At 72.0% G+C, this 56966-nt stretch carries 46 protein-coding genes and 1 pseudogene (1 of these 47 running past the window's edge); 32 read left to right on the top strand and 15 right to left on the bottom strand.

Features of this window, described 5'->3' with window-relative positions:
• The first annotated feature begins 228 nt into the window (after positions 1-228).
• Positions 229-777 (top strand): GNAT family N-acetyltransferase, encoded by a 549-nt coding sequence (locus ACZ4Z2_RS02905; RefSeq protein WP_468071702.1) that lies wholly within the window; start codon positions 229-231, stop codon positions 775-777.
• Between the two features lie 88 nt (positions 778-865).
• Here ACZ4Z2_RS02905 and ACZ4Z2_RS02910 read toward each other — a convergent pair whose 3' ends face one another.
• Complete coding sequence (locus ACZ4Z2_RS02910) at positions 866-1852, bottom strand: EamA family transporter (protein ID WP_468071704.1); 987 nt, start codon at positions 1850-1852, stop codon at positions 866-868.
• A gap of 188 nt (positions 1853-2040) precedes the next feature.
• Here ACZ4Z2_RS02910 and ACZ4Z2_RS02915 point away from each other — a divergent pair, with 188 nt between their 5' ends.
• The 7 genes from ACZ4Z2_RS02915 (at position 2041) to ACZ4Z2_RS02945 (ending at position 10786) form a co-directional block, all read left to right on the top strand.
• Complete coding sequence (locus ACZ4Z2_RS02915; protein ID WP_468071706.1) at positions 2041-2841, top strand: TIGR03084 family metal-binding protein; 801 nt, start codon at positions 2041-2043, stop codon at positions 2839-2841.
• On the top strand, positions 2838-4517 hold the full coding sequence (locus ACZ4Z2_RS02920) for an acyclic terpene utilization AtuA family protein (protein ID WP_468071708.1): 1680 nt from the start codon (positions 2838-2840) through the stop codon (positions 4515-4517). Before ACZ4Z2_RS02915 ends, ACZ4Z2_RS02920 begins: the two co-directional genes overlap by 4 nt.
• A gap of 73 nt (positions 4518-4590) precedes the next feature.
• Positions 4591-6189, top strand: a complete 1599-nt coding sequence (locus ACZ4Z2_RS02925; RefSeq protein ID WP_468071710.1) for an acyl-CoA carboxylase subunit beta — start codon at positions 4591-4593, stop codon at positions 6187-6189.
• Between the two features lie 8 nt (positions 6190-6197).
• On the top strand, positions 6198-8045 hold the full coding sequence (locus ACZ4Z2_RS02930) for an acetyl/propionyl/methylcrotonyl-CoA carboxylase subunit alpha (protein ID WP_468071712.1): 1848 nt from the start codon (positions 6198-6200) through the stop codon (positions 8043-8045).
• 82 nt (positions 8046-8127) lie between these two features.
• Positions 8128-9261, top strand: a complete 1134-nt coding sequence (locus ACZ4Z2_RS02935; protein ID WP_468071714.1) for an acyl-CoA dehydrogenase family protein — start codon at positions 8128-8130, stop codon at positions 9259-9261.
• A gap of 80 nt (positions 9262-9341) precedes the next feature.
• Positions 9342-10091, top strand: a complete 750-nt coding sequence (locus ACZ4Z2_RS02940) for an enoyl-CoA hydratase family protein (protein ID WP_468071716.1) — start codon at positions 9342-9344, stop codon at positions 10089-10091.
• Positions 10088-10786 carry a TetR/AcrR family transcriptional regulator gene (locus ACZ4Z2_RS02945; RefSeq protein WP_468071718.1) on the top strand — a complete coding sequence of 233 codons (699 nt, stop codon included), beginning with the start codon at positions 10088-10090 and terminating at the stop codon, positions 10784-10786. Before ACZ4Z2_RS02940 ends, ACZ4Z2_RS02945 begins: the two co-directional genes overlap by 4 nt.
• On the opposite strand, the gene pdxH is transcribed toward ACZ4Z2_RS02945, so the two are convergent.
• Positions 10776-11405, bottom strand: coding sequence for a pyridoxamine 5'-phosphate oxidase (pdxH, locus tag ACZ4Z2_RS02950; protein ID WP_468072316.1), 630 nt, complete (start codon positions 11403-11405; stop codon positions 10776-10778). The genes ACZ4Z2_RS02945 and pdxH overlap by 11 nt on opposite strands.
• A 233-nt stretch (positions 11406-11638) precedes the next feature.
• Here pdxH and ACZ4Z2_RS02955 point away from each other — a divergent pair, with 233 nt between their 5' ends.
• The gene (locus ACZ4Z2_RS02955; protein WP_468071720.1) at positions 11639-12739 is read left to right on the top strand and encodes a citrate synthase 2; all 1101 of its coding nucleotides are present in this window, start codon (positions 11639-11641) and stop codon (positions 12737-12739) included.
• A 37-nt stretch (positions 12740-12776) separates the two neighbouring features.
• Here ACZ4Z2_RS02955 and ACZ4Z2_RS02960 read toward each other — a convergent pair whose 3' ends face one another.
• Positions 12777-13784, bottom strand: a complete 1008-nt coding sequence (locus tag ACZ4Z2_RS02960) for an isopenicillin N synthase family dioxygenase (protein WP_468071722.1) — start codon at positions 13782-13784, stop codon at positions 12777-12779.
• A 670-nt stretch (positions 13785-14454) separates the two neighbouring features.
• Between ACZ4Z2_RS02960 and ACZ4Z2_RS02965 the strand changes: the two genes are divergently transcribed.
• Entirely contained in the window at positions 14455-15498 is a 1044-nt protein-coding gene (locus ACZ4Z2_RS02965; protein WP_468071724.1) for a glycoside hydrolase family 5 protein, read from the top strand.
• A 137-nt stretch (positions 15499-15635) separates the two neighbouring features.
• Here the strand turns inward: ACZ4Z2_RS02965 and ACZ4Z2_RS02970 are convergent, their stop codons facing one another.
• Together ACZ4Z2_RS02970 and ACZ4Z2_RS02975 are read right to left on the bottom strand one after the other, a co-directional pair.
• On the bottom strand, positions 15636-16295 hold the full coding sequence (locus tag ACZ4Z2_RS02970; protein ID WP_468071726.1) for a maltokinase N-terminal cap-like domain-containing protein: 660 nt from the start codon (positions 16293-16295) through the stop codon (positions 15636-15638).
• Positions 16296-16435: 140 nt separating this feature from the next.
• A complete protein-coding gene (locus ACZ4Z2_RS02975; protein ID WP_468071728.1) occupies positions 16436-19231 on the bottom strand; it encodes a DNRLRE domain-containing protein in 2796 nt (931 codons plus the stop codon).
• Positions 19232-19598: 367 nt separating this feature from the next.
• On the opposite strand from ACZ4Z2_RS02975, the gene ACZ4Z2_RS02980 reads away from it, so the two are divergent.
• From ACZ4Z2_RS02980 to ACZ4Z2_RS03000, 5 genes are all read left to right on the top strand, one after another.
• Positions 19599-20624 (top strand): LacI family DNA-binding transcriptional regulator, encoded by a 1026-nt coding sequence (locus ACZ4Z2_RS02980; protein ID WP_468071730.1) that lies wholly within the window; start codon positions 19599-19601, stop codon positions 20622-20624.
• Positions 20625-20732: 108 nt separating this feature from the next.
• Complete coding sequence (locus tag ACZ4Z2_RS02985) at positions 20733-23699, top strand: glycoside hydrolase family 2 TIM barrel-domain containing protein (RefSeq protein WP_468071732.1); 2967 nt, start codon at positions 20733-20735, stop codon at positions 23697-23699.
• Between the two features lie 67 nt (positions 23700-23766).
• The gene (locus ACZ4Z2_RS02990) at positions 23767-25077 is read left to right on the top strand and encodes an ABC transporter substrate-binding protein (RefSeq protein WP_468071734.1); all 1311 of its coding nucleotides are present in this window, start codon (positions 23767-23769) and stop codon (positions 25075-25077) included.
• A gap of 100 nt (positions 25078-25177) precedes the next feature.
• Entirely contained in the window at positions 25178-26158 is a 981-nt protein-coding gene (locus tag ACZ4Z2_RS02995; RefSeq protein ID WP_468071736.1) for a carbohydrate ABC transporter permease, read from the top strand.
• A complete protein-coding gene (locus tag ACZ4Z2_RS03000) occupies positions 26155-27033 on the top strand; it encodes a carbohydrate ABC transporter permease (RefSeq protein WP_468071738.1) in 879 nt (292 codons plus the stop codon). Before ACZ4Z2_RS02995 ends, ACZ4Z2_RS03000 begins: the two co-directional genes overlap by 4 nt.
• A gap of 23 nt (positions 27034-27056) precedes the next feature.
• On the opposite strand, the gene ACZ4Z2_RS03005 is transcribed toward ACZ4Z2_RS03000, so the two are convergent.
• Entirely contained in the window at positions 27057-28637 is a 1581-nt protein-coding gene (locus ACZ4Z2_RS03005) for a PAS domain-containing protein (RefSeq protein WP_468071740.1), read from the bottom strand.
• A gap of 125 nt (positions 28638-28762) precedes the next feature.
• Positions 28763-29521 (bottom strand): SIS domain-containing protein, encoded by a 759-nt coding sequence (locus ACZ4Z2_RS03010; RefSeq protein WP_468071742.1) that lies wholly within the window; start codon positions 29519-29521, stop codon positions 28763-28765.
• Between the two features lie 224 nt (positions 29522-29745).
• Between ACZ4Z2_RS03010 and ACZ4Z2_RS03015 the strand changes: the two genes are divergently transcribed.
• The 3 genes from ACZ4Z2_RS03015 (at position 29746) to ACZ4Z2_RS03025 (ending at position 32759) form a co-directional block, all read left to right on the top strand.
• Positions 29746-30438, top strand: a complete 693-nt coding sequence (locus ACZ4Z2_RS03015) for a metal-dependent transcriptional regulator (protein ID WP_468071744.1) — start codon at positions 29746-29748, stop codon at positions 30436-30438.
• 701 nt (positions 30439-31139) lie between these two features.
• A complete protein-coding gene (locus ACZ4Z2_RS03020) occupies positions 31140-32054 on the top strand; it encodes an alpha/beta fold hydrolase (RefSeq protein WP_468071746.1) in 915 nt (304 codons plus the stop codon).
• Positions 32055-32141: 87 nt separating this feature from the next.
• Positions 32142-32759, top strand: coding sequence for a TOPRIM nucleotidyl transferase/hydrolase domain-containing protein (locus ACZ4Z2_RS03025; RefSeq protein ID WP_468071748.1), 618 nt, complete (start codon positions 32142-32144; stop codon positions 32757-32759).
• 68 nt (positions 32760-32827) lie between these two features.
• Here ACZ4Z2_RS03025 and ACZ4Z2_RS03030 read toward each other — a convergent pair whose 3' ends face one another.
• Both ACZ4Z2_RS03030 and ACZ4Z2_RS03035 read right to left on the bottom strand, forming a co-directional pair.
• Positions 32828-32968, bottom strand: coding sequence for a hypothetical protein (locus ACZ4Z2_RS03030; RefSeq protein ID WP_468071750.1), 141 nt, complete (start codon positions 32966-32968; stop codon positions 32828-32830).
• Positions 32969-33175: 207 nt separating this feature from the next.
• Positions 33176-33859 (bottom strand): bifunctional DNA primase/polymerase, encoded by a 684-nt coding sequence (locus ACZ4Z2_RS03035; RefSeq protein WP_468071752.1) that lies wholly within the window; start codon positions 33857-33859, stop codon positions 33176-33178.
• A 348-nt stretch (positions 33860-34207) separates the two neighbouring features.
• On the opposite strand from ACZ4Z2_RS03035, the gene ACZ4Z2_RS03040 reads away from it, so the two are divergent.
• Positions 34208-35590 (top strand): transcriptional regulator, encoded by a 1383-nt coding sequence (locus ACZ4Z2_RS03040; protein ID WP_468071754.1) that lies wholly within the window; start codon positions 34208-34210, stop codon positions 35588-35590.
• Positions 35591-35849: 259 nt separating this feature from the next.
• Complete coding sequence (locus ACZ4Z2_RS03045; RefSeq protein ID WP_468071756.1) at positions 35850-37649, top strand: hypothetical protein; 1800 nt, start codon at positions 35850-35852, stop codon at positions 37647-37649.
• Positions 37650-37665: 16 nt separating this feature from the next.
• Here the strand turns inward: ACZ4Z2_RS03045 and ACZ4Z2_RS03050 are convergent, their stop codons facing one another.
• Positions 37666-38991, bottom strand: coding sequence for an ABC transporter substrate-binding protein (locus tag ACZ4Z2_RS03050; protein WP_468071758.1), 1326 nt, complete (start codon positions 38989-38991; stop codon positions 37666-37668).
• 128 nt (positions 38992-39119) lie between these two features.
• Between ACZ4Z2_RS03050 and ACZ4Z2_RS03055 the strand changes: the two genes are divergently transcribed.
• Both ACZ4Z2_RS03055 and purU read left to right on the top strand, forming a co-directional pair.
• The gene (locus tag ACZ4Z2_RS03055) at positions 39120-39620 is read left to right on the top strand and encodes an SCO4402 family protein (RefSeq protein ID WP_468071760.1); all 501 of its coding nucleotides are present in this window, start codon (positions 39120-39122) and stop codon (positions 39618-39620) included.
• A 157-nt stretch (positions 39621-39777) separates the two neighbouring features.
• Entirely contained in the window at positions 39778-40659 is an 882-nt protein-coding gene (gene purU, locus ACZ4Z2_RS03060) for a formyltetrahydrofolate deformylase (RefSeq protein ID WP_468072318.1), read from the top strand.
• 218 nt (positions 40660-40877) lie between these two features.
• Here purU and ACZ4Z2_RS03065 read toward each other — a convergent pair whose 3' ends face one another.
• Both ACZ4Z2_RS03065 and ACZ4Z2_RS03070 read right to left on the bottom strand, forming a co-directional pair.
• Positions 40878-42425 carry a zf-HC2 domain-containing protein gene (locus ACZ4Z2_RS03065; protein WP_468071762.1) on the bottom strand — a complete coding sequence of 516 codons (1548 nt, stop codon included), beginning with the start codon at positions 42423-42425 and terminating at the stop codon, positions 40878-40880.
• Positions 42422-43003, bottom strand: a complete 582-nt coding sequence (locus ACZ4Z2_RS03070) for a sigma-70 family RNA polymerase sigma factor (protein ID WP_468071764.1) — start codon at positions 43001-43003, stop codon at positions 42422-42424. The genes ACZ4Z2_RS03065 and ACZ4Z2_RS03070 overlap by 4 nt, the downstream gene beginning before the upstream one ends.
• A gap of 500 nt (positions 43004-43503) precedes the next feature.
• On the opposite strand from ACZ4Z2_RS03070, the gene ACZ4Z2_RS03075 reads away from it, so the two are divergent.
• Together ACZ4Z2_RS03075 and ACZ4Z2_RS03080 are read left to right on the top strand one after the other, a co-directional pair.
• Complete coding sequence (locus ACZ4Z2_RS03075) at positions 43504-43908, top strand: STAS domain-containing protein (protein WP_468072320.1); 405 nt, start codon at positions 43504-43506, stop codon at positions 43906-43908.
• 216 nt (positions 43909-44124) lie between these two features.
• Entirely contained in the window at positions 44125-44637 is a 513-nt protein-coding gene (locus ACZ4Z2_RS03080; RefSeq protein ID WP_468071766.1) for an EF-hand domain-containing protein, read from the top strand.
• Between the two features lie 22 nt (positions 44638-44659).
• On the opposite strand, the gene ACZ4Z2_RS03085 is transcribed toward ACZ4Z2_RS03080, so the two are convergent.
• Positions 44660-46156, bottom strand: a complete 1497-nt coding sequence (locus ACZ4Z2_RS03085; RefSeq protein WP_468071768.1) for a class I adenylate-forming enzyme family protein — start codon at positions 46154-46156, stop codon at positions 44660-44662.
• A gap of 170 nt (positions 46157-46326) precedes the next feature.
• Here ACZ4Z2_RS03085 and ACZ4Z2_RS03090 point away from each other — a divergent pair, with 170 nt between their 5' ends.
• From ACZ4Z2_RS03090 to ACZ4Z2_RS03105, 4 genes are all read left to right on the top strand, one after another.
• Complete coding sequence (locus ACZ4Z2_RS03090; protein WP_468071770.1) at positions 46327-47520, top strand: amidohydrolase family protein; 1194 nt, start codon at positions 46327-46329, stop codon at positions 47518-47520.
• A 16-nt stretch (positions 47521-47536) separates the two neighbouring features.
• Positions 47537-48667 (top strand): acyl-CoA dehydrogenase family protein, encoded by a 1131-nt coding sequence (locus tag ACZ4Z2_RS03095; protein WP_468071772.1) that lies wholly within the window; start codon positions 47537-47539, stop codon positions 48665-48667.
• Between the two features lie 150 nt (positions 48668-48817).
• A complete protein-coding gene (locus ACZ4Z2_RS03100) occupies positions 48818-49702 on the top strand; it encodes an acyl-CoA dehydrogenase family protein (RefSeq protein ID WP_468071774.1) in 885 nt (294 codons plus the stop codon).
• A gap of 504 nt (positions 49703-50206) precedes the next feature.
• Complete coding sequence (locus tag ACZ4Z2_RS03105; protein ID WP_468071776.1) at positions 50207-50734, top strand: ATP-binding protein; 528 nt, start codon at positions 50207-50209, stop codon at positions 50732-50734.
• 697 nt (positions 50735-51431) lie between these two features.
• Here the strand turns inward: ACZ4Z2_RS03105 and ACZ4Z2_RS03110 are convergent.
• Positions 51432-52364: a cyclase family protein gene (locus ACZ4Z2_RS03110; RefSeq protein WP_468071778.1), complete on the bottom strand. Its 933-nt coding sequence runs from the start codon at positions 52362-52364 to the stop codon at positions 51432-51434.
• Between the two features lie 105 nt (positions 52365-52469).
• Between ACZ4Z2_RS03110 and ACZ4Z2_RS03115 the strand changes: the two genes are divergently transcribed.
• The 3 genes from ACZ4Z2_RS03115 (at position 52470) to ACZ4Z2_RS03125 (ending at position 55860) form a co-directional block, all read left to right on the top strand.
• Entirely contained in the window at positions 52470-53393 is a 924-nt protein-coding gene (locus tag ACZ4Z2_RS03115; RefSeq protein ID WP_468071780.1) for an SDR family NAD(P)-dependent oxidoreductase, read from the top strand.
• 225 nt (positions 53394-53618) lie between these two features.
• A complete protein-coding gene (locus tag ACZ4Z2_RS03120) occupies positions 53619-54752 on the top strand; it encodes an acyl-CoA dehydrogenase family protein (protein WP_468071782.1) in 1134 nt (377 codons plus the stop codon).
• Positions 54753-54810: 58 nt separating this feature from the next.
• Positions 54811-55860 carry a Zn-dependent alcohol dehydrogenase gene (locus ACZ4Z2_RS03125; protein WP_468071784.1) on the top strand — a complete coding sequence of 350 codons (1050 nt, stop codon included), beginning with the start codon at positions 54811-54813 and terminating at the stop codon, positions 55858-55860.
• A gap of 253 nt (positions 55861-56113) precedes the next feature.
• Here ACZ4Z2_RS03125 and ACZ4Z2_RS03130 read toward each other — a convergent pair.
• Positions 56114-56341: pseudogene (locus tag ACZ4Z2_RS03130) on the bottom strand (AraC family transcriptional regulator); the annotation flags it as partial.
• A gap of 111 nt (positions 56342-56452) precedes the next feature.
• On the opposite strand from ACZ4Z2_RS03130, the gene ACZ4Z2_RS03135 reads away from it, so the two are divergent.
• Positions 56453-56966, top strand: partial view of a class I SAM-dependent methyltransferase gene (locus tag ACZ4Z2_RS03135; RefSeq protein ID WP_468071786.1) — the 5' portion only. The gene runs 59 nt beyond the window's last position; only the first 514 of its 573 coding nucleotides appear in the window; the start codon lies at positions 56453-56455; its stop codon lies beyond the right edge, outside the window.

Consider the following 56966-nt stretch of genomic DNA (forward strand, 5'->3'; position numbering starts at 1 on the left):
ACGGCGTCAACGGACCAGTCCCCGCGTCATCAAACGCAAGATGTCCAACTGGCCCCTCAAACGAGCCGAACACCGCAACCTGCCGCCACCAGCCATGGCAGTCCTCACGATCTCCAGACCACACACCATCTAAGTCACCGGCATTGAACTTAGGCCCGCTTCGGCCGCCTCGACCCCCGGCCGCAAAATCATGTGAGACACAGCCGCAGCGGTGCCTACCCTCCGGGAATGGATCTCCGCGAAGAACGTCCGAGCGACGGACAGGCCGTGCGGGGCGTTCACCTGGACGCCTTCGGTGACCATGGCCCGGTCGTGGCCGACCTGGTCGACACCCTGCGGGGCACCCTCACGGCCGACCACGGCCTCTCGCTGGTCGCCGAGCACGAGGGACAGGTCGTCGGGCATGCCATGTTCACCCGCAGTCTGCTCGACGCCCCTCGGCGGCTGGTCGACGTGCACGTCCTCAGCCCGCTGGGCGTGGCACCGCGGTTCCACCGGCAGGGGATCGGCTCGGCCCTGGTCCGGCAGGGGCTGAGGGTCCTCGCCGAACGGGCGGTCCCGCTCGTCTGGCTGGAGGGCGATCCCGGCTACTACGCGCGTTTCGGCTTCACGTCCGGTGGCGGGCTGGGCTTCCGCAGGCCGTCCCTGCGCATCCCGGACGGCGCCTTCCAGGTCCTCAGGCTCCCGGAGTACGAGCCGTGGATGACGGGGACGCTGGTCTACCCGGAGCCGTTCTGGCGGCACGACGCCGTCGGCCTGCGTGACCCCGACGCGTGATCACGGGCGGCCCCGCGCAGTCCGTCGAGGGCGCGCAGCGCGTGCGGACGGCGAAGATGATCTCTCATCCCCGTCCTCATCCCCGTCCTCATCCCGCCCCCGGCCCCGCAGCCGCCCCCGCCGCCTTCCTCCGTCCCACCTGCGTCCGTACCGCCCCCATGCTCGCGCCGATCACCAGCGCGATCGCCAGCGACTCCGTCGCGGAGAGGGCCTGGCCGAGGATGAGGAAACCGGCGGCTGCCGCGAGCGCGGGCTCCAGGCTCATCAGGACGGCGAAGGTGGACGACGGCAGCCGGCGCAGCGCGAGCAGTTCGAGGGTGTACGGGAGGACGGAGGAGAGCACGGCGACGGCGGCGCCCAGGGCCATGGTCGTCGGGTCGAGGAGCCGGGCCCCGGACTCCACCACACCGAGCGGCAGGAACAGCACCGCCGCGACCACCATGGCCAGCGCCAGCCCGTCGGCCTGCGGGAACCGCCTGCCCGTACGGGCGCTGAAGACGATGTACGCCGCCCACATCGCCCCGGCGGACAGCGCGAACGCCACCCCGACCGGGTCGAGGTCGCCGAAGCCGCCGCCCCCGCCGCCGAGCAGGAACACCCCGCACAGCGCGAGCCCGGCCCAGACGAGGTTCACCGCGCGGCGGGACGCGACGACGGACAGGGTGAGCGGGCCCAGCACCTCCAGCGTGACGGCGGGACCGAGGGGGATACGGGCGAGGGACTGGTAGAAGAGGCCGTTCATCGCGGCCATGGTGACGCCGAAGGTCACGACGGTGCCCCAGTCGGCGCGCGAGTGCCCGCGCAGCCGTGGCCGGCACACCACGAGCAGGACGAGCGCGGCCACCGCCAGCCGTAGCGTCACCACACCGAGCGCCCCGGCCCGCGGCATCAGGGTCACCGCCAGCGCCCCGCCGAACTGCACCGACACCCCGCCGGCCAGCACCAGCCCGACGGGCCCGAGCGCACCGAGACCCCGGGCCCGTGCGGAGGACGAGGCAGGGGCGGGGGATGTGGGCGACGGGCCGGTCGACACCGGAGGGGTGGGTGCGGGCCGGTCAGCACTGGGAGGTGTCACGGGGGCCGTCCAGGAGCGGGGGAGGAGATGATGCGTTCACTGTGGATGACTGCGCAGTCCAGGCTAGTGGACCGAGACAGGGGTGTACATCCTTTTGAGGCTTACGCCGCCTCTGGGTACCCGTCCCGCCCCGTACTAAAAATGCAAGCACGCTTGCTTGTTTATGGTCGCCCTGCCATCCTCCCCCCATGGCCGACCCGACGCCCGTCATCGACGACCTCCGTGCCGAGAGCGCTGAACTCGACGCCCTGGTCGCCGAGTTGCCCGTGGAACGCTGGGCGCTCCCGACCCCCGCGCCCCGCTGGACGATCGCCCACCAGATCGCCCATCTCACCTGGACCGACCGTGCGGCGCTGCTCGCCGTCACCGATCAGGCGGCCTTCGCCCACGAAGTGGAGAACGCGCTGACCCAGCCCGGCGACTTCGTGGACAACGGCGCCGAGGAGGGCGCGGGCACACCGCCGCACCGGCTGCTCGCGGACTGGCGGACCGGGCGCGAGGCCCTGGCGGACGCGCTGCGGGCCGCCCCCGACGGCGCGCGGTACCCCTGGTTCGGGCCGCCCATGTCGACCGCCTCGATGGCGAGCGCGCGGCTGATGGAGACCTGGGCCCACGGCCAGGACGTCGCCGACGCGCTGGGCGTGACCCGGGTCCCCACCGACCGGCTCCGCCATGTCGCCCGGCTCGGCGTCCGCACCCGCGACTTCTCCTTCGGGGTGCACTCCCTGACCCCGCCCTTCGAGGAGTTCCGCGTCGAACTCGCCGCCCCCTCCGGCGCGTTGTGGACCTACGGCCCCGATGACGCCCCCGAGCGCGTCACCGGCCCCGCGCTCGACTTCTGTCTGCTGGTCACCCAGCGCGCCCACCGCGCCGACCTGGCCCTGCGCGCGGAGGGCGCCGACGCCGACCAGTGGCTGGACATCGCCCAGGCCTTCGCCGGCCCGCCGGGACCGGGGCGCGAGCCGGGGGCGGGGGAGGCGGCGCGATGACCGTGCTGCGCGTCGGCAACGCCTCCGGGTTCTACGGCGACCGCTTCGACGCCCTGCGCGAGATGCTCACCGGCGGCGACCTCGACGTCGTCACCGGCGACTACCTCGCCGAGCTGACCATGCTCATCCTCGGCCGCGACCGCCTGAAGGACCCCACCGCCGGGTACGCCCGGACCTTCCCGCGCCAGCTGGAGGAGTGCCTGGGCCTCGCCCACGAGCGCGGGGTGCGGATCGTCACCAACGCCGGGGGCCTCAACCCCGCCGGACTCGCCGACGCCGTACGGGCGTTGGCGGACCGGCTCGGAATCCCTGTCAAGGTCGCGCACGTCGAGGGCGACGACCTCACCGCCCGGCACCCCGGCAGCCTCGCCGCCCATGCCTACCTCGGCGGCTTCGGCATCGCCGCCTGTCTGCGGGAGGGCGCGGACGTCGTCGTCACCGGCCGGGTCACGGACGCCGCGCTCGTCACCGGGCCCGCCGCCGCCCACTTCGGCTGGGAGCCCACGGAGTACGACCGCCTCGCGGGCGCCGTCGTCGCCGGGCACGTGCTGGAGTGCGGCACCCAGGCCACCGGCGGCAACTACGCCTTCTTCACCGACGGCGACATCCGCCGCCCCGGCTTCCCGCTGGCCGAACTCCACGAGGACGGCAGCAGTGTCATCACCAAGCACCCCGGCACCGGCGGCTTCGTCGACACCGGCACCGTCACCGCCCAGTTGCTGTACGAGACGGCCGGCGCCCGCTACGCCGGCCCCGACGTCACCGCCCGCCTCGACACCGTACGGCTCACCCAGGACGGCCCCGACCGGGTCCGCGTCCAGGGCGTACGCGGCGAGGCACCGCCCCCCACCCTCAAGGTCGGACTCAACCGGCTCGGCGGCTTCCGCAACGAGGCCGTCTTCGTCCTGACCGGCCTCGACATCGAGGCGAAGGCCGCCGTCGTGAAGGCCCAGATGACGGACGCCCTCGCCAAGTCACCGCCCAGGGAAATGCGTTGGGAGCTGGCGCGGACCGACCACCCCGACGCGTCCACCGAGGAGACCGCCAGCGCGCTGCTCCGCCTCGTCGTACGGGACCCGGACCCGGAGGCCGTCGGCCGAGCCTTCAGCGGAGCCGCCATCGAACTGGCCCTCGCCAGCTACCCCGGCTTCCATGTCCCGCGACCGCCGGGGAAGGGCGCCCCCTACGGGGTCTTCGAGGACGTGTACGTCGACCAGGGGGCCGTGGAGCACACCGCCGTCCTCCACGACGGCCGCCGGGTCCCCGTACCCCCGCCGCACGACACCCTCGTACCGCGCCCCGTCGACGAACCGCCCCTGCCGGAGCCCTTCCCGGCCGGGCTCCCGACCCGGCGCGCGCCGCTCGGGCTGGTCGCCGGGGCCCGCAGCGGCGACAAGGGCGGCGACGCCAACATCGGGCTGTGGGCCCGTAACGACGACGCCTGGCGCTGGCTCGCCCACACCCTCACCACCGACCGGCTGCGCGCGCTCCTCCCGGAGACCGCCGGCCTGCCCGTCACCCGCCACGCGCTGCCGGAGCTTCGCGCCCTGAACTTCGTCGTCGAGGGCATCCTCGGCGCGGGCGTCGCCTCCCAGCACCGGTTCGATCCGCAGGCCAAGGCCCTCGGCGAATGGCTCCGCTCCCGCCACCTGGACATCCCGGAGGTACTCCTGTGACCGCCCGCCGCCCTGCCCCACCGGAGCCCGCCGTACTACCGGAGGTCCGCCCCGCCCCTTCGGAGGCGCGCCGGTGACCGTCCTCGCCTCCGCCCTCGACCCGGGCGACCCCGACCACATCGCGAACCGCGAGGCGATGCTCGCCAAGCTCGCCGAACTCGACGCCGAGCACGCCAAGGCCCTCGCGGGCGGCGGCGAGAAGTACGTCGCCCGGCACCGGGGACGCGGCAAGCTGCTCGCCCGCGAACGCGTCGAACTGCTCCTCGACCCGGACACGCCCTTCCTGGAGCTGTCCCCGCTGGCCGCCTGGGGCAGCGACTACACGGTGGGCGCCTCCCTCGTCACCGGCATCGGCGTCGTCGAGGGCGTGGAGTGCCTGATCACCGCCAACGACCCGACCGTACGCGGCGGCGCCTCCAACCCCTGGTCCCTGAAGAAGGCCCTGCGCGCCAACGACATCGCCCTCGCCAACCGGCTGCCCTGCATCAGCCTCGTCGAGTCCGGCGGCGCCGACCTGCCCTCCCAGAAGGAGATCTTCATCCCGGGCGGCGCCATCTTCCGCGACCTCACCCGGCTGTCCGCCGCCGGCATCCCCACCATCGCCGTCGTCTTCGGCAACTCCACCGCGGGCGGCGCCTACGTCCCCGGCATGTCCGACCACGTGATCATGGTCAAGGAGCGGGCGAAGGTGTTCCTCGGCGGCCCGCCGCTGGTGAAGATGGCCACCGGCGAGGAGAGCGACGACGAGTCCCTCGGCGGCGCCGAGATGCACGCGCGCGTGTCGGGCCTCGCCGACCAGTTCGCCGTCGACGAGCACGACGCCCTGCGCCAGGCCCGCCGTGTCGTCGCCCGCCTCAACCACCGCAAGGCCCACCCCGACCCCGGACCCGCCGAGCCCCCGAAATACGACGCGGAGGACCTGCTGGGCATCGTCCCGGCCGACCCGAAGGTGCCCTTCGACCCTCGCGAAATCATCGCCCGGATCGTCGACGCCTCCGACTTCGACGAGTTCAAGCCCCTCTACGGCACCAGCCTCACCACCGGCTGGGCCACCCTCCACGGCTATCCCGTCGGCATCCTCGCCAACGCCCAAGGGGTGCTGTTCAGCGCGGAGTCGCAGAAGGCCGCCCAGTTCATCCAGCTCGCCAACCAGCGCGACATCCCGCTGCTGTTCCTCCACAACACCACCGGCTACATGGTCGGCAAGGAGTACGAGCAGGGCGGCATCATCAAGCACGGCGCGATGATGATCAACGCGGTCAGCAACTCGAAGGTCCCGCACCTGTCGGTCCTGCTGGGCGCCTCCTACGGCGCCGGCCACTACGGCATGTGCGGCCGCGCCTACGACCCCCGCTTCCTCTTCGCCTGGCCCAGCGCCAAGTCCGCCGTCATGGGCCCGCAGCAGCTCGCCGGTGTCCTGTCGATCGTCGCCCGGCAGTCGGCCGCCGCCAAGGGCCACCCGTACGACGAGGACGCCGACGCCGCGCTGCGCGCCATGGTGGAGCGGCAGATCGAGTCCGAGTCGCTGCCCATGTTCCTGTCCGGGCGGCTGTACGACGACGGCGTCATCGACCCGCGCGACACCCGCACCGTCCTCGGCCTGTGTCTGTCGGCCATCCACACCGCCCCCTACGAGGGCGCCCGCGGCGGCTTCGGCGTCTTCCGGATGTGAGGGACCACGTGATCACTTCAGTGCTCGTCGCCAACCGGGGCGAGATCGCCTGCCGGATCTTCCGCACCTGCCGTGAGCTGGGCATCCGCACCGTCGCCGTGCACTCCGACGCCGACGACACCGCCCTGCACACACGCGTCGCCGACCAGGCCGTACGCCTCCCGGGCGCGGCCCACGCCGACACCTACCTGCGCGGCGACCTCGTCGTGAAGGCCGCCCTCGCCGCCGGCGCGGACGCCGTCCACCCCGGCTACGGCTTCCTCTCCGAGAACGCCGACTTCGCCCGCGCCGTCCTCGACGCCGGCCTCACCTGGATCGGCCCGCCCCCCGAGGCGATCGAGGCCATGGCGTCGAAGACCCGCGCCAAACAGCTCATGGGCCTCGCCCCCCTCACCGAGGTCACCGAGGCCGACCTCCCGGTCCTGGTGAAGGCCGCAGCGGGCGGCGGCGGCCGCGGCATGCGCGTCGTCCGCCGCCTCGACGACCTCGACGCCGCCCTGGAGGCCGCCCGCACCGAGGCCACGAGCGCCTTCGGCGACGGCGAGGTGTTCGTCGAGCCGTACGTCGAGGACGGCCGCCACGTCGAGGTGCAGATCCTCGCCGACACCCACGGAACCGTCTGGGCCCTCGGCACCCGCGACTGCTCCCTCCAGCGCCGCCACCAGAAGGTCATCGAGGAAGCCCCCGCCCCCGGCCTCCCGGAGCGCCTCGAAGCCGAACTGCGCACCCTCGCCGTACGCGCCGCGCACGCCGTCTCCTACGTCGGCGCCGGAACCGTCGAGTTCCTCGTCGCCGACGGCCGCGCCCACTTCCTGGAGATGAACACCCGCCTCCAGGTCGAACACCCGGTGACGGAGGCCGTGTTCGGCCTCGACCTGGTCGCCGAACAGCTCCGCGTCGCCGAGGGCGCCGCCCTGCCGCCCGAACCTCCGGCCGCGCACGGCCATGCCGTCGAGGCCCGCCTCTACGCCGAGGACCCCGCCACCGGCTGGACTCCCCAGACCGGCACCCTGCACCGGCTGACCGTCCCGGACGGCGTCCGCCTCGACACCGGGTACACCGACGGCGACGAGATCGGCGTCCACTACGACCCGATGATCGCCAAGGTCGTCGCCCACGCGCCCACCCGCGCCGAGGCCGTCCGCAAGCTGGCCGGAGCCCTGGACCGCGCCACCATCCACGGCCCCACCACCAACCGGGCCCTGCTGATCCGCTCCCTGCGCCACGACGAGTTCACGACGGCCCGCATGACCACGGCCTTCTACGACCGCCACCTGCCCCACCTCACCGCCCCCGCCCCCGACCCGCACGCTCCCCTGGCCGCCGCCCTCGCCGACGCGCGCGCCCACGGCGACCCCCGCTTCGGCGGCTGGCGCAACCTCCCCTCCCGGCCCCACACCAGGCGCTACGCACTCGCCGGTGAGGAACACGAGGTGACGTACCGCCACACCAGGACTGGCCTGGCCGCCGACGGCGTGACGGTCGTCCACGCCGACGCCGACCGGGTCGTCCTCGAAGCCGACGGCATCCGCCGGACGTACGAGGTGACCCGCTGCGGCGACACCCGCTACGTCAACACCACCGAGCTGAGGGCCCTGCCCCGCTTCCCCGACCCCACCGCCACCCAGGCCGCCGGCTCCCTCCTGGCCCCCATGCCCGGAACAGTCGTCCGCCTCGCCGACAACGCCAGACCGGGCACCCCGGTCGAGGCGGGCCAACCCCTCCTCTGGCTGGAGGCGATGAAGATGGAGCACCGGATCACCGCACCGGCACCGGGAACCCTGACGGCCCTGCACGTGGTGGTCGGACAACAGGTGGAGCCCGGCATGTTGCTGGCGGTGGTGCAGCCGACGTAAGGGGCGCGGGGAACTGCGCGAACAACCCCGACGCAGCCGCAGTCTCCTGACGTCCGTAGGACCCACCCCCTGAGGAGCCCCCATGTCCCCCGTGATCGAATCCGAAGAACACCAAGCCCTACGAGCCGCCGTAGCCGCCCTGGGCAAACGCCACGGCCGCGACTTCACCCCGGAGGCCCTCTGGGACGACGCCGCCAAGCTCGGCTACCTCGGCGTCAACCTGCCGGAGGCATACGGCGGAGGCGGCGGCGGAATCGCCGAACTCTCCATCGTCCTCGAAGAACTCGGCGCCGCCGGCTGCCCCCTGCTCATGATGGTCGTGTCCCCCGCCATCTGCGGCACCGTCATCGCCCGCTTCGGCACCGACGCCCAGAAGACCGCATGGCTCCCCGCCCTGGCGGACGGCACCCGCACCATGGCCTTCGGCATCACCGAACCCGACGCCGGCTCCAACAGCCACCGCATCACCACCACCGCCCGCCGCGACGGCGCCGACTGGCTGCTCACCGGCCGCAAGGTCTTCATCTCCGGCGTCGACAAGGCCGACGCCACCCTCATCGTCGGCCGCACCGAGGACGCCCGCACCGGCACCCTCAAACCCTGTTTGTTCATCGTCCCCCGGGACACCCCCGGCTTCGAGTACCGGCAGATCGACATGGAACTCCGCGCCGCCGAGAAGCAGTTCGAGCTGACCTTCGACGACCTCAGGCTCCCGGCCGACGCCCTGGTCGGCGACGAGAACGCCGGCCTGCTCCAGCTCTTCGCCGGCCTCAACCCCGAACGCATCATGACCGCCGCGTTCGCCATCGGCATGGCCCGCCACGCCCTCGCGAAGGCCGTCGAGTACGCCCGCGAGCGCACCGTGTGGCGTCAGCCCATCGGCGCCCACCAGGCCATAGCGCACCCCCTCGCCCAGTCCCACATCGAACTCGAACTGGCCCGCCTGATGATGCAGAAGGCGGCCCACCTCTACGACAGCGGCGACGACGCGGGCGCCGGCGAGGCCGCCAACATGGCGAAGTACGCGGCGGGGGAGGCGTGTGTGAAGGCCGTCGACCAGGCCGTGCACACCCTCGGCGGCAACGGCCTCACCCGCGAGTTCGGCCTCGCCTCACTGATCACCGCCGCACGGGTGTCCCGGATCGCCCCCGTCAGCCGGGAGATGATCCTCAACTACGTCTCCCACCAGACCCTCGGCCTGCCGAAGTCCTACTGAGCCTCCCGGAGCCCAGCCGCGCACGCCGCAGCCGACACCAGCCGTACTGCCAGGAGCAGCCGAGCACTCAGGGAGCGCCTGTGACGGACACACCCCAGCCCCTCGTACGCACCGCGCACCACCGCGGCATCACCACCCTCACCCTCGACTCCCCGGCCAACCGCAACGCCCTCTCCGCCGACCTCGTACGCGACCTGTCCGAGGCCCTCGCCCACTGCGGCAAGGACGACACCACCCGCGCCGTCCTCCTCACCCACACCGGCACCACCTTCTGCGCGGGCGCCGACCTGCGCCGGCCCCCCGGGCCCGACGCCCTCGTCGGACTCCTCCGCGGGATCGTCGAGCTGCCCAAACCGGTCGTCGCCCGCGTCACCGGCCACGTCCGCGCCGGCGGCCTCGGCCTCCTCGGCGCCTGCGACATCACCGCCGCCGGACCCGACGCCACCTTCGCCTTCACCGAGGTCCGCATCGGCGTCGCCCCCGCCGTCATCTCCCTCACCCTGCGCCCCCGCACCGACCCCCGCGCCCTCGCCCGCCACTACCTCAGCGGCGAACGGTTCGGCCCCGGCGAAGCCGCCCGCATCGGCCTGCTCACCGCCACCGGCCCCGACGTCGACGCCGTACTCGAACCCGTCCTCGACGGACTGCGCCGAGCCGCACCGAGGGCCCTGACGGAAACGAAACGCCTGCTCACGGCTAAGGTGCTGGAGAACTTCGACCTGGACGCGCGCGAACTGACCCGGCTCTCGTCCCGGCTGTTCGACTCCGACGACGCCCGTGAGGGCATGACGGCCTTCCTCGAAGGACGGGAACCGGGATGGGTGCTGTGAGCACGGCGGATACCTCGACGGACAGTTCCAACGACACGACGGCGGACGCGGCGGGCCGGGACACCGCGTCCGCGGACACGGCCGCCGTCGCCGAACGCGGCCCCAAGCAGGACCGCAGCCGTGTCACCCGCAAACGGCTCCTCGAAGCCGCCGTCTCCTGCCTCGCCGAACACGGCTGGGCCGGCTCCACCGTCTCCGTCGTCGCCGAACGCGCCGGCGTCTCCCGGGGCGCCGCCCAGCACCACTTCCGCACCCGCGAGGACCTCTTCACCGCCGCCGTCGAATACGTCGCCGAGGAACGCTCCCTCGCCCTGCGCGACCTCTTCCCCGACGGCCCCGCCGACCGCCGCGCCGTCGTCGCCGCCCTCGTCGACCTCTACACCGGCCCCCTCTTCCGGGCCGCCCTCCACCTGTGGGTCGCCGCCTCCAACGAGGACCAGCTCCGCCCCCGCGTCACCGAACTCGAAGCCCGCGTCGGCCGCGAGACCCACCGCATCGCCGTCGACCTGCTGCGCGCCGACGAGACCGTCCCCGGCGTCCGCGAAACCGTCCAGGGCCTGCTCGACATGGCCCGCGGCCTCGGCCTCGCCAACCTCCTCACCGACGACACCGGCCGCCGCGACAAGGTCGTCGCCCAATGGGCCGCACTCCTCGACGAGGTCCTGGACCGAGAGACCCGTCCGTCTACGGACTGAGCCGCTCCACCCGCCACGACCCGTCCGGCAGCGCCACGTACCGCAGCCGGTCGTGCAGCCGGTTGTACCGCCCCTGCCAGAACTCCACACTCGTCGGCACCACCCGGAAACCGCCCCAGTGCGGCGGCACCGGCACCCGCTCGCCCTCCGGGTACCGGGCGTTCAGCTCCGCGTACGCGGCGTCCAGCTCCGCCCGCGACGAGATCACCGAGGACTGCGCGCTCGCCCACGCCCCCAGCTGCGACCCGTGCGGCCGCACCCGGAAGTACGCCGCCGTCTCGTCCCGGCCCGTCCGCCGCGCCGTCCCCGTCACGATCACCTGCCGGGCGATCGCGTGCCACGGGAAGACCAGCGACACATGGGGGTTCTCCGCCAGATCACGCCCCTTGCGGGAGTCGTAGTTCGTGTAGAACACGAAGCCCCGCTCGTCGTACGCCTTCATCAGCACCGTACGAGAACTCGGGTGCCCCTGCGCGTCCGCCGTCGACACCACCATCGCGTTCGGCTCGAACAGCCCGCCCTCCTGCGCGGCCTCCAGGAACCACCGCCCGAACTGCTCCATCGGAGAGGCGGCCAGCTCGCTCTCGTCGAGCCCGTCGGCCCGGTACTGCTTGCGCATCGCGGCGGGATCGGGCACGGGCTCCAGACCGGGATCGTTCACATGGTCATCCTGCCGTATCGCCCACGGCCGCCGCCGACCGACGGCCCGCCCGACCGCTCCCCGCCCGCTTGTGGCACTGAGTGCCGCACACCCTCCCCAAACATGGCACTCAGGCGTATCGTGCAGGAACATTCTGGAGGGACCCCCGAACAGCCGATCCCCCTGTCGCACACATCACGAGGAGCCGCCTGATGTCCGACTTCGTACCCGGTCTCGAAGGAGTCGTCGCGTTCGAGACGGAGATCGCCGAACCGGACAAGGAAGGCGGCGCACTCCGCTACCGCGGCGTCGACATCGAGGACCTCGTCGGCCACGTCTCCTTCGGCAACGTCTGGGGCCTGCTCGTCGACGGCGCCTTCCGCCCCGGCCTGCCCCCCGCCGAACCCTTCCCCATCCCCGTCCACTCCGGCGACATCCGCGTCGACGTCCAGTCCGCCCTCGCCATGCTCGCCCCCGTCTGGGGCCTCAAACCCCTCCTCGACATCGACGAGGAGCAGGCCCGCGCGGACCTCGCCCGCGCCGCCGTCATGGCCCTGTCCTACGTCGCCCAGTCCGCCCGCGGCCAGGGCCTGCCCATGGTCCCGCAGCGCGAGATCGACAAGGCCCAGTCCGTCGTCGAACGCTTCATGATCCGCTGGCGCGGCGAACCCGACCCCAAGCACGTCGCCGCCGTCGACGCCTACTGGACGAGCGCCGCCGAGCACGGCATGAACGCCTCCACCTTCACGGCCCGCGTCATCGCCTCCACCGGCGCGGACGTGGCGGCCGCCCTCTCCGGCGCGGTCGGAGCCATGTCCGGCCCCCTCCACGGCGGCGCCCCCTCCCGCGTCCTCGGCATGATCGAGGAGATCGAACGCACCGGCGACGCCGACGCCTACGTCAAGCGCGCCCTCGACAAGGGCGAACGCCTCATGGGCTTCGGCCACCGCGTCTACCGCGCCGAGGACCCCCGCGCCCGCGTCCTGCGCCGCACCGCCCGCGAGCTGGGCGCCCCCCGCTTCGAGGTCGCCGAAGCCCTGGAGAAGGCCGCGCTCGCCGAACTCCACGCCCGCCGGCCCGACCGCGTCCTCGCCACGAACGTCGAGTTCTGGGCCGCCATCGTCCTCGACTTCGCCGAGGTCCCGGCGCACATGTTCACCTCGATGTTCACCTGCGCCCGCACGGCCGGCTGGTCCGCGCACATCCTCGAACAGAAGCGCACCGGCCGCCTCGTGCGCCCCTCCGCCCGCTACACCGGCCCCGGCCCCCGCAGCCCCCGCGAGATCGAGGGCTACGAGGACATCGCGCACTGACACGGCAGCCCCCGGCAGCGCCGGGGACTCACGGGACTCACGCGGGGCTGAGCAGCCCCGCGTGATGCCGCTCCGCCACCAGCGGATGCGCCCGCAGCTTCCCCTTCAGCTCGTTGAACCCGTACTCCGCGAACAGCGGATTGCCCGGGTCGTCCGTCACCCCCGGCGCGGTCGAGGCGTACGGGAAGACCAGCGGCTCTATCCGCGCGTCGAGCCGGGGGTTGTAGAAGAACGGCACCGAGAACCGCTCGGTCGCCCCGGGCGGGCTCACCACCCGGTGGTTGGTCGCCACCAGATACCCGTTGGTGGCCACCTCCAGCAGCTCCCCGAGGTTCACCACGAACGCCCCCGGAATGGGCGGCACCTCGTGGAACAGCCCGTCCTCCCGCTCCACCTGCAACCCGCCCACCTGGTCCTGGAGCAGCAGCGTCAGGAACCCGTAGTCCTTGTGGGCCCCCACCCCCTGGCCGGCCCCGTCCCCGGCGCTGCCCGGGTACCGCACCAGCTTCAGATGCGGATGCGCCCACTCCCCGAAGACCGACGCGTAGAAGTCCGCCGGAGCCCCGATCGACACCAGCAGCTCCCGCAGCAGCCGGTCGGCGACCCCGCTCAGCCGGTCGATCCACCCCAGCGCGACCTCCCGCAGCTCGGGCAGCGACTCCGGCCACTGATTGGGCCCCTGCAACCACCAGTACGCGGGCTCCCCGTCCCCCGGCACCCGGGCCGCCCGCTCGGCACCCACGTCCAGCTGGTCCCGCCAGTCCCGCCGGCCGCCGGTCCGCTCGTCCCCGGTGCGCGTGTACCCCCGGAAGTGCGGCGACCGCACGTTGTCCAGGGCGAGCCGCTCCTCCTCGGGCAACGCGAAGAACTCCCGCATCACCCTGGTCAGCCGCTCGATCTCGGCCTGTTCCACCCCGTGCCCGACGAGCTGGAAGAACCCCACGTCGTGCGCCGCGCTGTGCAACTGCGCGTGCAACAGCCCGCGCGCCTCGGGCCCGCGACCGGCCGCCGAGAGATCGATGATGGGAAGCTGCTGATACATCATGAGACACGTCCGCAGGGTGTACGGGAGCCCTGGCCACCGCCGAGGGTGGGGCGGGGCCACGGGTGCCAGGGGGAAGGGCGGCAAAGCAGAGAGGAACAGGCCGACAGAAACGGCCGACACGGCTGATCTCAGGCGGAACGCCGACAGCCCATGCTCGTGACGCGCACGAAATCCACGTGCCGGCGTCGAACAAGCATCAGAACCATGCCCTCAGAGTACTCCGCCCCCCACAAACGCAGACGACCCGCGGGCTCAGGTCCCTCTTCCAAAGGAAGAGAAAGCCGGCCGGACGTACCGGCGAGCCCACGGGTCGGGTGACTGCTTGAGATTGGGCCGGCTGCGCGTGCGATCACGCGCGGGTCCGGCACCGCACTGTGCGTGGTGCCGGGCCGCTAGCCCGCAGCCACCTCACGCGTCCGGTTGTCATACATCTGCCGAACCACCTCCCTTCTCGTGTACCGCACACACTAAGAAGAGGGTCCGCGGACGCTCAAGTGATTTTCCGAGGAATTTTCCCGCCTCTCGGCCGCGACGTTGTTCTCGGTTCTTGGTGAGATTTGGTGTGCTGATGTGTTGACCTCTGTTTGAGGTCTCTTCTACGTTGCGGGAGCCACAGAGCCGCCGACCTGCTGCTGGGGTTCGCGGACGCAACTGCCCAGAAAGGGATGTCGTGCCACGAAAGAACCATCGCGGGACCGCTTGTCTGGGGGCGTTGCTGGCCGGTGCCACGGTGTTCGGCGGGGCCCTCGCCGCCCCGGCGTCCGCCGCTTCCGCGTCCGGCTCCTCCACCACCAAGGCCGTTCTCCCGGTGAGCGCCTTCAAGGGCGTCAACTGGGCCGATCCGCGGGACAACTACGCCGACGACGCGGTGGTGCCCTCGGGCCTGTCCACGTCCGACAGCTACGCCACCACCTACGCCAAGTCCCGGGCGATCATCGGCGGGTTCAAGAAGCTCGGCGCCAACACGGTGCGCCTGCCCGTCAACCCGACCTCCGTCAACGGCCCGTTCTGGAAGTCGTACCGGGGCGCGATCGACGCCGCCACCGCCCAGGGCTTCAAGGTCATCCTGGGGTACTGGGAGGCCGACAACGCCAAGGACGGCAAGATCGACGACCAGGCCGCCTGGGACCGTATGTGGGCGCGGATCACGTCGTCGTACGCGGGCAACTCCAAGGTGTACTTCGAGCCGATGAACGAGCCGTTCGGCTACACCTCGCAGGAGTGGCGCGACGTCGCCGCGCGCTGGGTCAGGACGCACCGCTTCGTGCCGCGTGACCGGATCCTCATCGGCGGCGTCAAGTACAGCGAGGACGTCAAGCCGGTGTGCGCCGACAGCCGGCTGGACGGCACCCGTATCGCGCTGCACAACTACGGCTTCTGGCACACGGACTGGACGAGCGTCGACCAGTGGAAGGCGGACTTCAAGGAGCGCATCGGCACGTGTGCCTCGCGCACGATCCTCGACGAGTTCGGTGCCTCCATGACGACCGGCCTGGACTACAACGGCCCCGTGGGCGGCTCCAACGAGGTCGCGTACATCCAGGCCGCGACCGACACCATCCGGGAGCTGGGCCTGGGGTCGGTCTACTGGCCGGGTCTGCGCAACGGCGACACGTACTCCCTGACCACCCTCCAGGGCACGGGCACCCGCCTCAGCCTGACGGTGAACAACCAGAGCGGACTGGACCGTCTGCACTGGGCGTGGAAGCAGTGACCACGACCCGGCACCGGCGCTGACAGCAGCGGCGACGCCGGTGGTGGCTCCCTTCCGGGTCCGGCGCCTTGGGCGACCGGGCCCGGAAGACGCGTGCCCGACGGAACCCCGCTCCGCCGCCGCGGGGCCGGCCGGGCTCAGCCGCCGTGCAGGACGGCGAGGACGGCGCGGGCGCGGTCCCCGTTCGGGAGGTCCCAGGGGCCGGTGACGTGTCCCAGCGCGCCCTCGGGGCGGTCGGCCACGGCGTCCGGCGCGGGCCGCGGGGTCCGGTGCAGCCGGAGGACGAGGCCCGGCGCCACGGCGATGCTCGTGGCGTCCTCGTCGTCCTCGGCGGAGGGCGCGTCCGGGGCCGGGGGCAGGGGCGATGCGCCCGTGTAGGAGTGGACGATCTCGTGGTCCGGGCTGTCGGTGAGGCTCTGGGCCTGGGCCTGCGCGCGGCCGTCGAGGAGAGCGAGGAGTTCCGTGACGAGCACGGGGTCGTGGCAGCCGTCGTAGACCCAGCGGGTGCCGAGTACGCCGTGCTCCGTGGTGCCGATCAGGGCGTGTTCGGCGCCGTCGAGGGGGGCGCCGCGGTAGGTGAGGGGCACGAGGTAGTGGACGGGTTCGGGGCCGGCGGTGTCGGTGGCCAGCATGAACTCGATGCCGACCTCGCCTTCCGGGTCGTCGAGCCGGAACCCTCCGGCCTTGGCCAGCCGGGGCTCGCCCTCGCCGCCCTTGTACCACGGGCGTCCGGGCAGCCAGGTGGCGAGGAGTTCGAGCTTGGTGGGCGTGAGAGTGGTGCGGTGAATGATCGCCATCCCCCAATCCTCTGTCCATCCACCACCCGCACGCGAACGTTTTCCCCACGCCAGGGGGACGCGACGCCACGCCTTGCCCGGTGTCGCGCCCCGGCAGGAAGCCGGCCCGTCCCCTCGGGGGGCGGGCCGGCCTCGGGTGGCTACGGGGTCACGGTGATCGCGGGCGCCATCTCGGCGGTCGCGTTGGTGAGCTTCCCGGAGCCGGTGGCGCCTTCCGAGCTGACGAAGCGCAGCTCGTGGTTGGTGCCTCCGGCGTTGCCGACGGCGAGCAGCAGCGTGGACTGCTTGGCCGCGTAGGCGTTCTGGACGAAGGACGTGATGTCGACGGTGATGTCGCGGCCGTCGATGGCGTTGCCCTGGTGGGTTCCGCCGCCCTCCGGGACGATGGTCGAACCGAGGGTGAAGGTGGCCGACTTCGCGACGGAGGAGTTCGTGGCGGTGAAGCTCGGCCGGTTCTGCCAGGTCATGGTGGTGACCGGGCAGGATGTGCCGCCGCCGGTGCAGGTGGTGTCGCTGACGGGTTGCACGAGCAGCTGGTCGGTGTCGGTCGACGGGACGGACGAGTAGCGGTGGCCGACGTAGGTGAGATGGAGTGTCGCCTGGCTCGGTGCCCTGGTGAGGCTGCTGAGGGGGAACTGGATGTAGGAGAGCTTTCCGTCTCCGGATCCGGTGGTGTACTGCTCGCCCATCAGACCGACCCCGGTGTTGCGGGTGATGAGGGTCAGGTCCGAGGAGCTGTTCCTGGTCTGGTCACCCGACCACGCGCCCACCCAGGTGTCACCGTCGGCGAGGGCGCCGGGCTTGACGTTCTGGGTCTGGCCGTTCGCGCCGGTGTAGGTGGAGGTCAGCGTGCCGACGCCGCTCGTCGTCAGGGGGAACTGGCTGGTGTACCGGACGAGTTGACCGGCGACGCGGAGGTTGTTCAGCGTCGCGTTCGTGATGCCGTTCAGGCCGCTGCTGGTGCTGCTCTGCTTCGAGAACCACACGTTGTCGAGCGTGAAGGTGCCGATCGGGGTCTTGGGATACGTGTACGTGGTGCCCGACCCGTCGGGGTTGGGGGCGAACCCGTAGGTTGCCTGGTCCGCGGCGGTGATGGTCTGGGTGGATCCGTTGCCGCCGTTGATCCAGACCGGTCCCTTGGTGAACCGGGAGGTGTCGATCGTGCTGTTCTTCACCACGATGCTCTGGATGCGCGGGTACGGGTTGGGGCTGTTGTGCGTGAAGATGCCGCCGGCCCACGGTGACACGGAGTTGAAGTTGTCGAAGGTGTAGTTGGTGAGCCGGTATCCGTACGAGTCCCATCCGATGCGTATCGCGTTGCCCGCGTTGACGGACCAGTTCAGCGTGTTGCTGACCGAGATGTTCTTCGTGTCCGCGGCGTCCCAGTGGTAGGCGTCGAACCCGAGGTCGCTGGCGACGGCGTCGTAGGCGCCCACCGCGTCGACATAGCCCTGGACGTCGGGGGTGGAGGTGCCGATCTGGAAGTTGTTCCACACGCCGGAGGCCAGCGGGGTGAAGCCGTCGCTGGGGTTGTAGTGGCCGGAGGCGAACGCGTCGTCGTTGCCGAGGGTGAAGACGCCGTTGGCGGTGATGTCCTGGCCGCTCGCGAAGTCCGTCCCGTCGATCCACGGCTGGCGGTACGGGGTGAGGGCCTTGATGTTGTTGAAGGTCACCCTGCTGGCGGTGTGGGTCTCGTAGTTCCACTGCTTCGCGTCGCGCACGTAGGTGTCGTTGAACGTGATGTCCGACGAGTGCATGACCATGACGCCGCCCTGGTGCTGGCTGCGGTAGGCGTCGTGCGAGTCGGCGCGGTAGTTCACCACGCCGTTGCCGTCGAACATGCCGCGGCCGTCGACCTCGATGTCGTTCGAGTCGATGATCCCGATCGCCGGTTCGAACGCCTCCATGTACCCCTGGACGCGGTTCTTCAGCAGGGCCCCGTCGGCGGTGTAGATCTTCAGCTTGCCGCCCTTGAGCCTGCTGCCGTCCAGGTTGTTGATCAGGAGACCGGACCACACGTACGTGCCGTTCGGGAAGTAGAGCGTGTTGAGCGCCGTGGGGTTGGCCTTGATCGTGTCGATGGCGGCCCGCAGGGCGAAGGTGAGGTCGTCGGCGGCCATCGTCCGCACCTTCGGGTACCGCACATTGACGCTGCTCGCGCTCACCAGGCTCCCGGCCGAGGTCTTCTGACCGGCGGGGATGGCGGTGCCGTTGACGGTCCGGCCGGCCATGGAGCTCGTGGTCGCGGCGGGAGCCTTCTGGGCCGCGCTGTTCGGGTGCTCCGCGAGGTACTTCGCGGCGAACTGCTGGAAGTTGAGGACACCGGTCTGCAGGTTGACGCCGGAGCCGTCGGACGCGCTCGTGGTGTCCGGCCGCTGCGCCGGGTCCTCCAGGGGGTCGTTGACGACCGCCAGGTAGGGCTGTCCGGTGGCGTTGGTCGAGTCGCCGTTGACCATGACGATCGCCTGGTTCAGCCCGGCGTCGGCCGACATCTGGAACGTCAGGGTGTGCTTGTCCGCGCTCACCGAGATGCTGCTGCGGGGGTAGTAGCGCGCCGGGTAGATGTTCACCGTGTCGATCGTGGTGCTGGGCAGCGTGACCGTGATCGTCGGTGTCCGGGAGTCCGACGCGAAGCGCGCGATGTCGAAGTTGTGGCCGTTCTGGCTGTACTTGACAGCCTGGACGGGCGTGCCGGCGACCTGCACCTGGTATTTGGCGGACGCCACGTCCGGGGACGTCGTCGTACCGCCTCCCACTCCGGTCGGCGCGTAGGTGCGGACGGTGGTGGCGGCCTGTGCGGGGGCGGCGCCGGTGAGCATGAGGCTCGCCGCCGCGATGGCGGCGCTCGCGGCGGCCGCGATGACGCGCTGCACGCGCGATCTGCGTCGCACCGGGGCGTGGTTCGGGTCGGCGTCGTCGCCGGCCGTTCGGATCATGCCTGTCTCTCCTCGGGACGAGACCTTCTCCAGGTCTGTTCAGGCGCTCCCCGCCTGCTGCGGGACGGCGCGGAGCATGCGCGACGGCGCCTTGAGGGGGAGGGCGCCGGGTGGGGTGGGGGGTTGTTTCGCGCGATCGGTCGCGGCAGGTCGTCTCGTTGACCGATCCATGTGATCGGCGTGGCCGGGATGTTAATGTCGCATTTCTGGAGCCGTCAACGGTTCCGTCGTCTTTCCGATGGTGAACGAGGTGCGACGTGCTCCGTTCTCAGCGTGGTCACGTAACCGCTGGATCACGACAATCCGACGAACTCTTGCCGTGTCACGGCAGTAGACCTACGCTGGCGCCACTTTCGTGGATCGATACATGTTCGGGGGTGCGCTGATGGTGACGATGGCGGAGGTGGCCGCTCGGGCGGGTGTCGCCAAGCAGACCGTCTCCAACGTGGTGTCCGGCAAGAAGGTGCGGCCGGAGACCCTGGCCAAGGTGAACACGGCGATCGCGGAGCTCGGCTACAAGCCGAACCTGGTGGCGCGCTCACTGAGGACCGGCAGCACGTCGACCGTGGGGCTGTTCGTGCCGCGGGTGGCCAACCCGTTCTACTCGGAAGTGGTCGAGGAGGTGGAGAACGTGCTGGTCGGCCACGGGTACAACCTGTTGCTGGCCACGACCCGCGACGACCCCGACCACACCCGGGCCCACCTGGAGAACCTCGCCGCGCGCTCGGTGGACGCGCTGCTGGTCGCCGGGGACAACGGCGTCGAACAGCAGTTGCCGATGCTCGTCGAGGCCGCCTTCCCGGTCGCGCTGTGCGCTTGGGAGGGAGACGCGCCCACCACGCTGCCGGTGGTGTCCATCGACTACGAGCACGCCGGGTACCTGGCCGGGCGCTACCTGAGGGATCTCGGCCACCGGAACGTCGCGGTGATCGCCGACCTGCCCGCGCACTCGCCGCGCGTGCGCGGACTGCGCCGGGCGTTCGCCGACGACGGGCTCACCATCGACGACCGCCAGGTGTTCGCCTGCACCAGGGACGACGCCGCCGGCGGGTTCGCCGCGGGCTGTGCGGCGCTGGAGGCGGACCCGGAACTGACGGCGATCTTCGCCACCCACGACGTCCTGGCCGTCGGCGCCATCGAGGCGGTCGTCCGGTCCGGGCGGCGGGTCCCCAGCGACGTCAGCATCGTCGGCTTCGACGACATCTCCCAGGTCGGACAGATCCAGCCGGCGCTGACCACGGTCACCTTCCCCAAGCGGGAGATGGCACAGCAGGCCGTCGAGCTGCTGCTGCGCGCCGTCGACTCCGGCCGGCCGCCGACCAACGTGTTAACGCTGCTGCGCCCGACCCTGACCGTCCGGGACAGCAGCGCCCCGCCCCGGGTGACCGGATAGCACCCGGCTCCGCTGTACCCGCGCGTCGCCCCCGCGAGCCGGGGGCGCGGTCCTGCCTGGCCGGCTACCCGGCACCGCTACGAGTCCCGACAGAAAGCGCCCCCGCTGATGAACGACCTCGACTCCCACGGCTACGTCGAAGACCGGTCGCCGGGCACCGGACGGCTGCGGCCCCGCGCCGCGTTCACCACCGACCTGCCCGCGATCCCGCTCGACGGCGACTGGAGGTTCCGCCTGGCGTCAGGTCTCGACGACCTCACCGGGGACTTCGCCGCGCCGGAATTCGACGACAGCGCCTGGGACCTGCTCACCGTGCCGTCGTGCTGGCAGATGACCGGCCTGCCCGGCGAGCCGCGCTACGGCGCCCCGGCCTACACCAACATCCTCTACCCCTTCCCGGTCCATCCGCCGCGGGTGCCCCGGGAGAACCCCACCGGCGAGTACCGCCGCGCGTTCGACGTTCCGGACGGGTTCCCGGCGTCGGCCGCGGTGCTCCGGTTCGAGGGCGTCGACTCCGCGTTCGCGGTGTGGCTCAACGGGATCCGGCTCGGCGACGGCAAGGGCAGCCGGCTGACCACCGAGTTCGACGTCTCCGCCGCCCTGCGGCCCGGCCGGAACGTCCTCGCGGTCCGTGTGCACCAGTGGTCGTCCGGCAGCTACCTGGAGGACCAGGACATGTGGTGGCTGTCCGGGATCTTCCGGTCGGTGTCCGTGGCCGCCCGGGGTGTCGAGGACTTCTTCGTGCACGCCGCCTACGACCACACCACGGGGCAGGGCACCCTGGCCGTCGACGTCACCGCCCCCACCGGGGTGTCGCTGTCGGTGCCCGAGCTCGGGCTGTCCGGCGTCGATCCGGCCGGCCCGCATGTGATCGACGGCATCGAGCCCTGGTCGGACGAGCAGCCGCGCCTGTACGCGGGGGAACTGCTCTCCGAGGCGGGGGAGCGGATACCGCTGCGCATCGGCTTCCGCACCGTGGCCGTCGTGGACGGTGTCCTGACCGCCAACGGCAGGCCCATCTCCCTGCGGGGCGTCAACCGCCACGAATGGCATCCGCTGACGGGGCGCACCCTGACCGAGGACACCATGCTGAGCGACGTGCTGCTGATGAAGCAGCACAACATCAACGCGGTGCGCACCAGCCACTACCCGCCCGACCACCGTTTCCTGGACCTGTGCGACGAGCACGGCCTGTGGGTCTTCTGCGAGGGCGACCTGGAGACGCACGGCTTCGAACCCGACGGCTGGCGGCGCAACCCCAGCGACGACCCCGCGTGGCGCGACGCCTACCTGGACCGGGCCGAGCGGCTGGTGGAACGCGACAAGAACCACCCCTCGGTCATCGTCTGGTCGCTGGGCAACGAGGCCGGCACCGGAGCCAACCTGGCAGCCTCGGCCGCGTGGATACGGCAGCGCGACGACAGCCGCCTGATCCACTACGAGGGCGACTGGGCGAGCTGCGCCTACGTCGACCTGTACTCCCGGATGTACATCGGCGTGGACGAGCTGGCCGCCGTGGGACGCGGCCAGGAGGCGCCGACGGCTGATCCGGCCGACGACGCGCACCGCCGCGCCCTGCCGTTCGTGCTGTGCGAGTACGGACACGCCATGGGCACCGGCCCCGGCGGGCTGTCGGAGTACCAGCAGGTCTTCGAGGCGCATCCGCGTCTGGCCGGTGGCTTCATCTGGGAGTGGATCGACCACGGGATCACCCGGCTCACCGGGCAGGAGGACCCCCACTCGTCCTACGCCTACGGCGGCGACTTCGGCGAGGAGATCCACGACGGCAACTTCGTCGCCGACGGGCTGCTCTTCCCCGACCGCACGCCGTCGCCGGGCCTGGTCGAGTACAAGAAGGTCATCGAACCGGTCCGTATCCGGATCGACGCGGCGGCCCGGCGGATCGACGTGCGCAACCTGCACCACGTCCGTGACAGCGGCTACCTGGACTTCCGGTGGACCGTCGAGGACGGCGGCGAGCCGGTGGGGTCCGGCGGCCTGACCGTGCCCGCGACCGCTCCGGGTACGACGACGACCGTCGCGTGGCCCGCTGACGTCACCGCCGCGCTCGACGCGGCGCGCAAGAACGACTCCGGCCAGGAGGTGTGGCTGACCGTCACCGCGGTGCTCGCCGCCGACGAGAGCTGGGCCGGGGCGGGCCACGAGATCGCCTGGTCCCAGGGTCTGGTCGTGGCACCGGCCGCCTCGCTCGCACCCTTCCCGCCGGCGCCGGCGACCGCCCACGACGGGTTCATCGCACTGGGCCCCGCCCGGTTCGACGCCCGCACCGGGTTGCTGGTCCGGCTCGGCGACCTGGAGCTCGACGGTCCGCGGCTGGACGTCTGGCGGGCCCCGATCGACAACGACCGGCTCAGCGCCTTCGGTGAGCCGCAGACCGACGCGTGGTACGCCGCCGGACTGCACCGGATGCGCCACGACGTCCTGGGTGTCGAGCCCGACGCCTCCGGGCTCACGGTCACCGCCCGGCTGGCCGCCGCCGGGTCCTCCCGCGGGCTCGACGTGGTGTACCGCTGGACGGCGTGCGAGACACCGCACGCGGGCGGTGCCCGGCTCCGGCTGGACACCGTCGTCACGCCCGACGGCCCGTGGTCGGTGCCGCTGCCCCGACTGGGCGTCGCGATGTCGCTGCCCGGCACCGACGCCGACGTCGAGTGGTTCGGCCCCGGTCCCGGTGAGGCGTACCGGGACTCCCGCGCCGCGGCCCGCGTCGGCCGCCACCGGTCGACCGTCTCCGCGATGCAGGTCCCTCAGATCCGCCCGCAGGAGAACGGCAACCGCCACCAAGTCCGCCGCGCCGCGATCACCACCCCGGGCGGCACCCTGCTCATCACCGGCGCCCCGGTCATCGACCTGACCGTCCGTCCCTGGAGCACCGAAGCCCTCGCCGCCGCGACCCACCAGCACGACCTGGTCCGCGACGGCCGACTCCATCTGCACCTCGACCACGCACACCACGGTCTGGGGAGCGCGGCCTGCGGTCCGGGCCCGTCGGCACCGGACGTCCTGGCCGCGGTCACCACCGCGTTCGGCGTGGAGTTCGGCACCAGCCGGTAGGCGGGCCTTGCCCGCCCGCCCACCGGCCGTCCAGCAAGTCAGCCCCTGTCACAGAAGGTTCCCTCACATGGACAGCACCACCATACGCACCCGCAGACTCCTGACGTTCGCCACCGCCGCGCTCCTGGTGGCCGGCGTCAGCGCCTGCAGCAGCACCGAGAGCACCTCCGACACCGCCGAGAAGAGCCAGACCGGGCCGGTGAAGATGGAGTTCTGGGGCTGGGCCCCCTACGAGAAGATCGTCGACCAGTGGAACGCCGCCCACCCGGACAGCAAGGTCGTCTTCAAGAAGATCCCGTCCGGCGCGAAGGGCGGCTACACCCAGATCAGCAACGCGATCACCGCGGGCAAGGGCCCGTGCCTGGCGCAGATCGAGTACCAGACCATCCCGTCGATGCTCGTGAAGAACACGGTCATGGACATCACCAAGTACGCGAGCGGCGGCATGGACAAGTACGTTCCGTCGGCCGTCTCCGCCTCCAGCGTCGGCGGCAAGATCTACGGCGTCCCGGTGGACGTCGGCCCGATGGTCCTCTTCTACCGCAAGGACCTGTTCGCCAAGTACGGCATCACCAAGCCGCCGGCCACCTGGGCCGAGTACAAGGCCGACGCCGAGAAGGTCGCCGCCGCCGACAAGAGCGTGAAGTTCGGCACCGTGGTCGGCGACGGCAACGGTATGGCGGCCTTCAGCCTGCAGACCGGCCAGTCGTGGTACTCCACCAAGGGAGACAGCTGGACCGTCAGCATCGACAACCCCGGCACCCGGAAGGTCGCCGACTACTGGCAGGGCCTGAAGGACAAGGGTCTGCTGGCGAAGACCGGCAACGCCTGGGACCCGCAGTTCAACAAGGCGTCCCAAGACGGCAAGGTGCTGACGTTCGTCAACGCGGCCTGGGCCGCCGGCGGCCTGAAGTCGGACCTGAAGGGGCAGGCCGGCAAGTGGCGGGTCGCCCCGATGCCCACCTGGGAGGCCGGCGACGGCAAGAGCTCCAGCAGCGGCGGCTCGGCCACCTCGGTGATGACCGGGTGCAAGACGCCCCGCCAGGCCGTCGCGTTCGCCGACTTCCTGTCCAGCGACCCGCAGGCCGTGAAGGCGGGCATCGAAGGCGGCCTGTACCCGGCGTCGAAGGCCGGACAGGACGACCCGGCGCTCACCGGGGGCGACCCGTTCTTCGGCGGCCAGAAGGTCGGCGACATCTACAAGACCTCCGCCGAGCAGGTGCCCAGCACCTGGACCAACGGCCCGACCTTCCAGCAGGTCGAGTCGGACTTCACCGGCGCGATCGGCCAGGGCACGCTGCCGGACGCGGTGACCAAGGTGCAGGCGTCGACGGTCGCCGCGATCAAGAAGCTCGGACTGTCGGTGACCAACGGCTGAGGTGGCGGGACCCCAGCCGCCCCGAAGGGTTCCCGCGGCCGCCCGTATCCGGCGCCGCGGGGACCCGCTCCCTGACGACGAACCGCCCAGCGAGGTTTCCATGAGCAGTCCCAGCAGCACCCGGACCGCGTCACCGCCGCGGCCGGTGCGCGCGGTCACCCCCCGCGTCTCACCCCCCGGCCGGCCCCGGCGCACCGGCCGCCGGGCCGCGTTGACCGCGTCGGGTTTCCTGGCGCCGTTCGCGGTGCTCTTCCTGACCATGATGGTCGCGCCGATCGGCTACGCGATCTACCAGAGCTTCTTCACCGTCCGCCGCGCCGGGCTGTTCGGCGGCGCGCGGTCCACGGAGTTCGCGGGACTGTCGAACTACGCCGACGCCTTCGGCGACCACGACTTCACCGCGTCGATCGTCCGGGTCGTGCTCCTTGGCTGCGTCCAGGTCCCGGTCATGCTCGGCCTGGCCCTGCTGCTCGCGCTCCTGCTGGACTCCCGCTCGGCCCGGCTGCGCAAGACCTACCGGCTCGCGTTCTTCCTGCCCTACGCGCTGCCGGGTGCCATCGCCGCGGTGATGTGGTCCTTCCTCCTGGCGAAAGACCTCTCGCCGTTCACCGGACCGCTGTCCCACATCGGGATCGACGTCGACTTCCTGTCGCCGTCGTGGGTCCCGGTCTCGATCGGGAACATGATCACGTGGGGCTGGACCGGCTACAACATGCTGATCATCTACTCCGCGCTGCAGACCATCCCCTCCGAGGTGCTGGAGGCCGCCGCCCTCGACGGCTGCACCGGATGGCGCCTGGCGTGGGCGGTGAAGATCCCGCTGGTGCGGCCCGCGCTGGTGCTGACCACGGTCTTCTCCATCATCGGGACGGCGCAGCTGTACACCGAGCCGGCGGTGCTGGTCGGGGCGCGCGTCCCGGGCGTCTCCCCGAAGTTCTCCCCGATCATGAACACGACCCTGGGCATGGACCTGGGCGACCAGAACCTGGCCGCCGCGCAGTCGGTCGTGCTCGCGCTGATCACCCTCGTGCTCTCGTTCGGATTCCTCAAGTACAACCAGCGCAAGGGAGCGATGACATGAGCGTGATGGAGGCCGGCCGGCCGACCCGAACGGCCCGCCGCGGCACCGACATCGCCAGCATGGCCGTCGTCAACGGGGTGCTGGGCCTGATGGCCCTGTACACGCTGATCCCGCTGTGGTGGCTGTTCGTCTCCTCGACCAAGGGCTCGGGCTACCTCTACACCGGTGCGCCGCTGTGGTTCTCCCACTTCGACCTGGTCACCAACATCAGGAACGTGTTCACCTTCGAGCACGGCATCTTCTCCACCTGGCTCGCCAACAGCGCGCTGTACAGCCTCGTCGGCGCCACCGTCAGCACCCTGCTGTCCGCGATGGCCGGCTACGCGCTGTCCAAGTACAGCTTCCGCGGCCGGGAGAGCGTGTTCAACGTCATCCTCGCCTCGGTGCTCATTCCGGCGCCGATGTTCGCCCTGCCGTTGTTCCTCCTCATGGCCAAGCTCGACCTCACCAATACCTACTGGTCGGTGCTGCTGCCCAGCTGTGTCAGCCCGTTCGGCGTCTACCTGTGCCGGATCTTCGCCGCGTCGTCCGTCCCGGACGAACTGCTGGAGGCCGCGCGGCTCGACGGAGCGGGCGAGCAGCGCACCTTCTTCGGCATCGCCCTGCCGCTGATGGGCCCGGCGCTGGTGACCGTCTTCCTGTTCCAGTTCGTCGGCATCTGGAACAACTACCTGCTGCCCTCGCTCATGCTCAACACCCCGTCACGACAGCCGGTCACGGTGGGCCTGGTGCAGTGGCGCTCGGAATTCGCCAACGGAGTGCCGCCGCTGCTGCCGATCACCGGTGCGTTCCTGTCCCTGATCCCCCTGCTCGTCGCCTTCATCTGTCTCCAGCGCTTCTGGCGCAAGGGCCTGACCGCGGGCTCCCTCAAGTAGCCCGTCCACTGCCTCACTCCGCGTCAGTCCGTCGCCCTCGCCGTCGTCTCCAGGTCAAGGGCCGCCGCGATGCGTACGGCGATGTCCTCGGCGTACAGGGAGTCGGTGCGTTCGAAGGGGGTGCGGCCGGCGCCGCGCAGGAAGGTGACGACGCCGAGGGTGCGGCCCCGGCTGCGCAGGACCGCGCAGAGGGCGTGGACGGTCTCCGGCGGCCACTGGCGGGCGGTCGCCCAGTCGCGGGCCGACTCCGGGGCGGCGGACCCGGCGCTCGCGCGTACCGATCCGGCCCGTTCCACGCATTGCAGGGCGGGGTGGCCCCGGCCGTAGCGGACCGGGATGCCGGCGTGCCCGGAGAGCTGGCTGGGGCCGGGCGGCCCGGAGGGCGTGGCCGCGGCGCGTACGAGCCGTACGGGCCCGTCGTCGGCCGGCGGGGGGCCCGCGACCCGGTCGATGAGGGCGTGGTCGGCGAAGCCGGCGAGGGCGAAGTCGAGGTGGACGGTGGCGGCCTCGCCGGGGTCCTCGCACTCGGCGGCGGCGCGTGCCGCGCGATGGAGCTGGTTGACGCGGAAGCGGAGGAGCGCGGCCTCCTGTTCGGTCTGCTTGGCCTCGGTGACGTCCTGGAAGAGCCAGCCGACGCCGAGGGGGACGGGTTCCTCGGCGAGGGGCGAGGCGAGGCGGAGGAAACCGCTGCGCCAGCAGCGACGTTTCTCCCCGTCGGGGGTGCGGACACCGACCCAGATCTCGGCGGGCGCGGGCGGGGCGCCTTCGGCGAGTACATGGGTGAGGGCGCTCTCCAGTTCCTCGACGCCCTGGGTGAGGAGTTCGCCGAGGGGGCGCCCGAGGACGGCGGTGCGGCCGATGCCGAGGCTGCGGGCCGCGTGGGCGTTGACCACGGCGGGCCGCAGATCGGCGTCGACGAGGACGACTCCCCACGAGGCGTCCTCGAAGAGCGCCTCGCTGAGCGCGATGGACCGTTCGAGGTCGATCTGGGCGTGGACCTCGCTGAAGGCGCAGTACAGGCCGGCCGGTTTGCCGTCGGGGCCGCGCACGGCGGCGGACTGGGTGCGGACGAGGACGCGTCCGCCGTCCTTGGTGACGAGGGCGAACTCGTGGACCTGCCGCCCGGAGGCGTGCATGGCGGCCATCAGCCGCGTCTCGACCTCCTCGGCGTCGGCGGTCCGTACGGCCCACCCGGCGAAGCCGCGCCGTCCGACGGCTTCCTCGGCGCTCCAGCCGAGGATGCGTTCGGCCTCGCGGTTCCAGTGGGTGACGACCCCGTCGGCGTCGAAGGCGCACAGCGCCGCGTCCATGCCGTCGAGGAGGGCGGCGAGGAGATCCGCGCCCCCGGGATCCACGGAGTCCATGGCGTCCTCCGTGTCGATGTCGTCGCCGTCTTCGATGTCGCCGTCTTCGCTCTGCACGCTGTGATCGGTGTCGTCGAACTCCTCGTTCCGGCCGGTCCGGCCGTTCCCCGGGCCGTTGCGTTCGGGCTTGTCGGGCCCCAGTGCGTCGGCGGCCCCTTTACGCCGGGAAGCACTCACCTGAACCCCCTGCAGGCTGCGTTGCGTCCGCACGTACGGCGCGTCGGTTCGCTCACTCGCCATCATTCAACTCGAACGTGACCCAGCCCACATCTGGTTCACGCAAGATTTGGACGAAATCGTTGTACGCCGGATTTCCTTCTCACCGTTCCCACGCACCTCCGCCCTACACACCCGAGGGAGTCGTGTCAGCGCAGGTAGAAGATGCGGTCGCCGTACTCCCGGAAGACATGGTCGTTCCAGTCGAGGCCGCCGTCGACGTTCCCGGACCGCAGCAGCGGGGGCTGCACGCCCCGGTCGGCCAGGTCGGCGGCGGCGGTGGCCATGACCGCCTGGAGGAGCGCGGAGGTGACGACGGTGGAGGCCGGGGCGAAGGGGGCGGGCACGGCATCGTGGGTGAGTTCGGCGTCGCCGACGGCGATCTTGGAGTCGAGGACGAGGTCGCAGTGGTCCTTGAGGAAGGTGCCCGAGGAGTGGCGTGAAGTCGTCGCCGTGGCGTAGGCGACGGAGGTGACGCCGATGACCCTCACGCCGAGTTCGCGGGCGTGCCGCGCCATCTCGACGGGGAGGGCGTTGCGTCCGGACAGGGAGATGACGATCAGGAGGTCGCCGGCGCGCAGGGGGCTGCTGTCGAGCACGGCGGTCGCCAGTCCGTCGACCCGCTCCAGCGCGGAGCCCAGCGTCGCGGGCACCACGTCGACGCCGACGGCGCCGGGGACGGTCAGCAGGTTCATCAGCGCCAGACCGCCGGCCCGGTAGACGAGGTCCTGGGCGGCGAGGGAGGAGTGGCCGGCGCCGAACGCGAAGAGACGGCCGCCGTCGACGACCGTGTCCGCCACGAGTTTCCCGGCGGCGGCGAGGGATTCGGCCTCCTCGTCCCGTACGCGCTCCACCAGCCCGATGGCCGCGTCCATGAAACGCCGTGCCGCCGCAGTGCCGTCCGCCATGCCCGCACCCCTCCGCTCCGTCCGACCTGCGATCACGTTAGAGGTCTGGACCAGTGGGGTGTCAATACGGCGGAGCGGAGGACGGCATCCGCGCGCTCCTCGAAGGGCATCCTGGGAGGGCACCCTCGGAAAACGGCAGCGAAGACCCGGTTGTCAGTGGGATGCGTAAGAATTGGGTCCAGGGCCAGCGCAGCGAAGCCGCTGAATCTCATCGAGGGGCACGTATGTCCGGACTGATCGACACGACGGAGATGTATCTCCGCACCATCCTCGAGCTCGAAGAGGAAGGTGTGGTCCCCATGCGTGCCAGGATCGCCGAGCGCCTCGATCAGAGCGGCCCGACGGTCAGCCAGACGGTCGCGCGCATGGAGCGCGACGGCCTGGTCTCGGTCGCGGCGGACCGGCACCTGGAGCTCACCGAGGAGGGCCGCCGCCTGGCGACGCGCGTGATGCGCAAGCACCGCCTCGCGGAGTGTCTGCTCGTCGATGTGATCGGCCTGGAGTGGGAGCAGGTCCACGCGGAGGCGTGCCGCTGGGAGCACGTGATGAGCGAGGCCGTCGAGCGCCGCGTGCTGGAACTGCTCCGGCACCCCACGGAGTCGCCGTACGGCAACCCCATCCCCGGTCTGGAGGAGCTGGGCGAGAAGGACGGCGCGGACCCGTTCCTCGACGAGGGCATGGTGTCGCTGGCGGACCTCGACCCGGGCAACGAGGGCAAGACGGTCGTCGTGCGCAGGATCGGCGAGCCGATCCAGACGGACGCGCAGCTGATGTACACGCTGCGGCGCGCGGGGGTGCAGCCGGGCTCCGTCGTGAGCGTGACGGAGGCGGCCGGCGGTGTCCTCGTGGGCAGCGGCGGCGAGGCCGCGGAACTCGCGGCCGACGTCGCCTCGCACGTCTTCGTCGCCAAGCCCTGACCCCCCGGCGCGGACCGGGTCCATGACGCGCGTCGCGCCCCCTGCCTCGGCCGTCCTCCGGCCGCCCGTCGAAGTCCGAGATTCACTGCGTCGAATCGCAGCGCGCGGACCGTTCGCGTGCGAGGCTTGCCCGTGAGGCATATGACCTGAGGGGCTCTTGGCCGCCCGAGACGGCGATCTCGCGGTGGCGGAGGAGGGGGCGGGGCGGATGTGCCGTGGACATGAGGAGGGCCCCGGCGCCGTGCGGCGCCGGGGCCTGTCCTCCCCTGTGCTGACCCGGAGCCCCGAGCTCCCAGGGTCATCCCCCTCGGACCGTTTTCCCCGAGCGGTCCGCCTCCCGTTGAAGATCTCCCCTCAGTGGAGGCGGGCAATCCTTGAGGCGGGTCACTCGAATGAGGGGTGTTGTCGCCAGGAACGGCATCTTCGAATGTGTTTTCGATAACGTGTACGGCGTGGCGTCTCGTCCAGCGGCCCGTCCCGGACCGGCTCACGCATCCCATACGTAACGTGCCGATCGGTACGCGCGCTGTAACAACAGGTGCGCGCCGTTCGAGCGGCGCGCACCACGGCGCGAACAGCAAGGGCAGCACGACAGCGGTACGACAGCGGTACGACAGCGGTCAGGACGAATGGACCACCCGGTTCGAAGCGCGGCGAGAGCCGGGGAGCGAGCGGTCCGAGCGGGAGTGTGGGGGGTGCCAATGACGCGGCGCATCGACGTGACCGGAACGGGCGGCGTGAGTCTCGCTGCCTGGGAGTTCGGGGACCCGCCCAAGACCGGGGAGATACCCGGCGACCTGACCCGGGGACGGACCGAGGCGGCGGCGGGAGAGAAACCCGGCGGCGAGCGCAGGCCCGGGGTGCTGTTATTGCACGGCCTCATGGGCCGCGCCTCGCACTGGGCGCCCACCGCCCGCTGGCTCTCCGAGCGGCATCGCGCCGTCGCCCTGGACCAGCGGGGGCACGGCCGGAGCGAGAAGCCGGAGCAGGCCGCCTACACCCGTGAGGCCTACGTGGAGGACGCCGAGGCGGCGATCGAGCAGCTCGGCCTCGACCCCGTCGTCGTCATCGGCCACGCCATGGGCGCGCTCACCGGCTGGCAACTGGCCGCCAAGCGCCCGGACCTGGTGCGTGGTCTGATCATCTGCGACATGCGGGCCTCGGCGCTGGGCGCCGCCTCCCAGCGCGAGTGGGAGAACTGGTTCAAGGCATGGCCGCTGCCCTTCGCGACCCTCGCCGACGTCCGCAAGTGGTTCGGCGAGGACGACCCGTGGGTGGAGCGCCCCAACCCCTCGCGAGGCGAGTTCTACGCCGAGGTCATGCATGAGGGCCCCGACGGCTGGCGGCCCGTCTTCGAGCCCGAGCAGATGCTGACGACCCGCGAGACGTGGGTGTACGACGCCCACTGGGAGGAGCTCACCCAGGTGCGGTGCCCGACCCTCGTGGTCCGCGGGCTCGACGGAGAGCTGGGCCGCGCCGAGGCGCAGGAGATGGTCCGCGTCCTGCCCCACGGCCAGTACGCCGAGGTCGCCGACGCGGGGCACCTGGTCCACTACGACCAGCCCGACGCGTGGCGCGCCGCGATAGAGCCGTTCCTGGACGGCTTCACCGACTGACGCCTCAGGGCCCCAGAGCGCACCGCTCGGGGGCCCTTCCCCGAAAATGCCTACCGTCGGGGGACCGGAACGGCGGAGACTTGGGGCATGGCAGACATGGGGGCGTTCCGGCAGGCGGCCATCGAGTGGGCTGCCGGGGGGCCGGGTGACCCGGCGCGGGACCTGGCCTCGACGGTGGGGGTCCGGGCGGTTGTCCTGCTCGAAGGGCCCAGCGATGTCGCGGCGGTCGACGCGCTCGCCGCGCGACGCGGGCGCGACCTCGTCGCCGAAGGGGTGTGCGTCCTGCCGATGGGCGGCGCGATGAGCGTCGGCCGCTTCGCCGGGCTCCTCGGCCCGTCCGGCCTCGGCCTCCGCCTCACCGGGCTGTGCGACGAGCGGGAGCGCGACTACTACGCCCGCGGCTGGGAACGCGCCGGCGCGGCGCCCGAGGGGTTCTTCGTGTGCGCGGCCGACCTGGAGGACGAGCTGATCCGGGCGCTCGGCGTGACCCGCGTCCAGGAACTCGTCCGCGCGGAGGGCGACCTGCGCCCCCTGCGGACGTTCCTCCGCCAGCCCGCCCAGCAGGGGCGCCCTCCCCAGCAGCAGCTCCGCCGCTTCTTCGGCACGAAGAAGGGCCGCAAGATCCAGTACGGCCGCGTCCTGGTCGAGGCCCTCGCCCCGGACCGTGTACCCGCCCCCCTGAACGCCCTGTTCGCCACCCTCTGACCACGCACGGCGGTCCGCCGGCCGATGACCGCCGCCCCCTGCCCTCACGCCCTTCGCGGCTCGGGGGCTCAGCCGTGCAGAGCTGTCAGCAGTTCGTCGTTCGGGCGGGAGCCGGTGGGGGCGTGGGCGAGCAGGGCCTCGTGGAGTCGGCCGATCTCACGCCGGGCCGTCTCGAAGTCCGAGTGGGACAGGGCCATGGAGGCCGTCACGGGCTTCCCGGCGCCGGGGTGGCCACGAAAGGGGGTCCGCCGCGATCCCGGCCCGTACGGTCTCCCCCTGACCCCGCCGGTCACACGAATGGCGAAGGTCGATGGAGCGCCCTGGGGGCGGTGCGGCCCGTCCCCGCTGGATCATCGCTGTTGCCCACGGGGGCGGGCTACTTGAGGGCGGGAACCGCTCGTCAAGCCGCCCGCGTGTTATCGGCGGCCATCCCTGCCGCACGCGTACGCGAGCGGCGAGATCAGCTCCTCCGCGTCCGGCAGCCACCGGTTCGCGGGAGTGGGGCGACGCGCCCACTGCACGGCCCCCCGTGACCCGTACCGGGTCGGCGGCGCCGCCACGTACTCGCCCTCGCCCAGCGCCCTGAGGTCGAGCGACAGCGGGGACCAGCCCAACTTCCGTACCAGGTCGGGGACTTTGACCGACGCGCCCGGCAGCACGAAGAAGTGCATACGGCGGTCCGGCGTCCAGGTCACCGGACCGAGCGTCAGATCCATGCGCTCCATCCGGGCCAGCGCCAGCAGGCCGGCCGTCTCGGGAACGTCGATCGTGTCGAACGTGCGCCCCGTCGGCAGCAGGATCGACGCGGTCGGCTGCTTGGACCACAGACGGCGTGCGACGGTCGCACTGCCTGTCGCCTGGGTCGCCCAGTCCTCACGCGCCGGGTGCGCGCCGGGGGTGGCGCACGCGGTGTTGCCGCAAGAGCAGTGCTGCACCCCGTCGACTGCTTCCAGCCACGTACCGGGAAACACGTCCCAGTGACGTTCTTCGGCGTATCGAACGGCGGTGTCCAGCAGCGTTTCGCCACGCTGCTGCGGGATTTGGGCAGCTTCAGGGCCCGCGATGGTCTCTTCCACGATGAACACAACTCTAGCGCTCATCAGTGGTTACGGATGTCACATGCGCGGGGGAGAGCATCGTCAACTGGCCCGGGGCGCATGGGTGCACGTGCGGGGGCGCGCGGGCGGGATCACTGAGTGAGCCGGGTAGCCACGTGTGGGGTACAGCATCCGTGTTTACCCCGGCAATCGTGGAATGTCTCGCATCTTCGGTATGTCGGCGGGGCATTGATCTTCGAGGCCGGATCCTTTCGATACGGGGGTACGCGCTTTCGGTACGCGTGTTCGGCGCGCGCACCGGGCCGTGTGACCCCGTGGTGGAAGGGACCGACCACTGAGGACACGTCAACTCGTCGCGTGGGCAGGCACCACAGCCACAGGGGGTACGCCATGGCCGCAAGGCCGCTCGTCGCCAGGCAGCCGAACGAACGGCTCCAGGCGCTCATCCAGGAAGCGGGCTGTTCCAACGCCGGGCTGGCCCGGCGGGTCAACATGTGCGGCGCGGAGCACGGACTGGATCTCCGCTACGACAAGACGTCCGTCGCGCGCTGGCTGCGCGGACAGCAGCCGCGGGGCCGGGCGCCCGCGATCATCGCCGAGGCGCTGGGCCGCAAGCTGGGCCGTACGGTCACGATCGACGAGATCGGCATGGCCAACGGCAAGAACCTCGCGTCCGGCGTCGGGCTCCAGTTCTCGCCGACGGTCCTCGGGGCCATCGAGCAGGTCTGCGAGCTGTGGCGCAGCGACGTGGGCCGGCGGGACTTCCTGTCGGGGTCGTCCGTCGCCGCCTCCGCGCTCGTCGAACCCAGCCGCGACTGGCTGATCTCGGCACCGGACTCCCAGGTGGCCCGCACGGCGGGACCGAGGGTCGGGCTCGCCGACGTGGCGGCCGTGAGCGCCATGACCCAGGCGCTCGTCGACCTGGACCACCAGTACGGCAGCGGACACGTCCGGCCCGTCGTCGTGCACTACCTGAACAGCGTCGTCTCGGGGCTGCTGGCCGGCTCGTACCGGGAGGCGGTGGGCCGCGAGCTGTTCGCGGCGGTCTCCCGGCTGACCGAACTCGCCGGGTACATGGCCGTCGACACCGGGCAACCGGGGCTCGCCCAGCGGTACTACATCCAGGCGCTCCGGCTCGCCCAGGCCGCGGGCGACCGCGCGTACGGCGGGTATGTACTCGCCGCGTCCATGAGCCATCTCGCCGCACAGCTCGGAAACCCGCGTGAGATCGCCCAGTTGGCGCGGGCGGCGCAGGAAGGGGCGCGCGGTCGGGCCACCCCGCGCGCGGAGTGCATGTTCCACGCCGCGGAGGCGCGCGGGCACGCGCTGATGGGCGACGCGCGCGCCGCGCAGGCGGCGGCCGGGCGGGCCGTCGAGGCGCTGGAGGCGGCGGACGCGTCGTCCGGGGACGACCCGAACTGGATCAGGCACTTCGACGAGGCGTATCTCGCCGACGAGTTGGCGCACTGCCACCGGGATCTCGGGCAGGCCGAGGCGGCGGCGCGGCGGGCCGAGGAGTCGCTGGCCAAGCATCCCGAGTCGCGGGCCCGGCGGCGGGCGATCGGCTATGTGCTGCTCGCCACGGCGCAGGTGCAGCAGCGCGAGGTCGAGCAGGCGTGCCACACGGGGTTGAAGGCCGTGGAACTGCTCGGCTCGCTGCGGTCCAACCGGGGGGCCGAGTATCTGGAGGACTTCCAGCAGAGGCTGGAGCCGTTCCGGGAGGAGGCGGTGGTCAGGGAGTTCGGGGCGCGGATGGAGCTCCAGGCGGCGTAGTTCCGGCCGGAGGGGCCCCGTTGCGCTCCCGGTGGGGCGGACCGGGTCGTCGCGCGGCCGCGTCCTGTGGGGCCCGGTCGCGCGGTTCCGCGCGCCCCTCCGAGGAGGCGATGCCCCTCTGCCGGGCGGTGTCCGCCCAGAAGGCGGACTTCCCGGGGGCTCGGCCGCTCGGCGGGGCGCGGGTGGTTGCTGAGGCGGTTGCCGGGAACCGGTAGCGTGAGGCGACGATTCCGCAAGTCCCCCGTTCGTAGGAGTCCCGGTGACGCAGAGTGGACAGGGCGAGGAGCCCTCGGCGCGGCCCGCGCGCGAAGGCATCGTGCTGCCCTCCGACGGCGGGGCACCGCTGCACCCGAGCGAGCTGCCCCCGGCTCCCGTGCCCCCCACCCCGCCGGCCCAGCCGTGGAACCACGGCGGTCACGACGTACGGGACCAGCCGCAGGCCGGCTCCTGGGGCGGCGCCCCGGGGTGGGGCGACCAGAGCACCCCGGACGGCGGCCTGCCCCTGCCACCGGAGGGCGCGCCGCAGGCGGCGTACGGATCGGAGGGGGCGCCCCACCCCGCGTACGGATCGGAGGGGGCGCCCCACCCCGCGTACGGGTCGGACGGGCGGTCCGGGCCCGCGTACGGGGCGGGCGGGCAGCCTGGGCCCGTGTACGGGTCGGGCGGGGCGTCGCAGGGTGCCTACCGGGGTGAGGGGGCGCCGCAGGCCGCCTATGGAGCGCCCGGGGCGGCGCAGGCCGCGTACGGGGGCGACGGGTATGCCGGGGGTGGTTCCGGGATGCCCCTGCCGCCGGTCGCGGGAGAGGGGGCAGGCGCGTCGGGCGGAGCCCCGATGCCGCCGGCCTCGCCGGTGGACGAGGGGGCCACCCAGTACCTGCCGCCGGTGCCGTCGGCCGGTCCGATGCCCGGGGACGAGGCGGCGACGCAGTACATACCGCCGGTGCCCGCGGCCCCGGAGGCCGCGACCCAGTACCTGCCGCCGGTGGGGCCGGGCGCACTGCCGCCGGAGGCGTCGGCCGACGCCACGGCGTACCTCGGGCGGGTCCCGGACCACGGTGCCGGGCCCCTGCCGCCCACCGCGAACCCCGGCCACGGGGCGCCGATGGGGAACCCGGACGCCGACGCCACCCAGTACATACCGCCGGTGGCCGCCCAGCCGCAGGCTCCGGGGCGGGGTCAGGCCCAGGGGTACGGTGCGCCGCAGCAGCAGCCGGATGTGTTCGACAGCCTCTTCCGCAGTGAGCCCGCGGGCGCCTCACCGGCCGGGGCCACGCAGCAGATGCCCAGGATCGAGCAGCCTTACGCCGCCCAGTCCCCGCAGGGCCCCGGCGGTCCAGGCGGCCTGGGGCATGGTGGGCACGGTGGTCACGGAGGTCATGGCGGGCGGGCCTCCGCGAGACGCGACGGCGGCGGTCCGGCGGGCCGTACGCGGTCCAAGGTGCCGCTGATCGCCGCCGTGGGCGTCGGGATCGTCGTCCTCGGCATCGGGGCGGGCGCCCTGATGGCCGGCGGCGCCAAGGACGACCATGGGCAGAGCGACGACAAGGCCGTGGCGGCGTCCGAGCCGTCGGCCGAGGAGCCGTCGTCCGCCGCGGCCGACCCGGCGAAGGAGCAGGCGGTCGCCCTGGACAAGCTGCTCGCGGACAGCGGCGACAGCCGGAACAGCGTGATCAAGGCCGTCGCGAACATCCGCTCCTGCACCAACCTCAGCCAGGCCGCCACCGATCTGCGGAACGCGGCCAAGCAGCGCAACGACCTCGTCACCGAGCTCGGCGAGCTGTCCGTCGACAAGCTGCCCGACAACGCCGCCCTGACCACCGCGCTCACCAAGGCGTGGCAGGCGTCCGCCTCCGCCGACAACCACTACGCCGCGTGGGCCGACGAGGTCGCGGGCAAGAGGAAGCTCTGCAAGCGGGGCCAGGCCCGCTCCACCGGCGAGACCCAGGCGGGCAACCAGGCCAGCAGCACGGCGAGCGCCGAGAAGACCAAGGCCGCGCGGCTGTGGAACGGCATCGCCGGCAAGTACGGCCTCACCCAGCGGCAGGCGGGCCAGCTCTAGGCCCCGCCCCGGCGGATCACAGCTCCGCGTCGACGAGGGTCTTCTCGACGTTCACGAAGCCCTGGCGGGCGGCGACCAGGCGGCCCTTGCGGACGACCTGGAAGGTGACCTCCGGGTTGATCAGCCGGGGGAAGCCGGCCGCGGCGATCAGATCCTCGAAGCGCCAGGTCAGCGGCGGGGTCAGTCCGCCCGTGGTGACCTTCAGACCGTTGTCGAGGGTGTTGCGGATCGCCTGGGCGGTGACCTCGCCGTCCCCGATCTTCTCGATGACGGACCTCAGCACGGTGTACGCGATCCAGGTGGTCTGCACACCCGGGTCCGCCGGATCGATCCGGTTGTCGTCGAAGGCGTGCTCCCGGATCACCTTCTTCATCCGGTCCCAGCGCTCGTCGGTCTCCACCGGGTACCAGCCGGTGACGTACGTCCCCTCGTACGGCCCCGACCGGCCGCCGGTCGAGTCGACGAGGGACTGGTCGACGCTGCCGAGCACGGAGGCGGTGCGCACGGCGGGGAAGTCCTTGCGGTCCCGGCGGAACGAGTCCATGAACGTGGAGGTCCGGTCACCGAGCGCGGGCACCACGCACCCCCGCTTCGCCGGGTCGCCGGTGGCCCGCCGCAGCGCCTGCTGGGCGTGGTCCGAGTACTCGGTCGCGTCGTCGGCGGCCAGCTGGTCCTCGGCCCCGCGGTGGCCCCTGGCGCGCAGCCCCGAGTTCAGCAGGAGCGGATACTGGTCGCCCGCTATGGAGTCGGGGCGTACGAGGGCCACGGGGCCGCAGGCGCTCGCGAGCTGCTCGCCGAGGCCGGCCATGAGCGCGGCCTGACCGCCGTTGACCGGGTAGGACAGCGAGCTGGAGAACTCGTCGTCGGTGACGCCGTAGCCGCCGATGTAGGGAATGCCGGCGGACTCCAGCGGGGCGAGGAAGGAGCGGCCGTGCTGGCTGTAGGAGCCGACCACGGCCACGGCGCCCTCCTTGGCGGCGCGGCGGGCGCACTTGGCGGCGCCCACGGTGTCGTTGTGGTCGTTGCAGGTGAGGATGCGCAGCTCACGGCCGTTGATCCCGCCGCCCGCGTTGACCCAGCGGGCGTACGCCTTCGCCATGGCGGGCATGCCGGGCTTGTTGGTGGCGGCGGTCTTCTCCGGCGCCCAGGTCATGACGGTGATGGGGCCGTCCCCGGAGTCCCCCGTGACGCCGGACACCACCCCGCACCCGGCGGCGAGCGACGCGCACAACGCCAGTGCGACGACTCTCGCGGTACCGGCCCGTTTCGTCCCGGTACGGCGGGAACCGCCGGGGCGGATATGCGTGGGACGGTCTGCTGGGGTGCGTCGCCTGCCGGTCATGGCTCCGCACGATTCCGTCACATGACCAACCCAGGCGTGACGATCGGCCAACGCTGGGTGACTGGGAGGTGAATTGCGGGAAGCTACGATCGTATTTTCGAGGGAGTGCAGAGAGGAACGCGGGAGCGATGACCGTCCAAGGTTCGGAGAACTCTTCCCGTCGTGGGCGTCGCTCATCCACCATGGGCGGCATGCCACTGAACGACATGCCGTGGTGGCGCTGGCGCAGCAATGTGCGCTCCGCGCTGCACATGCTCTCCGATCCGGTGTTCCAGCGGGACGTCTGGCTGGCCGGCGTCGACGGATACGGTGACGTCACCGACGCCGTGTACCGCCTGGTCGAGGACACCTGGCTGGACAACTGGTCCGCCGAGAAGTACGTCGGTGCGATCTTCCGCGACGCCCAGGAGGCGGCGCTCGTCGACACCGCCGTGCTGCGCGTGCTGCGGATCATGCACCAGGTGGGGCCGGACGCCCCCGTCTCCGCGTACCTCGACCACCCCGCCTGGCCCGAGGCGGTCCGCGCGGCCCGTGAGGCCCATGTACGCCTCTCGGTGAGCGACGGCGAGGACCCGGACACAGCGCCGCGCACGCTGGAAGTGCTGCGGATCATGACGAGGGCGGCGTAGGGAACGGGACGGCGGCCGCGCGGAGCGGTTCGGGGCGGTCGGGTCGGGTCGGGGGCCGGTGGGGCCGGTGGGGCCGGTGGGGCCGGTGGTGTCCGGTCGGGTCCCGGTCCTCGGGACGATTGCCGACATGGGTACGCCATATGCGACCCTGTCGGGCATGAACGCGCAGCCCACTCGCACCGCGGCGCCCGCCGACCAGTACGTCCTCACCCTCTCCTGCCCCGACAAGCAGGGAATCGTGCACGCCGTGTCGAGCTACCTCTTCATGACCGGCTGCAACATCGAGGACAGCCAGCAGTTCGGCGACCACGACACGGGTCTGTTCTTCATGCGCGTCCACTTCTCGGCGGAGGCTCCGGTGAGCCTGGACAAGCTCCGGGCGAGCTTCGCGGCGATCGGCGACTCCTTCCACATGGACTGGCAGATCAACCGCGCCGAGGAGAAGATGCGGGTCGTCCTGATGGTCAGCAAGTTCGGGCACTGCCTGAACGACCTGCTGTTCCGGGCGCGGATCGGGGCGCTGCCGGTGGAGATCGCGGCGGTCGTGTCCAACCACACGGACTTCGCCGAGCTGGTGGCCTCGTACGACATCCCCTTCCACCACATCCCGGTCACCAAGGACACCAAGGCCGAGGCCGAGGCGCGGCTGCTGGAAATCGTCCGGCAGGAGAAGGTCGAGCTGGTGGTGCTCGCCCGGTACATGCAGGTGCTGTCGGACGACCTCTGCAAGCAGCTCAGCGGCCGGATCATCAACATCCACCACTCGTTCCTGCCGAGCTTCAAGGGCGCCAAGCCGTACCACCAGGCGCACGCGCGGGGCGTGAAGCTGATCGGGGCGACGGCGCACTACGTCACCGCCGACCTCGACGAAGGGCCGATCATCGAGCAGGAGGTCGAGCGGGTGGGCCACGGGGTGACCCCCGAGGAGCTCGTCGCGATCGGCCGTGACGTGGAGTGCCAGGCCCTGGCCCGGGCGGTCAAGTGGCACGCCGAGCGCCGGATCCTGATGAACGGCCGACGGACGGTCGTCTTCGCCTAGGCCCTGTCGTCACATTCCCGCCGTCGCCCGGAGGGCGGCCCCGCGGCGTCAGGTGCGTGCTCTCGGCGTGCCGGGCCCTGACCCGTGTACTGGACGTACTCGGGTCGGGGCCCGGTGCGTCGAGAGCGCGTGCATGGCGTCGCGGGGTAGGTGGGAATTTGACGACAGGGCCTAGCACGCCGGGGCGCGCGGCTCGGAATCCGCGGCTGCGGGAGCGGTCACATCCGGCTCAGGGACGCCGCCGCGAAGAGGACGTCCCGGATGGCGTCGCGGTCGCCCAGCTGGCCGGCCGCGGCCTCCTCGGGCGGGACGTGCCCCGCGGCGAGCCGGCAGAACTCGACCCCGTCGAGGGCGACATGGGCGACCTCGTGCTCGGCGGAGCCGATCGCGCCGGGGGAGTCCAGCGGGATGAGCCACTCACCGCCGCCCGAGCCCTCGATCTCCAGGCGGAGGCTGCGGCCGGGCGCGCCGGCGGCCACGAGGTGGCGGCCCGCCGCGGGAGACCGTGACGCCAGGCCCGTCCGGCGGCGCTCGGCCAGCACCAGGGGCAGCATCCGTGCCGCGAGGTCGATCATCCCGTGCAGATGGCGTCCGGAGGGCGCGGTGTACGGGTAGTCCACCGCCTCCGCGATGTCCTCCGCGTGGATCCAGCACTCGAACGCCCGGTCGAGCATCGCGTCCCGCAACGGCAGCTCGAACCCGCCGTACGACACCATGAGGCGCCCGGAGTTCTCGGCGCCCTCGGCGTCCTCACCCGCGCCGGCCCCCTCGGGTCCGCCGCCTCTGAACGAGGCCGTCCGCACGATGTCGTGGCTCTGCTCCCGCCACGGCCCGCGGATCGCGCGCCCGGTCGGGAGGTGCGCGGCCTTCCAGTACGCCTCGGTGCGCGCGTCGGGAGTACGGCTGGCCGATCCTGCCGCCAGGTGCTCCAGCGGGTCCTCCAGCCCCAGCGCGGCCGCCACGAGGCCGTCCACCGTCAGCAGGTGCGCGATGACCCCGGCGACGGTCGTCCGCCGGGCCACCGGGCCCTCGTCCCCGAACCAGCGGAGCCGCACGGGCGCCTGCCAGTCGGCGTCGTCGATGTCCTGCAGCAACGCGTCCAGCCGGGCCGCCTCCGCGTCGTACGGCGCCGCCCAGGCCGGTACGGGGATGCGGGGCGCGCGGCGGTCCAGGCAGCTCCGCAGGACGCGGGTGCGCAGGGACGGGTCGAGGTCGAGGCTCTCCGGCGGGTGCAGCAGCCCCACGGCCTCGCGCAGCCGCCGGGCCTCGTCCGCGCACCCGCCGCACACCCCGAGGTGCTCCTCGACGGCGGCGGCCTCCTCCCCCGAGCACACGGCAAGGGCCCACGCCCCGAGCAACGCCTTCAACACCCGGTGCTCCAGCACGAGGGGGGTGGGGTCGGGGGTGGGGCTGGGGGCGTGGGGTGCGGCCGACGGCGGTTCGGACGCCGGCGGTTCGGACGCCGGCGGTTCGGACGACGTGTCCGGGTCGTCGCGTGGCGGCGCCGGCTGCGGGGCGGGGTCCGGCAGCGGCAGTCCCGTGTCCTCCACGGAGGACCGCGGAAGCGGTATCCGAGGCGGCGACCCGGCCGGTGCGTCACCGCCGGTGCGGTCGCCGGCCTCCGGCCGCCCGCACGCGTCGCCGTCCCGCCCGGCACCGCTACCGCCGTCCCGTCCCGCACCGTAGTCCGGCTGTTCCGGAGACCCAGGCACCCTGTCCTCCGGCTCTTCCCCGTACGCGCCGGAGGGGGTCGTTCCGTTGTTCACGCCGTACCCCCGGGTTCGGGCGGGGTGCCGGAGGGGCGGGTGTCGTGGGCGGTGGCGAGGAGTTGGAGGCCGAGGCGGAGGCGGCGGCGCGCCTCGTCCTCGGTGACGCCCAGCTCCGCGGCGGTCCGCCGGTAGTCGCGGCGCTGGAAGTACGCCAGTTCGAGTGCGGCCCGCAGCGGTGTGGGCATGGCCTGCACTATGTAGTCCGCGCGGGCGGCCACCGACGCCTGGTGGACCTTGCGCTCCAGCTCCTCGGCGCTGCCCTCGCCGCCCTCGGCGAGCGCGGCGGTCTCCGTGGCGCGCAGCCGCTGCACGGCCAGCCGGTGGGTGAGCGCGGCGACCCAGGAGCGCAGCGGGCCCTGCTTGGGGTCGTACGCCTCGGGGTCATCCCAGATCCGGACGAACACCTCGCGGGTGATGCCGTCGGCGGCCCGCTCGTCGCCCAGGACACGGTGGGCGAGGCCGTGCACGAGCGACGCGAACCGGTCGTACAGCTCACCGAGCGCGGCCGCCTCGCCCCGCGTCAGCCGCTGCCGCATCCTGAGGTCCCAGCGGGGCGGTGCGTCCTGCGTCGCCATACGGCCCCCTCATCCTGCTCTGCCTGCGCCGTTCCTGATCGCGGGCCGTTCCGGCCGGTGGCCGAGCCGTCGTCCCGCACTGTGTCCAGCCTGTGTGCACCGGGTTCTCGAATGTAGTCGGCACCGCTGACCGCGCACGCCCCTTTATGCCAATGTGCGCCCCTCGCGCGGCCGTAGGTGGTAGAGGCATCCTCCGCTGCGTTGTTCAGGCCGCCCACGTGGGCGGCCGCCGGTCCGCCGGGGTTCCGTGCGGCGTTTCCGAGGTGCGAAATCGACCGCTCCGGAACGCACTTGTATCGATCTCAATCGCTTGTCGATCACTTGTGGATCGGTTTTCGATCACTAGTGACCGTACTCGATGTAAATCTCACCGAAAAGGCCCCTGAAATGGCTCGGTTGCCACGCGCTTTCCGCGGAGTGCGGGTGTTTCATGGAACGACGGCGGGGCAGCCGCGCAGCAGGAAGCGGTGTATCGGCTTCCGGTTCGGCGACTGAGAGGCATCGCGGTGGAGTTCGAAGTGACCGACGGCGAGCAGGGTGGGTGGGCCGTGCTGCGGGTGTCGGGAGAGATGGATCTGGTGACCTCACCGGTGCTCCGTCAGCGGGTGCACGAGGCGGTGGCCGACGGCCGCCGAAGTCTGGTCCTCGATCTCTCGGGCGTCGTCTTCTGCGACTCCAGCGGCGTGGGCGTCCTCATCGCCACCCGCCGCCTCATGCGCTCCTGCCGGGGGCGGCTGCGGCTGATCCTCCCGGCCGACGGCAGGGCCGGCGGCCCGACGGAGGGCGCGCACGTCAACCGGGTCATGGCCGCGCTCGGCGTCCGCCGGCTCTTCGACGTCCACCCGGACGTCATGTCGGCGGTGGCGCCGGAGCCCGAGGGTGAGGCCGACGCCCTTTCGGCCTGACCAGAGGCCCGCGCGCCTGCCCGACCCCCTCCACCGGTTGCCCCGGGAGCCACACTGTTGTCCCAGTATTCCCGCAGTCTTGGTACAAGCGTCGCTTTCGCGCTCCGCACCGCCCGCAGACGTCGTACGCTCCGTCCGGGGAACCCGAGGAACCCTGAAGAACACCGACAGGCACGGACAAGCATTCCACTCGACGTAAGGCGGGCCCGAAAGAACATGGTCAGCAGCGAGTACGAGCGCCGGATCGCCGCCCGGTTCGCCACCTTCGACCAGGACGGCAACGGCTGGATCGACCGCGAGGACTTCAGCGCGGCGAGCAAGGCGGTTCTCAACGAGTTCGGCACCCCCGCCCGTTCGGACAAGGGCCAGGCCCTGTACGGCGGCGCCGAGGCGTTCTGGCAGGGCATGGCGGGGATAGCGGACCGGGACGGCGACCAGCGCATCACCCGGGACGAGTTCGTGAACGGCGCGGTCAAGCGCCTGCGCGACAACCCCGAGCGGTTCGCCGAGATCGCCCGCCCCTTCCTGCACGCGGCCCTCGCCGTAGCGGACGCGGACGGGGACGGCTCGGCCACGGTCGACGAGACCGCCCGCATCCTCAAGGCCCTCGGTGTGCCCGCGCACATCGCCACCGCCACGGCCGCCGCCCTCGACACCAACGCCGACGGCAAGGTGGACGAGGTGGAGGTCGTGACCGCGTTCGCCCGCTACTTCACCGTGCCCGAGTGATGCGTGACCCTTTCCGGCCGGTTCACGTATAGCGCTCGCGCAGCTTGTACTTGAGGACCTTGCGCAGGGTCTCGTTGCGCGGGAGAGCGTCCACCACCTCCACCTGTTCCGGCAGTTTGTGGACGGACAGCCCTTCCGCGCGCAGGTACGACGTCACCGCCGCCACGGTCAGCGCCTCGGCCTCCGGCGGCTGTTCCACGACCGCGCAGACCCGTTCCCCGCGTTCGGCGTCCGGCAGTCCGATCACCGCCACGTCCCGCACGCCCGGGTGCCGGTGCAGAAGGTCCTCGATCTCCTTCGCGGAGATGTTCTCGCCCTTGCGGATGATGACGTCCTTCAGCCGACCGGTCAGCACCAGGTGCCCGCTGTCCGTCAGCCGGCCGAGGTCGCCCGTGACGAAGAAGCCGTCCGCGTCGAACGCCGCCGCCGACTGCTCCGGATCCAGGTACCCCTGGCAGACGGCCTCCCCCTTCAACCGCACCTCCCCGTCGACGATCCGTATCTCCATCCCCTCCGGCGGACGCCCTTCCGTGGTCGCGAGGTTCTCCGCGGAGTCGTCCGGCGCCCCCATGGTGATCATCGGGACCTCCGTCATGCCGTACCCGTGGGTGAGCTGGACGCCCATCTCCCGTACGACGGCGTGGTACAGCTCGGGCGGCTTCGGCGCGCCGCCGCCGGCGAGCAGCCGCAGCGTGGGGACGACGGGGACGCCCGGCTGTTTGCGCTGCTCGGCCAGGAACATCGAGTAGAACGCCGTCGACCCGCCCGCGACGGTCACCCCGTGCTTGCGGTAGCCCTCCAGCGCGGACGGCAGCGCGAAGTGCTCGAACAGCACGGCCGGGAAGCCGTACAGCAGCAGCATCACCATGTAGTCCAGGCCGCCGATGTGCGCGTACGGGAAGGCGATGGAGCCGACGTCGTCGCCGGTCAGGCGGAGCGCGTGGGCGAGGCAGGAGCCGCCCGCGATGAGGGAGCGGTCCGTGTGCAGGACGCCCTTCGGGTCGGAGGTGGTGCCGGAGGTCCAGTAGATCCAGCGCACGGAGGTGCCGTCGGCCGGCGGGGCGGGCAGGACCGCCGGGTCGCCGACCGGGAGGGCGTCGTACGCCTCGAAGACCCCGCGGGCGCCCAACCGACGGGCCATCCCGGTGTGGTCGAATCCGCGCCACCCGCCGGGGACCGCGAAGAACTGCGCCTTCGACTCCCGCAGGGCGAAGCCGACCTCGCGGTCGCGGTAGAAGGGGATGACCGGGGACTGCACGGCGCCGAGGCGGGCCAGGGCGAAGGAGAGCAGGACCGTCTCGATGCGGGTGGGCAGCTGCCAGGCGACGACCGTCCCAGGGCGTACGCCCATGTCGTGCAGGCCCGCCGCCACCCGCTCGGCACGGGAGCGCAGCTCGCCGAAGGTCAGGGTGCGGTCGTCCTGGAGGAGGACGGGCCGGTCGGGGGTGAGCGAGGCGCGGCCGTCGAGGAGTTCCCAGAGGGTGCGGGACGTGCCGAGCGCGTGGGCGGTTTCGTTCACAGCGGCCCCCTGCCTGGAGGACTCGTCGGGAGAAACTGACGAGCTGTCAGATGGTGGGCAGAGCGTAGGCCGGGGCGCCTTGTCGGTCCAGGGGTGTGCCACTAACCTGCTCGACAAGGATCTGACGACCCATCAGATACTGGGTGTCAGTGATATCGAGTGGGGGATCCATGACCGAACTGCCCCGCATCATCAGCGTCGACGACCATGTGATCGAGCCCGCGCACCTCTTCGAGACCTGGCTGCCGGCGAAGTACCGGGAGCGCGGCCCGCAGCCGCTGACCGCCGGCATCGGCGAGCTCGCCTATGTCGCCGGGAAGTACCAGATCACGATGGACCCCGAGGGCCAGCCCACCGACTGGTGGATCTACGAGGACCTGAAGTTCCCGTACAAGCGCAACATCGCGGCCGTCGGCTTCGACCGCGACGAGATGACGCTGGAGGGCATCACCCGCGAGGAGATGCGGCGCGGCTGCTGGGACCCCAAGGCGCGGCTGGCCGACATGGACCTCAACCACGTCGAGGCGTCCCTCTGCTTCCCCTCCTTCCCCCGCTTCTGCGGGCAGACCTTCGCCGAGGCGCACGACAAGGAGGTCGCCCTGGCCTGTGTGCGCGCCTACAACGACTGGATGGTCGAGGAGTGGTGCGGCGACAGCGGCGGCCGGCTGATCCCGCTGTGCCTGATCCCGCTGTGGGACATCGACCTGGCCGTCGCCGAGATCCGCCGCAACGCCGCCCGCGGCGTCCGGGCCGTCACCTTCTCCGAGATCCCCACCCACCTGGGGCTGCCCTCCATCCACTCCGGCTACTGGGACCCGTTCTTCGCGGTGTGCCAGGACACCGGCACGGTCGTCAACATGCACATCGGGTCCAGCTCCCAGATGCCGGCCGCCTCCCCCGACGCCCCGCCCGCCGTCCAGGCGTCGCTCTCCTTCAACAACGCGATGGCCTCGATGATGGACTTCCTCTTCAGCGGGGTCCTGGTGAGGTTCCCGCGGTTGAAACTCGCGTACAGCGAAGGGCAGATGGGCTGGATCCCGTACGCCCTCGAACGCGCCGACGACGTGTGGGAGGAGCACCGTGCCTGGGGCGGCGTCCGCGACCTGATCCCCGAGCCGCCGTCGACGTACTACTACCGGCAGATGTTCTGCTGCTTCTTCCGCGACAAGCACGGCGTCGCCTCACTGGACGTCGTCGGACGCGACAACGCGACCTTCGAGACCGACTACCCGCACGTCGACTCGACCTTCCCGCACACCAAGGAGGTCGCCCTCGACCATGTGAAGGGCCTCGACGACGAGACGGTCTACAAACTCATGCGCGGCAACGCGATCCGCATGCTCGACCTCGACCTCGACAGGTGACGGGCGGCCCCCGGTCATGGACCTCGCGTACAGCCCCGAGGAGGAGGAGTTCCGGGCCGGGCTGCGGGAGTGGCTGGCGAAGGTCCTGCCCACCCTGCCGCCGAAGCCGTCCCCCGACGACTGGCCCGCCCGGCGCGCGTACGACCTCGGCTGGCAGCGGACGCTCTACGACGCCGGGTACGCCCACGTCCACTGGGACGCCTCCCCGACCGTCCGGCTGATCTTCCTGGAGGAGACCGAGAAGGCCGGCGCGCCCTACGTCGGCGCCAACTTCGTGGGGCTGCTGCACGCGGGGCCCACCATCGCCGCCGAGGGCACGGACGAGCAGCGGGCGCGCTGGCTGCCGCCGGTGCTGCGTGGCGAGGAGGTGTGGTGCCAGGGCTTCAGCGAACCGGACGCCGGCTCCGACCTCGCGGCGCTGCGCACGCGCGCGTACCGCGACGGCGACGACTACGTGGTCACCGGGTCCAAGATCTGGACCTCCCACGCGGAGGTCGCCGACTGGTGCGAGCTGCTCGTGCGGACCGATCCCGGCGCCCCCAAGCACCGGGGCATCTCCTGGCTGGCCATGCCCATGGACGCGCCCGGTGTGACCGTACGGCCGCTGCGCACGCTCGCCGGGTCCACCGAGTTCGCCGAGGTGTTCCTCGACGAGGTCCGGGTCCCGGTCGCCAACCGGGTCGGCGAGGAGAACGACGGCTGGCGCGTGACCATGGTGACCCTGTCGTTCGAGCGCGGCACGGCCTTCGTGGGCGAAGTCGTCGCGTGCCGACGGGTGTTGGGGGAGGTCGCGAGAGAGGCGCGGGCGAACGGGCGGTGGGACGACCCCGCCGTCCGGCGGCGGCTGGGGCGGCTGAACGCGGAGTTCCGGACGCTGTGGCGGCTCACCCAGTGGAACGTCAGCGAGGCGGAGTCCTCCGGAGGGGTGCCGGGGGTGGGGGGTTCTGTCTTCAAGCTGAGATATTCGCGTGCGCGGCAGGAGCTGTACGACGCGGCGGTGGGGGTGCTGGGGCCGGAGGGGGTCGATCTCGGGCGGGCGTGGGTGCTCGATCGGCTCAGTTCGTTGTCGTACACGATCGCGGCGGGGACCTCGGAGATCCAGCGGAACATCGTGGGCGAACGGATTCTTGGCCTGCCGAAGGGGTGAGGGTCGGGCGGGGGCGCCTAGGGGATGGAGGTGTGCCGTGGGTTGGCGGGTGCGGGTGCGGGTGCGGGTGCGGGTGGGATGTGGCTGGTCGCGCAGTTCCCCGCGCCCCTGAAGGCGTGGGCGTGCTCGGCTTTGACTGGGGGTCCTCGGATGCGGTTTCGACTTGATGAGCAGCAGCTTGACTTGAAGCGTGCTGTGCGGAGGTTGCTTGATCGGCGGTTCGGGCGGGACGCCTTGCGGGAGGGCGTCGAGGCTCCTCGGGTCGATCGGGGGCTCTGGCGGGAACTGGGGGACGCCGGGTTCTTCTCGCTGCGGTTGCCGGAGGCCGAGGGTGGGGTCGGGCTGGGGTTGCCCGAGGCCGTGTTGGTGTTCGAGGAGGCGGGGCGCGCGCTGCTGCCCGGGCCGCTGGTGGCCACGCATCTCGCGGCGGGAGTGGTGCCGGGGGCCGCGACCGGGGAGACCGTCGTGACCACCGTCGGAGGCGGGGGCCTGGTCGAGTGGCTGGACGCGGCCGACGTGGTGACGGGGGACGCGACCGGCGCGGTCGCGGTGCGGTCCGTCGACCCGTTGACGCCGCTGCACCGGGTGCCGGGGCACGACCGTACGGCCGGGCCGGACGCCCTCCTGGTGCTGCTCACCGCCGCCGAACAACTCGGCACGGCGGTGCGGACGTGTGAGGCGGCCGTGCAACACGCCCGGACCCGCGAGCAGTTCGGGCGGCCGATCGGCGCGTTCCAGGCGGTCAAGCACCTCTGCGCCGACCTGCTGGTCCGGGTGGAGGTCGCCAGGGCGGCCGTCTACGCGGCGGCCGTCACCGCCGACCCCGTGGACATCGCGGCGGCCCGGCTGCTGGCCGACGAGGCGGCCGTGCGCGGCGCCCGCGACTGTCTCCAGGTCCACGGCGGTATGGGGTTCACCTGGGAGGCCGACGTCCACCTGTGTCTGAAGCGGGCGTGGGTCCGGGCAGAACGTGGCGGATTGGTGACGGACAGTGAGGAGGCGCTGGCGGGCGAACTGTTGGTCGAGTCCCGTTGACCGCGCTGACCAGGGCAGCCGTGAAGTCCGTGGCGGCGTGATGAGAAAATGTCGCGGAACGTGGCATACCGGAATTACCGAGCGTTGATACCGGGTTGTGTCCTAGGTGTGACTTGTCACGGCCTGGAGTCGGAGTCCGACTCCGGTACCTTCTGGGGGATGCGAGTGGTTCCGAGGCCCAGCAAGCCCGGTGTTGCCCCTGAGGCGGCCCCGGCTCCGGCGGTGCCCGCCGCTCGTGAAGTGGGCCGGAGGCGCGTCGCCCCGGTCTGTTCGACTCCCCGCGATGAGCGTCGCACAGTATGCCCCAGGCGTACTCCTTCGCGCTGGAATATGCCCGAAGCGCTTGTTGGGGTGACTGTACGTCAACCATGCTGTCTAGTAAGGGGATCACGTTCCGTGATTCCGGTGCCGACGGCAGTGGAGTCGGCCGAGCAGAAGATGACCACGATCGTGGCCCCGGAGGGGCGTGCGGCGATGTGTCCGCCGGTTCGGATGGTGTGAGCGGTGCAGGTGCTTCAAGTGCAGCTGGAGATCCGGCCCGACCCCGCAGAAGTGGGTCGCGCCCGGAGATGGGCCCGTTCACGGCTCGCCGGGTCCGGGATAGGGGACGACGAGCCGCTGGGGGAGACGCTGATCCTACTCGTCTCCGAGCTGGTCACCAACGCGGTCGTCCACACCGGGCGGCCGGCTGTGCTGCGTCTGCTGCTGTCCGGGCTCCGTGACGGCTCCGTCGGCACCGTCCGTCTGGAGGTCGCCGACACCAGCGCGTGCCCGCCGGCGCCGCGCTGCGCCGACGGCGACGAGACGGGCGGTCGCGGCCTCGCCCTCGTCGAGGGGCTCGCCGACCGCTGGGGCTGGAGCCACGAGGGCGTCGGCAAGCGCATCTGGTGCGAACTGGACCGCGCCGCCCCCGGCCCGCCCGCGACGGCCGGAGCGGGCGGCGTCGCGACCCCCACCGTGTACCCGTCGGGCCACGCCGTCACCGGCGTGGCGGCGGTGGCCCGCGGTGGATTGGCCTACGGGGCGGTCTGAGGGCCTGCGGTGGGCGCCCGGCGTGCGTCTCGGCGTCGCACGCGCCTGCGCGCCGAAGCACGGCGTCGGCCCCTGCCGCTCACGACGGCGCTCGTGTGCGCCGGTGGTGCTCCCGTACGCGGCGCCGGGACCCGGGCCGCGAGGGGCAAATCCCCCAACGGGTGTTGACGTTCCATGTCCGTTTGATCACGCTTGTGGTCATCGATTCGCCGCGAGGGGACGACGAGGGCTTCGGTGACGGGGGCCCTCGGCGAGTGTGGGTCGTGTTTCGGCGTCGGCTCCCGCCCGGGCCCGGGGAAGCGGGGCGGGTACGCCGAGGCCGGATGGCGGCGCGCGGTGCCGAGCTCGGGGCGGGCAGCGGCGCGCCGCCAGCCGACCCACGGCGGTGCCGGAGCACCGCGCCCGATCCGTGGGGGCCTCGGAGTGCCGTCGGCCGATCCGCGGGGGTCTCGGAGCGCCGCCGGCTGACCCGTGGGGGTCTCGGAGCGCCGCAGGCCAGTACGCGGGGGTCTCGGAGTATCGCCGGCTGACCCGTGGGGGTCTCGGAGCGCCGCCGGCTGACCCGTGGGGGTCTCGGAGCGCCGCAGGCCAGTACGCGGGGGTCTCGGAGTACCGCCGGCCGACCCGCGGGGGTCTCGGAGCACCGTCGGCCAATACGCGGAGGTCTCGGAGCGCTGCCCGCCGACCCGCTGAGGTCTCAGAGCACCGCCACCGGGGCCACCGGTGTTCCCGTGCCGCCGACGAACGGTTCCGGCATCGCCGACAGCAGGAAGTCGTATCGCCCGGTTTCTCCACAGGCTGTGGACAACTCCTCCAGGTTCCAGTTCTGGCCCTGCGGCATGCCCATCTCGACCAGATGCAGCGCGTGCACCGGGAGCCAGAGGTTCTCGATCTCCGGCGGGAAGATCTCGAAGGTCATCGTGTCGTTGGCGACGGCGGCGACATCACGCGCGTGGAACCACTCCGGGGTACGGACCGACAGCCCCGGCGACGGGAACGCGTACCCGTGCTTGTCGCCCGCGAGGTACGCCCGGACCTGCCCGGTGCGGACGAGGACGATGTCGCCGGCGCGGACCCGCACCCCCGTCAACTCCTCGGCCGCGTCCAGGTCTTCGGGCGTGACCGCGTGGTCGCCGGGGAGTCGGCCGGTGTCGAGGCCCAGGGCGCGCGGGATGTCGAGGAGCACACCGCGCGAGACGACGGGGAGGGCCTTGTCGATGCCGGCGAAGGTGGCCCCGGCGTGCGGGGTGACGGTGTCGGCCGGGCGGCCGTTGTAGACGCGGCCCGAGTGGGAGACATGGGTGAGGGCGTCCCAGTGGGTGCCTGCCTGGAGGCCCATCGTCACGGCGTCGTCGCTGCACGCGACCGTGCCCGGACCGAAGATCTCCTGGTTGATCTGCACCATGACGTGCAGCGGGTTGACCCGGCCCGGGATCATCCCCGTCTGCACGCCGTCCTGCTGGAGGGGCAGCGCGAGCGGCACACGGCGGCCGGAACGCACCGAGCCGACGGCCTCCCGCACCACCTCGTCGGTGATCAGGTTGAGCGTGCCGGCCTCGTCGCCCGCCCCCCAACGACCCCAGTTGTTCACGCGCTTGGCGATGTCATGGAACTCCGTGGGCAGTGACATCGGCCCTCCCCGGGGCTTGTGTGGGTGTATCTGACGGGTCGTAGAATCGGCGTGCGAGCAAATCTAACGGTCCGTCAGAAACCGCGATGAGGGGAAGGGGCCGGGGTGGGAAACTTCTTGGCAGGCAAGGTCGTCGCCGTCACGGGCGCGGGACGGGGGATCGGCCGAGCGGTCGCCCTCGCTGCGGCGGCGGAGGGCGCGCGGGTCGTCGTCAACGACTACGGCGTCTCCGTCGACGGCTCCGAACCGACCAGCTCCGTCGCCGACACCGTCGTCAAGGAGATCGAGGCGGCCGGGGGCGAGGCCGTCGCCGTCGCCGACGACATCTCGACCATGGCCGGCGGGCAGCGGGTGGTGGACGCGGCGGTCGCCGCGTACGGGCGGATCGACGGGGTCGTGTGTGTCGCCGGGATCCTGCGGGAGCGGATGCTGTTCAACATGTCCGAGGAGGAGTGGGACCCGGTGGTCGCCACGCATCTGAAGGGCACGTTCACGGTGTTCCGGGCGGCTTCGGCGGTGATGCGGAAGCAGCGGGCCGGGACGTTGATCGGGTTCACCAGTGGCAATCACCAGGGGTCCGTTTCACAGGCCAACTACAGCGCGGCGAAGGGCGGGATCATCTCGCTGGTGCGGAGCGCTGCGCTGGGGCTGCACCGGTACGGGGTGACCGCGAACGCGGTCGCGCCGGTGGCGCGGACGCGGATGTCCGCAGGGGTGCCGGTGGAGTTGACCGACATCGGCGAACCGGAGGACGTGGCGGCGTTCGTGGTGTACCTGCTGTCGGACAGGGCCCGGGAGGAGGGCATCACCGGGCAGGTGTACACGGTGGCGGGGCCGAGGATCGCGGTCTGGGCCCAGCCGAGGGAACTGCGCTCCGCCTGGGCGGAGGGGGGCGGCTGGACGCCGGAGAGGATCGCGGAGGTGCTGCCCGGAGCGGTGGGGGTTGATCCGATGCCGATGCTTGAGCGGGTGGAGGAGATGGCGCGGGCCGCTGCGGCAGGGGCGCGGCCGAACAAGGGCGCCTCATAGCTCGGGGCCGGGGGGTTGTCGGGCGGCTGCGGGTGGTGTGTGGCTTCTCGCGCAGTTCCCCGCGCCCCTGGGGGTGGGGGTTCGAGTTGCTTGGTTCGTGCGGGTGGTTCGTGGCTGGTCGCGCAGTTCCTCGCGCCCCTGAGCGGAGTGGGGGTGCGGCTTTGATGTCAGTTGTTCTGCCTGGGTGACAACGGTTCGTGCGGTCGACCGGAGGCGGTGTGGGGCGTGGACTTTGGGGTGGAGGACGGGGCGTTTCGGGGGGAGGTGCGGGCTTGGCTCGCGGAGCATGCCGGGGCCGCCGGGGACCGGCGGGCGTGGGAGCGGACGCTCGGGGCCGCGGGGTGGATCGGGCTGGGGTGGGCCGAGGGCGGGTACGGGAACCGGACGGCCACGCTCGTGCAGCAGGTCGTGTGGGCCGAGGAGTACGCCCGCGCCGGCGTGCCGCCCAGGTCGGGGCACATCGGGGAGAAGCTGCTCGCGCCCACCCTGATCGCCTTCGGGACGCGGGAGCAGAAGGAGCGGTTCCTGCCGCCGATCGCCCGCGGCGAGGAGTTGTGGTGCCAGGGCTACAGCGAACCCGGCGCCGGATCGGACCTCGCGGGCGTCCGCACCAGGGCCGAGCGCGGCACCGACGGGACGTACACCGTCACCGGGCAGAAGATCTGGACCTCGCTCGCCCACGAGGCCGACTGGTGCTTCGTACTGGCGCGCACCGAGCCGGGATCGCGGCGGCACCACGGGCTGTCGTTCCTGCTCGTCCCCATGGCCCAGCCGGGCCGCGTCGAGGTGAGGCCGATCCGGCAGATGACCGGCACGAGCGAGTTCAACGAGGTGTTCTTCGACGGGGCGCGCGCGGAGCACGTCGTCGGCGGGGAGGGCGACGGCTGGCGGGTCGCCATGGCCCTCCTCGGCTTCGAGCGCGGTGTGTCGACGCTCGCCCAGCAGATCGGGTTCGCGGAGGAGCTGCGGGACGTCGTACGGGCGGCCGTGGAGAGTGGCGCCGTGGACGACCCCGTCGTACGGGAACGGCTCGTGCGGCAGTGGGCCGAGCTGCGGGTGATGCGGTGGAACGCCCTGCGGACGCTGGGCGGTTCACCGGAGCCGGGCGCGCCGAGCGTGGCCAAGCTGCTGTGGGGGCGGTGGCACCGGCGGCTCGGGGAGCTGGCGATGGAGGTGCGGGGCGCGGGGGCGGCGGTGGGGCCCGCGCGGTGGTCGCCGGGGACGCCTTACGCACTCGATCCGTTCCAGCACCTGTTCCTGTTCAGCCGGGCCGACACCATCTACGGCGGTTCGGACGAAGTGCAGCGCACGATCATCGCCGAGCGGGTGCTCGGACTGCCGAGGGAGCCGAGGGGTTGAGGATCTTGACGATCTCGCGAGTGGCCGGCCTTCCGGCGGCGGGGCGGGGGGTGCCGGCGTGAGAGGCGTGGTGTTCGACGGGAAGCGGGTCGAGGTCGTCGACGATCTCGACGTCCGGGAGCCGGGGCCCGGCGAGGTGCGGGTGGCGGTCGCGGCGGCCGGGCTCTGCCACAGCGATCTGTCGGTGGTGGACGGGACGATCCCGTTCCCCGCGCCGGTGGTGCTCGGGCACGAGGGCGCGGGCGTCGTCGACGCGGTGGGCGCGGGCGTCACCCATGTCCGGCCCGGTGACCACGTGGCACTGTCCACCCTCGCCAACTGCGGGACCTGCGCGGACTGCGACCGGGGACGGCCCACCATGTGCCGTCGGGCGATCGGGCGCCCGGAGCGGCCGTTCACGCGCGGCGCGCAGCCGCTGTTCCAGTTCGCCGCCAACTCGGCCTTCGCGGAGCGGACGGTGGTCAAGGCCGTGCAGGCCGTGCGGATACCGGACGACATTCCGCTGCCGTCCGCCGCACTGATCGGGTGCGGCGTGCTGACCGGGGTCGGGGCGGTCCTCAACCGGGCGCGCGTCGACCGGGGTGAGAGCGTGCTCGTCATCGGGGCCGGGGGCATCGGGCTCAACGTCATCCAGGGGGCGCGGATCGCGGGCGCGGTACGGATCGTCGCCGTCGACGCCAACCCGGAGAAGGAGGCCGTGGCCCGGCGGTTCGGCGCCACGCACTTCCTCACCTCCGCGGACGGCGTACGGGAGGTCGTCCCGACGGGCGTGGACCACGCCTTCGAGTGCGTCGGCCGCGTCGAACTCATCCGCCAGGCGATCGATCTGCTGGACCGGAGGGGGCAGGCGGTGCTGCTGGGCGTGCCGGCGGCCACGGCCGAGGCGTCCTTCCGGGTCTCCTCCCTCTACCTGGACAAGGCGATCCTGGGCTGCCGCTACGGATCGTCGCGGCCCCAGCGGGACATCGCGCTCTACGCCGACCTGTACCGCGAAGGGCGGCTGCTGCTGGACGAGTTGGTCACCGCCACGTATCCGGTGGAGGACTTCGCGAAGGCGGCGCAGGACGCGGCGGAGGGGCGGGTGGCGCGGGCGGTGCTCACGTTCTGAGCGCCGGGGCGGAAGGGCGAGGGCGTCGGGGGCTCGCGGCAAGGTCCCGGTCGTACCGCGGAGGTACGGCCGTCGGCGCGGGCGCCGGAAGGCGGCGTTGTGGGCACGCTGCTCGTCCGTGCCGTCGCGACCTGACCGTACGACTGTTCCGGAGCCGGTGAGCTTCGGGACGGCGGCGGGGGAGGGCGAGGTGGGCGGTGCTGCCTCCCGAACCCCCCTCAGGGGGCGCCCGCGTGCCGCCGGGTGCCTTCCGCTGGATCGGCTCGTGGAGACGGGCGAGGGCCCAGGCGCGGGCCGCGGTCGTGCCGGCGGCCTGCGGCTCTGGCACCGGCCGCTGGATGTACTGCGCCTGACCGCCGTCCCGGTGCGGCGGCACCACCGTGCGGCGGGCCACGTCGTTGGCGACGGCGGTGCCGTGGTCGCGCCGGACGAGGTGCAGGCACAGGTCGATGCCGGCGGCCACGCCCGCCGAGGTGAGGATTGGCCTACCTTCGTACGTTGGGGGTGGGCCCCTCGTGCCGGAAAGGATCACCGCATGTCATTGGCTGAGTCCTGGGACAGGTACGCAGTCGGGAGCAAGCCACGCAGAACCGTGAACGCCAGAGGTGATGCGACCTGGCTGAACTGGACCCAGTACCCCGATCACGGGCCGGACGAGAGCGTTCTCGGTCCCCTGGCCGGACGCCGGGTGCTGGAACTCGGCTCGGGGAGCGGTAGTAACCTCGCGCACCTCGTGACGCTTGGCGCGACAGGCCAAGGGGTGGACATCGCCCCCGCCCGCGAGACGGTCGCGCGGGAGCGCTGGGGCCATCTGCCGGGCCTTGAGTTTCGTACGGCGGAGGCGACTGCGTTCCTGAACGAGACGGACGAGACATTCGATGTCGTGCTCTCGATCTTCGGTGCCGTGTGGTTCGTCGATCCGGACACCCTGCTCCCGCTGGTCCGCTCGCGCATGACGCCGGGCGGCATCCTGGCCTTCTCGCAGTTGCCTCCGGGCAGTCAGGGCCCAGGGCCCGCCGGAGCCGGGTCTCGGCACGACCGCACCCCGGACGAGTGGGGGCGCGTCCTGATGAGGCACGGGTTCTCCGACGTACGCCTATTCCTGA

The sequence above is a fragment of the Streptomyces sp. NPDC030183 genome (assembly GCF_055573455.1).

Excerpts from the sequence above, each read along its gene's own strand:
- ACZ4Z2_RS02905 (WP_468071702.1), top strand. The coding sequence starts at position 229 with ATGGATCTCCGCGAAGAACGTCCGAGCGACGGACAGGCCGTGCGGGGC.
- ACZ4Z2_RS02915 (WP_468071706.1), top strand. The coding sequence starts at position 2,041 with ATGGCCGACCCGACGCCCGTCATCGACGACCTCCGTGCCGAGAGCGCT.
- ACZ4Z2_RS02920 (WP_468071708.1), top strand. The coding sequence starts at position 2,838 with ATGACCGTGCTGCGCGTCGGCAACGCCTCCGGGTTCTACGGCGACCGC.
- ACZ4Z2_RS02935 (WP_468071714.1), top strand. The coding sequence starts at position 8,128 with ATGTCCCCCGTGATCGAATCCGAAGAACACCAAGCCCTACGAGCCGCC.
- pdxH (WP_468072316.1), bottom strand. The coding sequence starts at position 11,405 with ATGCGCAAGCAGTACCGGGCCGACGGGCTCGACGAGAGCGAGCTGGCC.
- ACZ4Z2_RS02955 (WP_468071720.1), top strand. The coding sequence starts at position 11,639 with ATGTCCGACTTCGTACCCGGTCTCGAAGGAGTCGTCGCGTTCGAGACG.
- ACZ4Z2_RS02960 (WP_468071722.1), bottom strand. The coding sequence starts at position 13,784 with ATGATGTATCAGCAGCTTCCCATCATCGATCTCTCGGCGGCCGGTCGC.
- ACZ4Z2_RS02970 (WP_468071726.1), bottom strand. The coding sequence starts at position 16,295 with ATGGCGATCATTCACCGCACCACTCTCACGCCCACCAAGCTCGAACTC.
- ACZ4Z2_RS02975 (WP_468071728.1), bottom strand. The coding sequence starts at position 19,231 with ATGATCCGAACGGCCGGCGACGACGCCGACCCGAACCACGCCCCGGTG.
- ACZ4Z2_RS02980 (WP_468071730.1), top strand. The coding sequence starts at position 19,599 with ATGTTCGGGGGTGCGCTGATGGTGACGATGGCGGAGGTGGCCGCTCGG.
- ACZ4Z2_RS02985 (WP_468071732.1), top strand. The coding sequence starts at position 20,733 with ATGAACGACCTCGACTCCCACGGCTACGTCGAAGACCGGTCGCCGGGC.
- ACZ4Z2_RS02990 (WP_468071734.1), top strand. The coding sequence starts at position 23,767 with ATGGACAGCACCACCATACGCACCCGCAGACTCCTGACGTTCGCCACC.
- ACZ4Z2_RS02995 (WP_468071736.1), top strand. The coding sequence starts at position 25,178 with ATGAGCAGTCCCAGCAGCACCCGGACCGCGTCACCGCCGCGGCCGGTG.
- ACZ4Z2_RS03000 (WP_468071738.1), top strand. The coding sequence starts at position 26,155 with ATGAGCGTGATGGAGGCCGGCCGGCCGACCCGAACGGCCCGCCGCGGC.
- ACZ4Z2_RS03005 (WP_468071740.1), bottom strand. The coding sequence starts at position 28,637 with ATGGCGAGTGAGCGAACCGACGCGCCGTACGTGCGGACGCAACGCAGC.
- ACZ4Z2_RS03010 (WP_468071742.1), bottom strand. The coding sequence starts at position 29,521 with ATGGCGGACGGCACTGCGGCGGCACGGCGTTTCATGGACGCGGCCATC.
- ACZ4Z2_RS03015 (WP_468071744.1), top strand. The coding sequence starts at position 29,746 with ATGTCCGGACTGATCGACACGACGGAGATGTATCTCCGCACCATCCTC.
- ACZ4Z2_RS03020 (WP_468071746.1), top strand. The coding sequence starts at position 31,140 with ATGACGCGGCGCATCGACGTGACCGGAACGGGCGGCGTGAGTCTCGCT.
- ACZ4Z2_RS03025 (WP_468071748.1), top strand. The coding sequence starts at position 32,142 with ATGGCAGACATGGGGGCGTTCCGGCAGGCGGCCATCGAGTGGGCTGCC.
- ACZ4Z2_RS03035 (WP_468071752.1), bottom strand. The coding sequence starts at position 33,859 with ATGAGCGCTAGAGTTGTGTTCATCGTGGAAGAGACCATCGCGGGCCCT.
- ACZ4Z2_RS03040 (WP_468071754.1), top strand. The coding sequence starts at position 34,208 with ATGGCCGCAAGGCCGCTCGTCGCCAGGCAGCCGAACGAACGGCTCCAG.
- ACZ4Z2_RS03050 (WP_468071758.1), bottom strand. The coding sequence starts at position 38,991 with ATGACCGGCAGGCGACGCACCCCAGCAGACCGTCCCACGCATATCCGC.
- ACZ4Z2_RS03055 (WP_468071760.1), top strand. The coding sequence starts at position 39,120 with ATGACCGTCCAAGGTTCGGAGAACTCTTCCCGTCGTGGGCGTCGCTCA.
- purU (WP_468072318.1), top strand. The coding sequence starts at position 39,778 with ATGAACGCGCAGCCCACTCGCACCGCGGCGCCCGCCGACCAGTACGTC.
- ACZ4Z2_RS03070 (WP_468071764.1), bottom strand. The coding sequence starts at position 43,003 with ATGGCGACGCAGGACGCACCGCCCCGCTGGGACCTCAGGATGCGGCAG.
- ACZ4Z2_RS03080 (WP_468071766.1), top strand. The coding sequence starts at position 44,125 with ATGGTCAGCAGCGAGTACGAGCGCCGGATCGCCGCCCGGTTCGCCACC.
- ACZ4Z2_RS03090 (WP_468071770.1), top strand. The coding sequence starts at position 46,327 with ATGACCGAACTGCCCCGCATCATCAGCGTCGACGACCATGTGATCGAG.
- ACZ4Z2_RS03095 (WP_468071772.1), top strand. The coding sequence starts at position 47,537 with ATGGACCTCGCGTACAGCCCCGAGGAGGAGGAGTTCCGGGCCGGGCTG.
- ACZ4Z2_RS03100 (WP_468071774.1), top strand. The coding sequence starts at position 48,818 with ATGCGGTTTCGACTTGATGAGCAGCAGCTTGACTTGAAGCGTGCTGTG.
- ACZ4Z2_RS03110 (WP_468071778.1), bottom strand. The coding sequence starts at position 52,364 with ATGTCACTGCCCACGGAGTTCCATGACATCGCCAAGCGCGTGAACAAC.